The 57,671-nt window shown below is 67.4% G+C and carries 49 protein-coding genes (2 of these 49 running past the window's edge); 10 read left to right on the forward strand and 39 right to left on the reverse strand.

The features are described from left to right. On the reverse strand, positions 1 to 759 hold the 5' portion of the coding sequence (gene flhB / locus GO999_RS20890; protein ID WP_071013941.1) for a flagellar biosynthesis protein FlhB. It extends 405 nt beyond the left edge of the window; only the first 759 of its 1,164 coding nucleotides appear in the window; the start codon lies at positions 757 to 759; its stop codon lies beyond the left edge, outside the window. A 240-nt stretch (positions 760 to 999) separates the two neighbouring features. On the opposite strand from flhB, the gene GO999_RS20895 reads away from it, so the two are divergent. Then, complete coding sequence (locus GO999_RS20895; protein ID WP_211906813.1) at positions 1,000 to 1,674, forward strand: TetR/AcrR family transcriptional regulator; 675 nt, start codon at positions 1,000 to 1,002, stop codon at positions 1,672 to 1,674. A gap of 22 nt (positions 1,675 to 1,696) precedes the next feature. On the opposite strand, the gene GO999_RS20900 is transcribed toward GO999_RS20895, so the two are convergent. The 3 genes from GO999_RS20900 to GO999_RS20910 form a co-directional block, all read right to left on the reverse strand. Then, entirely contained in the window at positions 1,697 to 3,022 is a 1,326-nt protein-coding gene (locus GO999_RS20900; protein WP_165591820.1) for an MFS transporter, read from the reverse strand. A 76-nt stretch (positions 3,023 to 3,098) separates the two neighbouring features. Next, the gene (aroQ, locus tag GO999_RS20905) at positions 3,099 to 3,563 is read right to left on the reverse strand and encodes a type II 3-dehydroquinate dehydratase (RefSeq protein WP_019719943.1); all 465 of its coding nucleotides are present in this window, start codon (positions 3,561 to 3,563) and stop codon (positions 3,099 to 3,101) included. A gap of 143 nt (positions 3,564 to 3,706) precedes the next feature. Next, positions 3,707 to 4,654, reverse strand: coding sequence for a shikimate dehydrogenase (locus GO999_RS20910; RefSeq protein ID WP_211906814.1), 948 nt, complete (start codon positions 4,652 to 4,654; stop codon positions 3,707 to 3,709). 117 nt (positions 4,655 to 4,771) lie between these two features. Here GO999_RS20910 and GO999_RS20915 point away from each other — a divergent pair, with 117 nt between their 5' ends. Both GO999_RS20915 and GO999_RS20920 read left to right on the forward strand, forming a co-directional pair. Next, entirely contained in the window at positions 4,772 to 5,815 is a 1,044-nt protein-coding gene (locus GO999_RS20915) for a porin (protein WP_211906815.1), read from the forward strand. Between the two features lie 12 nt (positions 5,816 to 5,827). Then, positions 5,828 to 7,708 (forward strand): bifunctional sugar phosphate isomerase/epimerase/4-hydroxyphenylpyruvate dioxygenase family protein, encoded by a 1,881-nt coding sequence (locus tag GO999_RS20920; RefSeq protein WP_211906816.1) that lies wholly within the window; start codon positions 5,828 to 5,830, stop codon positions 7,706 to 7,708. Positions 7,709 to 7,783: 75 nt separating this feature from the next. Here the strand turns inward: GO999_RS20920 and cheZ are convergent, their stop codons facing one another. The 14 genes from cheZ to GO999_RS20990 form a co-directional block, all read right to left on the reverse strand. Next, positions 7,784 to 8,446 carry a protein phosphatase CheZ gene (gene cheZ, locus GO999_RS20925; RefSeq protein WP_011004651.1) on the reverse strand — a complete coding sequence of 221 codons (663 nt, stop codon included), beginning with the start codon at positions 8,444 to 8,446 and terminating at the stop codon, positions 7,784 to 7,786. Then, the gene (gene cheY, locus GO999_RS20930) at positions 8,446 to 8,847 is read right to left on the reverse strand and encodes a chemotaxis response regulator CheY (protein ID WP_011004652.1); all 402 of its coding nucleotides are present in this window, start codon (positions 8,845 to 8,847) and stop codon (positions 8,446 to 8,448) included. The genes cheZ and cheY overlap by 1 nt, the downstream gene beginning before the upstream one ends. Before the next feature lie 174 nt (positions 8,848 to 9,021). After that, positions 9,022 to 10,167 (reverse strand): protein-glutamate methylesterase/protein-glutamine glutaminase, encoded by a 1,146-nt coding sequence (gene cheB, locus GO999_RS20935; RefSeq protein WP_165591817.1) that lies wholly within the window; start codon positions 10,165 to 10,167, stop codon positions 9,022 to 9,024. A 20-nt stretch (positions 10,168 to 10,187) separates the two neighbouring features. Continuing rightward, complete coding sequence (gene cheD / locus GO999_RS20940; RefSeq protein WP_038938507.1) at positions 10,188 to 10,805, reverse strand: chemoreceptor glutamine deamidase CheD; 618 nt, start codon at positions 10,803 to 10,805, stop codon at positions 10,188 to 10,190. A gap of 80 nt (positions 10,806 to 10,885) precedes the next feature. After that, a complete protein-coding gene (locus GO999_RS20945; protein ID WP_011004655.1) occupies positions 10,886 to 11,764 on the reverse strand; it encodes a CheR family methyltransferase in 879 nt (292 codons plus the stop codon). A gap of 615 nt (positions 11,765 to 12,379) precedes the next feature. Continuing rightward, complete coding sequence (locus GO999_RS20950; RefSeq protein WP_211906817.1) at positions 12,380 to 14,179, reverse strand: methyl-accepting chemotaxis protein; 1,800 nt, start codon at positions 14,177 to 14,179, stop codon at positions 12,380 to 12,382. 168 nt (positions 14,180 to 14,347) lie between these two features. Next, a complete protein-coding gene (locus GO999_RS20955) occupies positions 14,348 to 14,839 on the reverse strand; it encodes a chemotaxis protein CheW (RefSeq protein ID WP_011004657.1) in 492 nt (163 codons plus the stop codon). A gap of 69 nt (positions 14,840 to 14,908) precedes the next feature. Beyond that, the gene (gene cheA, locus GO999_RS20960; protein ID WP_011004658.1) at positions 14,909 to 17,089 is read right to left on the reverse strand and encodes a chemotaxis protein CheA; all 2,181 of its coding nucleotides are present in this window, start codon (positions 17,087 to 17,089) and stop codon (positions 14,909 to 14,911) included. Between the two features lie 18 nt (positions 17,090 to 17,107). Next, complete coding sequence (locus GO999_RS20965) at positions 17,108 to 17,521, reverse strand: response regulator (RefSeq protein WP_011004659.1); 414 nt, start codon at positions 17,519 to 17,521, stop codon at positions 17,108 to 17,110. A 44-nt stretch (positions 17,522 to 17,565) separates the two neighbouring features. Next, positions 17,566 to 18,510 (reverse strand): flagellar motor protein MotB, encoded by a 945-nt coding sequence (gene motB, locus GO999_RS20970; protein WP_011004660.1) that lies wholly within the window; start codon positions 18,508 to 18,510, stop codon positions 17,566 to 17,568. A gap of 84 nt (positions 18,511 to 18,594) precedes the next feature. Then, entirely contained in the window at positions 18,595 to 19,455 is an 861-nt protein-coding gene (gene motA, locus GO999_RS20975; RefSeq protein ID WP_003263511.1) for a flagellar motor stator protein MotA, read from the reverse strand. Between the two features lie 453 nt (positions 19,456 to 19,908). Further along, positions 19,909 to 20,469, reverse strand: a complete 561-nt coding sequence (flhC, locus tag GO999_RS20980) for a flagellar transcriptional regulator FlhC (RefSeq protein WP_011004661.1) — start codon at positions 20,467 to 20,469, stop codon at positions 19,909 to 19,911. A 74-nt stretch (positions 20,470 to 20,543) separates the two neighbouring features. Further along, positions 20,544 to 20,861 carry a flagellar transcriptional regulator FlhD gene (gene flhD / locus GO999_RS20985; protein ID WP_003263508.1) on the reverse strand — a complete coding sequence of 106 codons (318 nt, stop codon included), beginning with the start codon at positions 20,859 to 20,861 and terminating at the stop codon, positions 20,544 to 20,546. Between the two features lie 752 nt (positions 20,862 to 21,613). Further along, the gene (locus GO999_RS20990) at positions 21,614 to 21,973 is read right to left on the reverse strand and encodes a hypothetical protein (protein WP_072633770.1); all 360 of its coding nucleotides are present in this window, start codon (positions 21,971 to 21,973) and stop codon (positions 21,614 to 21,616) included. A 56-nt stretch (positions 21,974 to 22,029) separates the two neighbouring features. On the opposite strand from GO999_RS20990, the gene GO999_RS20995 reads away from it, so the two are divergent. Further along, entirely contained in the window at positions 22,030 to 22,476 is a 447-nt protein-coding gene (locus GO999_RS20995) for a FlxA-like family protein (RefSeq protein ID WP_011004663.1), read from the forward strand. Positions 22,477 to 22,561: 85 nt separating this feature from the next. After that, positions 22,562 to 24,175 (forward strand): COG3904 family protein, encoded by a 1,614-nt coding sequence (locus GO999_RS21000; RefSeq protein WP_211906818.1) that lies wholly within the window; start codon positions 22,562 to 22,564, stop codon positions 24,173 to 24,175. A gap of 213 nt (positions 24,176 to 24,388) precedes the next feature. Here the strand turns inward: GO999_RS21000 and GO999_RS21005 are convergent, their stop codons facing one another. From GO999_RS21005 to GO999_RS21015, 3 genes are all read right to left on the reverse strand, one after another. Then, positions 24,389 to 25,792 (reverse strand): DHA2 family efflux MFS transporter permease subunit, encoded by a 1,404-nt coding sequence (locus GO999_RS21005; RefSeq protein ID WP_089190903.1) that lies wholly within the window; start codon positions 25,790 to 25,792, stop codon positions 24,389 to 24,391. 74 nt (positions 25,793 to 25,866) lie between these two features. Next, positions 25,867 to 26,706, reverse strand: coding sequence for an alpha/beta fold hydrolase (locus GO999_RS21010; RefSeq protein WP_011004666.1), 840 nt, complete (start codon positions 26,704 to 26,706; stop codon positions 25,867 to 25,869). Between the two features lie 17 nt (positions 26,707 to 26,723). Beyond that, the gene (locus GO999_RS21015; RefSeq protein WP_165591816.1) at positions 26,724 to 29,537 is read right to left on the reverse strand and encodes an AMP-binding protein; all 2,814 of its coding nucleotides are present in this window, start codon (positions 29,535 to 29,537) and stop codon (positions 26,724 to 26,726) included. 1,188 nt (positions 29,538 to 30,725) lie between these two features. Between GO999_RS21015 and GO999_RS21020 the strand changes: the two genes are divergently transcribed. Next, positions 30,726 to 31,877, forward strand: a complete 1,152-nt coding sequence (locus tag GO999_RS21020) for a CaiB/BaiF CoA transferase family protein (RefSeq protein WP_011004669.1) — start codon at positions 30,726 to 30,728, stop codon at positions 31,875 to 31,877. Positions 31,878 to 32,220: 343 nt separating this feature from the next. Here the strand turns inward: GO999_RS21020 and GO999_RS21025 are convergent, their stop codons facing one another. The 18 genes from GO999_RS21025 to epsC form a co-directional block, all read right to left on the reverse strand. After that, positions 32,221 to 36,480: a non-ribosomal peptide synthetase gene (locus GO999_RS21025; RefSeq protein ID WP_211906819.1), complete on the reverse strand. Its 4,260-nt coding sequence runs from the start codon at positions 36,478 to 36,480 to the stop codon at positions 32,221 to 32,223. A 9-nt stretch (positions 36,481 to 36,489) separates the two neighbouring features. Beyond that, a complete protein-coding gene (locus GO999_RS21030) occupies positions 36,490 to 37,779 on the reverse strand; it encodes an NAD(P)/FAD-dependent oxidoreductase (RefSeq protein ID WP_249215079.1) in 1,290 nt (429 codons plus the stop codon). 8 nt (positions 37,780 to 37,787) lie between these two features. Further along, complete coding sequence (gene ectB / locus GO999_RS21035) at positions 37,788 to 39,092, reverse strand: diaminobutyrate--2-oxoglutarate transaminase (protein WP_016723521.1); 1,305 nt, start codon at positions 39,090 to 39,092, stop codon at positions 37,788 to 37,790. Positions 39,093 to 39,180: 88 nt separating this feature from the next. Further along, on the reverse strand, positions 39,181 to 40,518 hold the full coding sequence (locus tag GO999_RS21040; RefSeq protein ID WP_135006116.1) for a lysine N(6)-hydroxylase/L-ornithine N(5)-oxygenase family protein: 1,338 nt from the start codon (positions 40,516 to 40,518) through the stop codon (positions 39,181 to 39,183). Positions 40,519 to 40,569: 51 nt separating this feature from the next. After that, a complete protein-coding gene (locus tag GO999_RS21045) occupies positions 40,570 to 40,983 on the reverse strand; it encodes a nuclear transport factor 2 family protein (RefSeq protein ID WP_020830454.1) in 414 nt (137 codons plus the stop codon). Beyond that, entirely contained in the window at positions 40,980 to 41,933 is a 954-nt protein-coding gene (locus GO999_RS21050) for a DMT family transporter (RefSeq protein ID WP_019719923.1), read from the reverse strand. Before GO999_RS21050 ends, GO999_RS21045 begins: the two co-directional genes overlap by 4 nt. Then, positions 41,915 to 42,316, reverse strand: coding sequence for a rhodanese-like domain-containing protein (locus tag GO999_RS21055; protein WP_019719922.1), 402 nt, complete (start codon positions 42,314 to 42,316; stop codon positions 41,915 to 41,917). Before GO999_RS21055 ends, GO999_RS21050 begins: the two co-directional genes overlap by 19 nt. Positions 42,317 to 42,345: 29 nt before the next feature. After that, entirely contained in the window at positions 42,346 to 43,260 is a 915-nt protein-coding gene (locus GO999_RS21060) for an alpha/beta hydrolase fold domain-containing protein (RefSeq protein WP_211906820.1), read from the reverse strand. Beyond that, positions 43,253 to 44,200 (reverse strand): type 1 periplasmic-binding domain-containing protein, encoded by a 948-nt coding sequence (locus GO999_RS21065; protein ID WP_211906821.1) that lies wholly within the window; start codon positions 44,198 to 44,200, stop codon positions 43,253 to 43,255. Before GO999_RS21065 ends, GO999_RS21060 begins: the two co-directional genes overlap by 8 nt. A gap of 8 nt (positions 44,201 to 44,208) precedes the next feature. Next, positions 44,209 to 45,345 (reverse strand): NAD(P)/FAD-dependent oxidoreductase, encoded by a 1,137-nt coding sequence (locus GO999_RS21070; protein ID WP_021155535.1) that lies wholly within the window; start codon positions 45,343 to 45,345, stop codon positions 44,209 to 44,211. Beyond that, entirely contained in the window at positions 45,345 to 45,746 is a 402-nt protein-coding gene (locus GO999_RS21075) for a cupin domain-containing protein (RefSeq protein WP_011004680.1), read from the reverse strand. The genes GO999_RS21070 and GO999_RS21075 overlap by 1 nt, the downstream gene beginning before the upstream one ends. Then, positions 45,715 to 45,993, reverse strand: a complete 279-nt coding sequence (locus GO999_RS21080; protein ID WP_211906822.1) for a phosphopantetheine-binding protein — start codon at positions 45,991 to 45,993, stop codon at positions 45,715 to 45,717. The genes GO999_RS21075 and GO999_RS21080 overlap by 32 nt, the downstream gene beginning before the upstream one ends. After that, entirely contained in the window at positions 45,990 to 47,645 is a 1,656-nt protein-coding gene (locus tag GO999_RS21085) for an amino acid adenylation domain-containing protein (RefSeq protein WP_211906823.1), read from the reverse strand. Before GO999_RS21085 ends, GO999_RS21080 begins: the two co-directional genes overlap by 4 nt. After that, a complete protein-coding gene (locus GO999_RS21090) occupies positions 47,642 to 48,967 on the reverse strand; it encodes an alpha/beta fold hydrolase (protein WP_071508390.1) in 1,326 nt (441 codons plus the stop codon). Before GO999_RS21090 ends, GO999_RS21085 begins: the two co-directional genes overlap by 4 nt. Further along, positions 48,964 to 49,476 carry a GNAT family N-acetyltransferase gene (locus tag GO999_RS21095; protein WP_011004684.1) on the reverse strand — a complete coding sequence of 171 codons (513 nt, stop codon included), beginning with the start codon at positions 49,474 to 49,476 and terminating at the stop codon, positions 48,964 to 48,966. Before GO999_RS21095 ends, GO999_RS21090 begins: the two co-directional genes overlap by 4 nt. A gap of 34 nt (positions 49,477 to 49,510) precedes the next feature. Then, on the reverse strand, positions 49,511 to 49,999 hold the full coding sequence (locus GO999_RS21100; RefSeq protein WP_016723530.1) for a hypothetical protein: 489 nt from the start codon (positions 49,997 to 49,999) through the stop codon (positions 49,511 to 49,513). Continuing rightward, complete coding sequence (locus tag GO999_RS21105) at positions 49,986 to 51,476, reverse strand: methionine--tRNA ligase (protein ID WP_211906824.1); 1,491 nt, start codon at positions 51,474 to 51,476, stop codon at positions 49,986 to 49,988. The genes GO999_RS21100 and GO999_RS21105 overlap by 14 nt, the downstream gene beginning before the upstream one ends. Before the next feature lie 69 nt (positions 51,477 to 51,545). After that, positions 51,546 to 52,361 (reverse strand): serine O-acetyltransferase EpsC, encoded by an 816-nt coding sequence (epsC, locus tag GO999_RS21110; RefSeq protein ID WP_023470222.1) that lies wholly within the window; start codon positions 52,359 to 52,361, stop codon positions 51,546 to 51,548. Positions 52,362 to 53,346: 985 nt separating this feature from the next. Between epsC and GO999_RS21115 the strand changes: the two genes are divergently transcribed. From GO999_RS21115 to GO999_RS21130, 4 genes are all read left to right on the forward strand, one after another. After that, positions 53,347 to 54,981, forward strand: a complete 1,635-nt coding sequence (locus tag GO999_RS21115; RefSeq protein ID WP_043876885.1) for a sensor histidine kinase — start codon at positions 53,347 to 53,349, stop codon at positions 54,979 to 54,981. Continuing rightward, positions 54,978 to 55,658 (forward strand): response regulator transcription factor, encoded by a 681-nt coding sequence (locus tag GO999_RS21120; protein WP_011004690.1) that lies wholly within the window; start codon positions 54,978 to 54,980, stop codon positions 55,656 to 55,658. The genes GO999_RS21115 and GO999_RS21120 overlap by 4 nt, the downstream gene beginning before the upstream one ends. 159 nt (positions 55,659 to 55,817) lie before the next feature. Then, a complete protein-coding gene (locus GO999_RS21125; protein ID WP_011004691.1) occupies positions 55,818 to 56,294 on the forward strand; it encodes an SgcJ/EcaC family oxidoreductase in 477 nt (158 codons plus the stop codon). Between the two features lie 540 nt (positions 56,295 to 56,834). Continuing rightward, positions 56,835 to 57,671, forward strand: partial view of a beta strand repeat-containing protein gene (locus GO999_RS21130; RefSeq protein WP_249215080.1) — the 5' portion only. 3,210 nt of this gene lie beyond the right edge of the window; only the first 837 of its 4,047 coding nucleotides appear in the window; the start codon lies at positions 56,835 to 56,837; its stop codon lies beyond the right edge, outside the window.

The following is a 57,671-nucleotide window of genomic DNA, read 5'->3' on the forward strand; positions in this document are numbered from 1 at the left end:
GCGCTGGGCCGCCTGGCGCTGCATGGCGCGGATGCGGCCCTTGAGCTGCGGGTCGCCTTCGGACTCGCGGTGCTCCTTGCGCACCTCTTCCTTGGTCATGCGGTGCTTGCGGGCGTATTGCCACAGCGCCAGCGGCACATCCACCGCCGCCACCAGCAGCATCACGCCGGCCATGCACAGGAAGGCCACGCCGGCCACGTGCATGGTGTCGCGCATGCCGGCAACCAGGTCCTGGCGCGGCAGCTCCACGAAGTCATCGCGATAGTGCAGGATCAGCCACCAGCCGACGCCGCCCACCAGCACCAGCTTGGCCAGCAGGCGCGGCAGCTCCAGCAGCCCCTGCACGGAAAACATGCGCTTGAGACCGTGCATCCCGATCAGCCGGGTGATGTCGGGTGTCAGCGGCTTGAAGGAAACCGCCCCGCGCGTCAGCGCCAGCGGCGACAGCGCCGCCAGCACCAGCATCAGGATCAGCCCGGCCAGCACCATGGCGAGCGGGCCGAACTGGGCGCCGACGTACTGCCACTGCTCCTGCGCGCGGGTGTAGTCGTAGCGGTGGAACTCCAGGCAGCGCGCCAGGAACGACGACGCCGTCCGCACGATCGACTCGCCCATCACCCACAGCCCGAGCGCGCCGGTCGCCAGCAGGACGAACGAGACCAGCTCCCGCGATTGGGGAACGTCGCCTTCCTCGCGCGCCTGCTCGAGGCGCCTCGCTGAGGCGGGTTCGGTCTTTTCGAGATCGCTGTCTTCGGACATGCCGGGGCTGCGCGGGGCTAGGGAACGGGAACACGGAACAACGCGCCGGCCCACTGGCCGACGGTCGCATTATCGAACCCCCGCCGCCCCACCGAAGCGCGGAAAAAGCCCCTCCGGAGCCGGCTTATCGGCAAAAAGCCGGCATCGGCCAGGCCACCCCGGCAGCACCCTGGCGGATGCGGCCGTTATACTCGCCGGTTAGTTCCAATGCCACGCGGCTCCCGTACGATCCGACCCACCATGGCCCAACCCGCCGACACCGCGGCCCCCGCCCGCCCCAAGCGCAAGAACGATCCCGAACGCACCCGCGCCGACATCCTCGCCGTCGCCACCGAGGAGTTCGCCGAGCAGGGCTTCAGCGGCGCGCGCGTCGACATGATCGCCGAGCGCACGCGCACCACCAAGCGCATGATCTATTACTACTTCGGCAGCAAGGAAGGGCTGTACCTGGCCGTGCTGGAGAAGAAATACGAAGAGATCCGCGCGTTCGAGAGCTCGCTGCAGCTCTCCGACATGGACCCCGAGGCGGCCATGCGCGCGCTGATCGGCGCCACCTTCGACTACGAGGAAAGCCACCCGGAGTTCGTCCGGCTGGTGGCGGTGGAGAACATCCACAACGCGCGGCACCTGGCGCAATCGAAGACCATCGCCAACCTGAACGTGACCATCGTCGAGACCATCCAGTCGCTGCTGGAGCGCGGGCGCGCGGCGGGCCGGTTTCGCGCCGACGTGCAGGCGCTGGACCTGCACCTGCTGATCACGTCGTTCTGCTTCTTCCGGGTGTCCAACCGCGCCACGCTGGAGACGGCCTTCGGCCAGAAGCTGGGCACGCCCAAGACCCGGGCGCGCCACAAGCAGATGCTGTGCGATGCCGTCATCCGCTACCTGGAGGACGGCGGCCCCGCCACCGCCTGAGCGGCGGAGCGGTCCCGGGCACTCAGGCGTCCTGCTCCACCCGGCGCGGCGCCATGAAATGCAGCCACGTCAGCGCGATGAAGTACAGGCTGGGGATCATGATGAACAGCACTTCGTAGCGGTTGTGCGTGACGGTCAGCACATAGCCGACCAGCTGCGTCATGAACATCCCGCCGACGGCGCCCACCATGCCGCCGAAGCCGAACACCGAGCTGACCACCTGCTTGGGCGTGTAGTCCATCACCAGGCTCCAGATGTTGGCCGTCCAGGCCTGGTGCGCGCCCACCGCCAGCGCGATGGCGATCACCGCTTCCCACAGGCTGTCGGCCGACACCGCGAGCACCACCGGCACGATGCACAGCGCGCAGATCAGCATCGACAGCAGCCGGGCGCGCACCGCCGCCATGCCCCGCCCGATCATCCACGACGACAGCGCCCCGCCCGCGATGCTGCCGATGTCCGCCGTGAAGTAGATCACCAGCAGCGGCAGCCCGATCTGCGTGACGCTGATGCCCAGCTTGTACTGCTGGTTCAGGAACGGCGGCAGCCAGTACAGGTAGAACCAGAACACCGGCGCGGTGATCGCAAAGGCCAGCGCGAACGCCCAGGTGCCGCGCATGCGCAGGATGCGCGCATACGGCACCCGCTGCGCCGGCGGCTCGGCGGTTTCGCGGATGTAGGCCAGCTCCGCGGCGCCCACGCCCGGATGCGCATCCGGGTTGAAGTAGTTGCGCAGCCAGAACACCGCCCAGACGATGCCCAGCGCCGCCACCACGAAGAACACCGCGCGCCAGCCCCACACCTGCAGGATCAGCGGCAGCATCAGCGGCGTGAGCATGGCGCCGACGTTGGTGCCCGCGTTGAAGATGCCGGTGGCCATGGCGCGCTCGCCGGCCGGGAACCACAGCCGCGTGGCCTTCACGCACGCCGGGTAGTTGGCCGCCTCGGTCAGGCCCAGGAAGAAGCGGCAGACCATGAAGCCGACCGCCGACGATACCAGCCCGTGCGCGCCGGCCGCCACGCTCCACAGCAGCACCGCCAGCAGGAAGGCGCGCCGCACGCCCACCTTGTCGATGAAGCGGCCCTGCGCGGCAAACCCGATCGCATAGCCGACCTGGAACCAGAAGTTGATGTTGGCGTAGTCCTCCGCCGTCCAGTGCATGGCCTGGGAGAGGATGGGCTGCAGCACACCGAGCGCCGCCCGATCGATGTAGTTGAGCGTGGTGGCAAAGAACACCAGCGCCAGCATGCTCCAGCGCACGCGGCCGACGGCAAGCGCCGCGCGGATCTTGTCGCCGATGGACGTGCCGCATGCCGCCAGCGGCAGCGTTTCCTTGTTGATGGACATGGTTGTCTCCGTCCGTGCGGGGTGGGCCCCGTCGTTCTGTCGTTGAAGGGAAGCGTGGCGCGCCGGGCGCCGGGAATCAAGCCGCCTGACGCGGCGGCGCGACCAGCACCAGCGCGCGCAGCGCCAGCGCATAGCCCGCCACACCGAGCCCCGCCATCACCGCGCGGGCCGCCGGCGCGATCCACGAGTGGTGGCGAAAAGGCTCGCGCGCATGCACGTTCGAGATGTGGTACTCGATCACCGGCACGCTGGCGCCCTTGATGGCGTCGTGCAGCGCCAGCGAGGTGTGCGTCAGCGCCCCGGCGTTGAGCACGATGCCGAGCAGCTCGCCGCGCGCGCAGGCTTGGCCGGCTTCGTGGATCCAGTCGATCAGTTGGCCTTCGTGGTTGGACTGCCGGCAGGCGACGGCATGGCCGAGGCGCTCGCCCTCCTCGCGGCAGAGGCGCTCGACGTCGGCCAGCGTTTCGTGGCCGTAGATGGCGGGTTCACGGGTGCCGAGCAGGTTCAGGTTGGGGCCGTTCAATACCAGAATGGATGTCACTTCAGTCTCCTGTCGGGCCGGTGTCCGGCCTCTTGGCTTTTTTGGGTTCGGGTGCGGGGCCCGCGGCAAGCGGGCCTCACCCACGCCGAGGCCGGTTGGCCACGGCATTCGCGCGCAGCCGTCGGCGACGGCCGCGAACAAACTCAGCGTCCGAGCGCAACGGCAGCGAGACCGATGCCCGGTCGCGCGACGCCGTGAGGGTCTGTGGCGCCGGCATGCGCCGTTGCCTCGGCATCCTGCAGCGCGGCAAAGTGGGCCAGCATCCGGTGCGCATTCGGCGCGATGCCGGTGAACAGCTCGAACGCGCCCACCGCCTGGAACACGGCCATGCCGCCGCCGTCGAGCGTGCGGCAGCCGAGCGCGCGCGCGCGCCGCAGCAGTTCGGTCTCCAGCGGAAAGTAGACGATCTCGGCCACCCAGTGCCGCGACTGCAGCAGATCGGGCGGCAGCGGCAGGCCGGGGTGGCCGGCCATGCCGGTGGGCGTTGCGTGGACCATGCCGTCGGCCGCCGCCATCGCCGCGGCCAGGTCGGTGCCGGCCTGCACGCGGCCCGGGCCGAAGCGCCCGCACAGCGACGCGGCCAGTTGCCGCGCGCGCTCCGGCTCCACATCGAACAGCGTCAGCGACTGCGCGCCCAGCGTCAGCATCGCGTGCGCCACCGCCGCGCCGGCGCCGCCCGCGCCGAGCTGCACCACCTGCCCCATCGGCGCACCGGGCAGGCCGCGCTTGAAGCTCTCGGCAAAGCCCCACCAGTCGGTGTTGTGGCCGATGCGGCGGCCGTTGTCGAAGACCACGGTGTTGACGGCGCCCAGCGCGCGGGCATCGTCCGACAGGTCATCGAGATAGTGCAGCACACGCTGCTTGCACGGGTGCGTGATGTTGAGCCCGGCGAAGCCGAAGCGCTCGGCGGCCGTGAGCAGTTCCGGCAGCGCATCGGGCGTCAGGCCCAGCGCCTCCAGGTCGATGCGCTTGTACACGTAGCGCAGCCCCTGCGCGTCGCCTTCCTGCTGGTGCATGGCCGGCGACAGCGAGCGCTGGATGCCCGCGCCGATCAGCCCGGCCAGCAGCGAGGGGCGGAGGTCGTCATGCATGTCTGGTCTCCTGCGGATTGCTTGCTTGACTCATTTTGTACGAACTAGTACGTTTACGTTACCACAAGACGCCGGCCTGTCAATCGACAAATGCGGGCGCAATACAAGGAGGAGACGATGAAGCACTGGATGTGCGCCGCGGGCGCCCTGGCATTGGCGGGCACGGCCCACGCGCAGAGCAGCGTGACGCTGTACGGCCTGATCGACACCAGCGTGCGCTACACCACGCACGAAAACGCCAACGGCTCGGGCAAGCTGCAGATGGCCGAGGGCCTGCTGACCGGCAGCCGCTGGGGCCTGCGCGCCGATGAAGACCTGGGCGGCGGCCGCAAGGCCTTCGCGCAGCTGGAGTCCGGGTTCAGCCCCGACACCGGCACCAGCCTGCAGGGCGGACGGCTGTTCGGCCGCACCGCGCTGGTCGGCCTCAAGGGCGACTGGGGCACCCTCACGCTGGGCCGCCAGTACACCGTGGCACACGACGTGATGAGCAGCTACGAGGCCATGGCGCTGGCCAACGTCTCCATCGTCGGCTACCAGGGCGGCAACTACACCGGCCTGCGCCAGGACAACCTGCTCAAGTACACCTACACGCTGGGCCCGTGGCAGACCGAGCTCGCCTATACCTTCGGCGAAGTGCCGGGCTCCACGCGCGCCGGGTCGACGGCGGCCGCCGCGCTCATCTATGCGCAGGGGCCGCTGATGCTGGCCGGCGTGTTCCAGCAGTCGCGCGACGTCACCACCGGCTTCTTCGGCCTGTCGATCCCGGCCAGCCGGCAGAACGTGTGGTCGGCGGGCGGCACGTACCTGCTCGGCAAGTCGACGCTGTACTTCGGCTTCACCAGCAGCGCGCTCGACATGGCGGACTACCGCAACCGCGCCGTCTACATCGGCGCCAGGGTGCCGCTCACGCCGGCGCTGGCCTTCATCACCACGCTCACCGCCGACCGCGTCCGGCACCAGGGCGACAGCGGCAACCGCTTCACCGGCGCGGCCGCGCTCGACTACAGCCTCTCCAAACGCACCGACGTCTACGCCAGCGTCGACTACACCTCGGTGCGCGGTGCCTGGGCGACGCTCGCCTCAGTGCCCGGCTTCGCCACGCCCTTGTTCGGCTACAGCAGCCGGCTGGGTGTGATGGCGGGGCTGCGGCACAAATTCTGACGGAGCCTGTGCATGCCTTCCCCTGCCTTTCCCTTCCGCAAATCGATCGCCACCGTGTCGCTGTCGGGCACGCTGCCCGAGAAACTGGAAGCCGCCGCGGCCGCCGGCTTCGACGGCGTCGAACTGTTCGAGCATGATCTGCTGACCTTCGACGGCACCCCCGCAGACGTCCGCCGCATCGTGCGCGACCTGGGGCTGGAGATCACCCTCTTCCAGCCCTTCCGGGATTTCGAAGGCATGCCCGACGCGCTGCGCGAGCGCGCCCTGGCCCGCGCCGAGCGCAAGTTCGACCTGATGCAGGAACTGGGCACCGGCCTCGTGCTGGTGTGCAGCAACACGCAGGAACACGCGCTGCCCGACCCCGCGCGCGCCGCCGCCGACCTCGCCGAGATGGCCGAGCGCGCGGCGCGGCGCGGGCTGCGGGTCGGCTTCGAGGCGCTGGCGTGGGGCCGCCACGTCAACCGCTGGCGGCAGGCGTGGGAGATCGTCCGCCGGGCGGACCACCCGGCGCTGGGGCTGATCCTCGACAGCTTCCACACGCTATCGGTGGGCGACACGCTCGACGGGCTGGAAGACGTGAGCGCCGACAAGCTCGCCTTCGTGCAGCTGGCCGACGCGCCGCGCCTGTCGATGGATGCGCTGTCGTGGAGCCGCCACTACCGCAACTTCCCCGGCCAGGGTGAACTGCCGGTCGTCGCCTTCACGCGCAAGGTCATCGACTGCGGCTATCGCGGGCCGCTGTCGCTGGAGGTCTTCAACGACGAATTCCGCGCCGCGCCGGCCCGCCAGACCGCGATGGACGGCCTGCGCTCGCTGATCTGGCTGGAGGCCGAATGCGGCGCCGACACCCTGCCGGCGCCGCCGCGCTTCGGCGGCGTGGAGTTCCTCGAGTTTGCGGTGGACTACCGCACCGGGCTGGCGCTGGCCGCGCAGGTCAAGGCGCTCGGCTTCCGCCACGCCGGCCGGCACCGCTCCAAGGCGGTAGACCTGTACCGGCAGGGCAGCGTCAACCTGATCCTCAACAGCGAGCAGGACAGCGCCGCCGCCGAGCATTTCGCGCTGCACGGCCCGTCGGTGTGCGCGATCGGACTGCGCGTGGACGATGCCCGGCGCGCCCTGGCCCGCGCCCGCGCGCTGCTGTGCCGCGAGTGGCAGGAGCGCATCGGCGCCAACGAGCGGCGCATCCCCGCGCTGCGCACGCCCGACGGCATGCTGATGTACCTGGTGGACGGCGACGGCCCGCGCACCATCTACGACGACGATTTCCTCCTCAAGCCGCCGCCCGCAGCCGGCGAGTCCGGCAACGAGCCGCCCTACCGCCTCGACCACATCGCCCAGGCGCTGCCCGCGCACCGCATGGACACCTTCGTGCTGTTCTACCGCGCCGTGCTGGGCCTGCAACCGCTGGCCCTGCAGGAGATTCCCGATCCCTACGGCCTGGTGCGCAGCCGCGCCATGGTCAGCGCCGACGGCGCGCTGCGCCTGCCGCTCTCGGTGAGCGAAAGCGGGCGGACGTCGACGGGGCGGCTGGTGTCGGCCTATGCCGGCGCGGGCATCCAGCACATCGCGCTGGGCACGCCGCGCATCCTGGAAACGCTGGCCGATGTGGTGCAGGGCGGCGCGCGGCTGCTGCACATTCCCGAGAACTACTACGACGACCTCGAAGCGCGCCACCCGCTGTCCGCCGAACAGGTCGAGGCGCTGCGCGACGCGGCGGTGCTGTACGACCGCGACCCCCACGGCGAATTCCTGCACGCCTACACCGTGCCCTTCCACGACCGCTTCTTCTTCGAGCTGGTGCAGCGCGACGGCTACGCCGGCTTCGGCGCGGCCAACGCGGCGGTACGCATGGCCGCCCAGGCAGCGATGACGCCGTACCGGCAGGAGGCGTGAGCCTGGGCCCGGAAACGACAACGCCCGCCGGGTAGGCGGGCGTCGGGCGGCACGGCAAGCCGGGCAGCAGCCGGATCAGAAGCCGAGGCTCGCCAGCAGATCGTCGACCTGCTCCTGGTTGGCGACCACATCCGGATGATCAGGATTGATCTGCGGGCCATTGAGCAGGGACGACCCCACCTCCACGCGCAGATGCTCGGGCGCGTTGTCGAGCAGGATGCCCACCAGTTGGCTCTCGATCAGTTGGACGACATCCAGCACCTTCTTGATCACCTGGCCGGTCAGGTCCTGGAAATCCTGGGCCATCAGGATCTCCATCAGTTGATGGTTGGTGTCGCGCGTTTTTTGCGGGACGCTGCGCAGGAAGCCATTGGTGATCTCGACCAGGCTGCGGATCTCATCATCGCCCAGCTGGCGGTCCATCCAGGATTGCCAGCGCGTGACGAGCTCCTCGGCCTCGCCTTCGAGCTGGTCCTGCACCGGGCGCGCCGCGTCGATGGCGTTGAGCACGCGGGTGGCCGCCTGCTCGGTCATGTTGGCGATGTAGTTCAGGCGGTCGCGCGCGTCGGGAATGGCCGAGGCCGCCTTCTCCACGCCCTTGTCCAGGCCCAGCTCGCGCATGCTCTCGTGCAGCATGCGGGTCAGGTGCCCGATCCGCTGCAGCATGTCGGGCATCCCTTCCGGTGCAGCAGCCGTCTTGTCGGCGCCTGCGCGGGCGCCGTCGCTCATCTCGCTCATTACGCCCCCTTTTCGATCTTCTCGAAGATCTTGCCCAGCTTTTCGTCCAGCGTGGCCGCGGTGAACGGCTTCACCACGTAGCCGTTGGCGCCGGCCTGGGCGGCCGCGATGATGTTCTCCTTCTTGGCCTCGGCCGTCACCATCAGCACCGGCAGCTTGTTGATGCCGGGGTTGGGATCGGCACGGATGCCCTGCAGCATCTGCAGGCCATCCATGTTGGGCATGTTCCAGTCCGAAATCACAAAATCGAACCGGCCTTCCTTGACCTTGGCCAGGCCGGCGGCACCGTCCTCGGCCTCGTCGACGTTGGCGAAACCGAGCTCTTTGAGCAGGTTACGCACGATCCGGCGCATCGTCGGGAAATCATCGACGACGAGGAATCGGTACTGGCTCTTGTCCATGGACACAATCTCCGCAAACTAACTGAAATGGGGGGTTTTCGGCATACCTGGCAGTCTTATCGGCCCACAGCCCCGATTCTTGAGCGCGGCCCGCCTGGCGTGTGCCACCGGGTGCGCGCGGGGCCATCCGGGCGCCCGACCGCTGCGCCCGCGACCACGCTGTCGGCAACGCGCTTACACGCGGGTCACCCGGCCATGCGCCGACAGCCTGGCCAGCACGTGCGGCCCGATCTGGTGCAGCGGCAGGATTTCATGCACGCCGCCATGGGCCACGGCTTCCTTGGGCATGCCGTAGACCACGCAGGAGGCCTCGTCCTGGGCCACGTTGTAGGCGCCGGCGTTGCGCATCTCCAGCATGCCGGCGGCGCCGTCCTTGCCCATGCCGGTCAGGATCACGCCCAGCGCGTTGGCGCCGGCATTGCGCGCCGCCGAGCGGAACAGCACATCCACCGCCGGGCGGTGGCGGTTGACCGGCGGGTTCTGGTCCAGCTCGGTCACATAGTTGGCGCCGCTGCGGCCCAGCGACAGGTGCATGTCGCCCGGGGCGATGTAGGCGTGGCCCGGCAGCACGCGCTCGCCGTGCACGGCCTCCTTGACGCGGATGCGGCACAGGCCGTCCAGCCGCTTGGCGAACGACGTGGTGAAGCCGGCCGGCATGTGCTGCACGATCAGGATGCCGGGACAGTCGGGCGGCATCTCCAGCAGGAAATCCTTGATGGCCTCGGTGCCGCCGGTGGACGCGCCGACGATGATCAGCTTCTCCGTCGACGAGAAATGGGTACGGGCCGGCGCCGGCACCGCCGCCGCGTCGTGCTCGGGACGCGCATGAGCAGCGTGGGCGGTATGGACGACATGCGCCGGCGACGCCGCGGCCGGGGCCGGGGCCGGCGACGCCGTGCGCGGACGCAGCCGGGCCCGGGCCGCCGCGCGGATCTTGTCGGCGATCTGGTCGGCGTATTCGTTCATGCCGTCGCGCATGCCCAGCTTGGGCTTGGCGACGAAATCGACCGCGCCCAGCTCCAGCGCGCGCAGCGTGGCCTCGGAGCCGCGCTCGGTCAGCGACGAGATCATCACCACCGGCGTCGGGCGCAGGCGCATGAGCTTTTCCAGGAAGTCGAGGCCGTCCATCTTCGGCATTTCGACATCGAGGGTCAGCACGTCAGGGTTGGTCTGCTTGATCAGGTCGCGCGCGATGATCGGGTCCGGCGCGACGCCGACCACCTCCATGTCCGGCTGGGCGTTGATGATCTCCTTCAGAATGCTGCGGATCAGTGCGGAATCGTCGATGCACAGCACCTGGATCTTGCGTTTTTCGTTCATATCGGGGGCAAGTACAGGGATTACGTAAACAGTTGCAGGCGCGAAGCCGGCTTGTCCGCGATGGACCTGGACAGCTTGCTCGCGTATTGCGCTTCGCTGTCCAGCTCGGCCGCCGACCCTTGCGAGCGCAGCTTGCGCACCATGATCTGGCCGGTGGACGGCACGAAATAGACCTTGCGCGGATGCACGTCGAAGAGATCCTTGGCCGCCACCGGCAGCCCTTCGCTGCGCAGGAATTCGAGCACGAACTTGCCGTTGCGCTCGCCCACGTCCAGCGTGCTCATGCCGGCCAGCACGGCCGCGCCGCCGAACACCTTGATCTCCAGGTGCTCGCGCCGGGCGCCGGCCCGGTACAGCTGGTTGAGCAGCACTTCCATGGCGTGCGTGCCGTAGCGCATCGACGGCGACAGGATCGACTCCGACTCGTTGCGCGAGGGCAGCATGAAATGGTTCATGCCGCCGATGCCGAGGAGCTTGTCGCGCACGCAGGCCGAGACGCACGAGCCGAGCACTGTCACCAGCATCAGGTCTTCGGTGGTGACGTAGTACTCGCCGGGCAGCACCTTCATGGCGCGGCGGCTGAAGGTGGTGTCGTAATAGGCGTGGGTGCTGGCGGCCGACTGCGCCAGCGTCGCCATGGCGCCGGCGGTCATGCCGCTGTCGCTGCGCACGGTATCGGGCATGGCCGCGCGCGGCACCGCCTTCTTGCCGAACTCGATCATCGTGCCCCCAGCTTCGCGCGGATCTCCGGCGCGATTTCGTAGACCGTCTTGCCGCGCAGCGACCACGCCTTGGTCACCTGCAGGAAGCTCTCCGAATGGCCGGCGAACAGCAGGCCGTCCGGCTTCATCACGTCGACGAAGTGCTCCAGGATCTTGGCCTGGGTCGGCTTGTCGAAATAGATCATCACGTTGCGGCAGAAGATCACGTCGAACTTCTGCGTGAGCGGCCAGTCGCGGTCGAGCAGGTTGATCTGGCGGAAGTCGATCATCGCCTGCAGCTCGGGCCGCACGCGGGCATAGCCTTCCTGCTTGCCGGTGCCGCGCAGGAAATACTTCTTGAGCCGGTCGGCGGACAGCGCCGACACGCGCTCCATCGGGTAGATGCCGGCGCGGGCGCGCGCCAGGGCATTGGTATCCACATCGGAGGCGACCACGCTCACCTGCCCCGGCGACATCGAGCCGAAGGTCTCCGCCAGCGTGATCGCAATCGAATAAGGCTCCTCCCCCGTCGAGGAGGCCGAGCACCAGACAGAGAACGGCGTGCGCTTGGCCTTGGCGTGCTCGGCCAGGATCGGGAAATGATGCTGCTCGCGGAAGAACGCGGTCAGGTTGGTGGTGAGCGCATTGGTGAAGGCCTCCCACTCGTCTGGCAGGTGACCGTTCTCCAGCGCGTCCAGGTAATCGCGGAACGAAGCGATGTTGACGATGCGCAGCCGCCGCGCCAGGCGGCTGTAGACCATCTCGCTCTTGCGGTCGGACAGCGAAATGCCGACGCGGCGATAGATCAGGCTGCGGATGCGGGCGAAATCTTCCGCCGTGAACGAAAACTCGCGCGACGCGAGCGTCGGCGAAACTGGCGCCAATGTCTGTGCCATGGTGAACTACCCCGTAATTGCGCGAGTCCCGGCGCCCGCAGGTATCCGACCGGCGGGCCACCTTGCTACCGGGGCCGCGCCGTCTCCGGGCGCGCCCCTCAGAAAGTGCTTCAAGCCTCTTCATCGGCAGAAGGCAGCGCCAGCTTGAGAGCTGGCGCTGCTCCCATCGCCGAAACTGCGGCCAACACCCCTGGTGGGCCGCAGAATGTGATTCCATATCCCCTTTCTTTTCCGCAACCGCGTTCGGAACAGGCGCCACTGCACCGGACGCGCCACCGGCCTTGGCCAGGCGACGCGGCGATAGCGCGCGCCACCGCGCGAACCGGGCCGACCACCTTCTCCGGCCGCACGACGCCGCGCACGGCCAGGGCAACCGACGCCACGGCCACCGCCTCTTCTCTCTTTTTTCATGCCCCGGTGCTTGCGCCAACGCGCACCGGGAGCGGCCCCTGTATGGACCGCCTCAGCGCCGCGCCGCCGGGGAGGGGGATCGCCCCGGTTCCCGGCGGCGCGGCCGGCTCAGGCAAAAAAAAACCTGCCCCGAAGGGCAGGCTGCACACCACAAACACACACGAGAGAGCTTTCGCGAGCAGCGGAGATCCCGTGCATACATGGTTAAAAGGTTTCCCAGTCGCTTTCGTCGCCTCCTGCCGCGACGAGCTTGGGCGCTTGCTTCTTCGGCGCCGGTACAACGGCCTTGGCCGCTGCCTGACGCGTACGCTGTTGTTCGTTTGAACTCGCTGTGGCCGGCGGCCGCGCCACGGCGGCCTTCGGTGCCGGCCGCCGCGCGAGTGCGGTAGCCCGCGCCGGCGCCTTCACCGGGGCGGCGGCGGGCCGCGCGGGGCGCGCCACGGTCTGCGCCGGCGCATCCGCGCGGGTGCGGAAAGCCGCCACCGTACCGCGCAGGCCATCGGCCTGCTCCTGCAGCGACATGGCCGCCGCAGCCGCCTGCTCCACCAGTGCCGCGTTCTGCTGCGTGGCCTCGTCCATCTGGGTCACGGCCTGGTTGACCTGGGCGATACCCTCGCTCTGTGCGTCCGACGCGGCGGAGATCTCGCCCATGATGCCGGTCACGCGCTTCACGGCCACGACCACTTCATCGATGACGGTGCCGGCCTCGGCCACCAGCGTGGTGCCGCTCTCGACCCGGCCGACCGAGTCCGAGATCAGCATCTTGATCTCCTTGGCCGCGCCCGCCGAGCGCTGCGCCAGGCTGCGCACCTCGCCCGCCACCACCGCAAACCCCCGGCCCTGCTCGCCGGCCCGGGCCGCTTCCACCGCCGCGTTCAGCGCCAGGATGTTGGTCTGGAATGCAATCCCTTCGATCACGCCGATGATGTCGGCGATCTTCCTGCTGCTGTCGTGGATGCCGGCCATGGTCTCAACCACGCGACCGACCACTTCGCCGCCCTTGACCGCGATGTCCGAGGCATTGACCGCCAGCGTGCTCGCCTGCCGCGCGCTGTCGGCGTTCTGCTTCACCATGCCGGTCAGCTGCTCCATGCTCGACGCCGTTTCCTCGAGCGACGAGGCCTGCTGTTCGGTGCGCTGCGACAGGTCGGCATTGCCCGCCGCAATCTGCTGCGTGGCGCTGGCGATCGCATCCGATCCGGTCCGCACCTGGCCGACCATGCCCTGCAGGCTCTCCTGCATCCGCTGCAGGGCCAGCAGCATGCGACCGGTCTCATCGGCGCGATCGACGTGGATCGCGTGCGTCAGGTCGCCCCGGGTGATGTGTTCGGCCTGCTCGATGGCGCGGTTCAGCGGCACCGTGATCGAGCGCCGCAGCGACCAGGTCAGCAGCCCGCCCCCCACGATGCCGACCAGCAGCAGCGCGGCGGTCAGGGCGCTCAGGCCATCGTGCTCGCGCTGGCCGGCTTCGTAGCTGGCGCGGGCAATCTCCATCTGCATGCGCGACAGCGCTGTCACCTTGTCGCCCAGCGGCCGATACAGGGCCGGCATCGCCTCCATCACCGTCTGGCTGGTGCGCCCGGCATCGCCGGCCTGGATGGCCTGCATCAGCGCCTGGGCGCCGTCGCGCAGGAACACCGTGCGCAGCGCGTCGGCCTCGTCGGCCAGCTTGCGTTCGTCGGGCGTGGACGGCAGGGCGCGGTAGCGCTTCCAGGATGCGTCGGACTTGGCGAGAAACATCCGGGCGCGCTCGAGGGTCTTGCCCAGGCTCGGCGCCTTGATATCCATGGCGGCCCGGTCGAGCACGAGGCGAAAGCTCAGCATGCTCGCATCGGACTCGGCCAGCGCCACGGCGCCCGCCAATTGCATTTCATAGGTCGCCTGCACACGCGTGTTGGCGTGGCGCATGCCGAGCAGACCGGTCGTCCCGATGACAACGGCGAGCACGGCAACACCCGCCATCATCAGCGCCAGTCGGAGCCGGATGGTCATTCCGCGGAACATGATTCCCTCCCCCTGCGAGCGAATGCACCGTATATCGTCCCGGCACCTCGCTCGGCGCCGGCCTGGTGTCTGGCCGCTCTCCGGATCGCGGGCATGCCGCTGTCCGGAACTATGCAGGCCGGCGCGATATTGCGGACGCCCCGGCCGTTCGTTGTGTCGATCGGTGCGTCAGGCCGCTTCGGCTTCGTCGCACAGCGCCATGTCGGCCGACATCAGCAGCTTCTCGATGTCCACCAGGATCAGCATGCGCTCATCGATCGAACCCAGGCCACGGATGTATTCCGTGTCCAGCGCGCCCGAGAACTCCGGCGCCGGCTTGATCTGCTGGCTCTGCAGCGTCAGCACGTCCGACACGCCGTCCACCACGATGCCGACCACGCGATCGGTCAGGTTCAGGATGATGACGACGGTGTACTGGTTGTACTCGACGCGCTCCAGCTCGAACTTGATGCGCAGGTCGACGATCGGCACGATGATCCCGCGCAGGTTGATCACGCCCTTGATGAACTCGGGCGCGTTGGCGATGCGCGTCACGGTCTCGTAGCCGCGGATCTCCTGGACCTTCAGGATGTCGATGCCGTATTCCTCGCGACCCAGGGTGAAGGCCAGGTATTCTTCCCCGCCGGTCTCTTCACCGATCGCGTGTTTCTTGACTTCCATTGCGGCTCCCTCGGCTCGTTGCCGTCACTAGATTGAGTAGGTGATGTTCCGTTCAGGCGAGGCGTCCGCTCACGCGGCGGCCATCGCCTCGGTCGAGAACCGGCCGTCCGCTGGCGCGCTTGTCATCTCCGGCTTCTCGGCACTAACGGCGCGCACGGCGCTTTCTGAATGGCCCGCGCGGGTCTCGCGCATCAGCGCCGACACGTCGATGATCAGCGCCACGCTGCCGTCGCCCAGGATGGTCGCGCCCGAGATGCCCGACACCTTGCGGTAATTGGTTTCCAGGTTCTTGACCACCACCTGCTGCTGGCCGACCAGCTCGTCGATCTGCAAGGCGATCTTCTTGCCTTCGGAATCCAGGATCACCACGATGCCCTCGGACGGATCGGCAATCGACGGCGTGATGCGGAAGCGCTCGTACAGCGGCACCAGCGTCAGGTATTCGTTGCGCACCTTGAGCAGGCGCCCGCCGCCGGGCACCGCCTTGATGTCTTCCGGACGCGGCTGCAGCGATTCGGCCACGCACGACAGCGGCAGGATGAACACCTCGTCGCCGGTCTTGACCGACATGCCGTCCAGGATCGCCAGCGTCAGCGGCAGCACGATGCGGATCGTGGTGCCACGGCCAGCGTGCGACTGGATCTCGACATAGCCGCCCATCGACTGGATGTTCTGCTTGACCACGTCCATGCCGACACCGCGGCCCGACACGTCGGTCACCTGGTCGGCGGTGGAGAAGCCCGGCGCAAAGATCAGCTGGTTGATCTCGTCGTCGGTCATGTTGTCCGACACCGGCAGGCCGCGCTCGCGCGCCTTCTTGAGAATCTTGTCGCGGTTCAGGCCCTGGCCGTCGTCGCTCACCTCGATCACGATGTTGCCGCCCTGGTGCGCGGCGGACAGCAGCAGCTGGCCGGTGGCGTCCTTGCCATTGGCCACGCGGGCCTCCGGCTTCTCGATGCCGTGATCCAGGCTGTTGCGCACCAGGTGCGTAAGCGGATCGATGATGCGCTCGATCAGGCCCTTGTCCAGCTCGGTCGATTTACCGAAGGTCGACAGCTCGACCTGCTTGCCCAGCTTGTGCGCAAGGTCGCGCACCAGGCGCGGGAAGCGGTTGAACACATAGTCCATCGGCATCATGCGGATGGACATGGCGGCTTCCTGCAGGTCGCGCGCATTGCGCGTGAGCTGCGACAGCCCCGAAAACAGCCGCTCGTTGAGCACCGGGTCGAATGCCGACGCGGTCTGCGCCAGCATCGCCTGCGTGATGACGAGCTCGCCCACCAGGTTGATGAGCTGATCGACCTTCTCCACGCCCACGCGAATCGACGTCTCGGCCGCGACCGCCGGCTTCTCGGCGGCGGCCGGACGCGACGGCGCCGGCGCGGCGGACGCGGGTGGACGCGCGGCTTCGTTGGCCGCCGGCGCATGGGCGGTGGTCTGCGCGGCGGCCGGCGCCGGCGCGGCCACGGCGGCTTCGGCCACGGCCGCCGGAGCGGCCGGCGCAACGGCCGCCGACGCCGGGTCCGCCACATGCGGCGCGATGACGATCTGGTCGGCGTCGATGATGAAGCAGCTCACGGCGATGATGTCGTCGGGCGTGCAGGTGCTCTGCAGCACGATGTCGCTGTTGCGGCCGCTGCGCGCGTGGCGCAGCACCGTGCCGAGATGCTTGAGCTCGGTGACGATCAGCTCGCAATCCTCGTCGGATACGTTGACCAGCTTGACGTCCAGCCCGCCATCGATCGCGCCGATCGGCGGCTCGGTGGCGGCCGGTGCCGGCGCTTGCGGCTCGGCGGCAGCGGCGGCCGGTGCGGCAGCGGGTGCCGCGGCGGCCGGCGCCGCAGCCGTTGCCGGCGCGCCGTCCTCGGCGGTCAGGCTGTTGAGCTTCGCCACCATGTATTCGAGCGTGGCGGTATCGATCGGGTGCTCGTGCCGGTAGGCTTCAAGTTGGCTTTTCAACACGTCTTTCGTTTCCAGGAAGGCGTCCACCATGTTCTCGCGCAGCTGCAGCGTGCCCGTGCGTGCGCGATCCAGAATCGATTCGAGCACATGCGTCAATTCCGTCATGTGCGTGAATCCGAACGTTGCCGCGCCGCCCTTGATGGAGTGCGCGCAACGGAAGATGGCGTTCAGGTCGTCAGAGGATGGGTTGGCGACGTCGAGATCGAGCAGCAGCCGCTCCATGTCGACGAGCAGCTCTTCCGCTTCTTCAAAGAAGGCGCCGAAAAACTGGCTGAGATCGAGATTCATGTCGGTTGTCCCGGTCGGTTAATGCGTGGACGCGGACCCGTGGGTCTGCGCGTGCCATTCGAGCAATTGCATCACGGAGTCCGTCAGACCGTCCGGATCGAAAGGCTTGGGCAAGAAGCCCGTCGCGCCGGCGGCGCGCGCCTGGTCGCGAATGGTGCTGTCGGCCTCGGTGGTCAGCATCAGGATCGGCGTGTCGGCATAGGCCGGCAGCGTGCGCAGCGCGCGGATCAGCGTCAGGCCGTCCATCGCCGGCATCACCTGATCGGTGATCACGAGGTGGTGGCTGCCGTCGGCCTGCCGCTGCACGGCTTCCAGCGCGGCGGCGCCATCGGTGGCCTCCGTCACGGCAAAGCCGCACGCGCGCAGGCAGGTGGCGATCATGCGGCGGATCGACGTGGAATCGTCCACGACCAGGATGTGTTTTTCGCTCATGGGCTGCTCTCTCCCTCGGCTCTGGCGGCTCTCTACGTCTCGTGTCACGGCTTCGCGCCCACCGCTTCGGCCACGCCGGTGGCACGCGCGGCGGCGTCGGTCAGGGTGTCCTTGCCATCGTTGTGCAGCTCGGCGGTCGGCTCGATGCCGCCGGCGCGCACCGCGTTGGCCGTGCGGTTGTTGAGCACGACGATGCTGATGCGGCGGTTGATCGGGTTGAACGCATCGGTCTTGTCCAGCGGCACCGACGCTTCCAGGCCCACCACGCGGGCCACCTTCTCCGGCTTCATGCCGCCGGCGATCAGTTCGCGGCGCGAGGCATTGGCGCGGTCGGCCGACAGTTCCCAGTTGCTGTAGCCGTTCTGCGTGGCGTACTGCGTGGCGTCGGTGTGGCCCGACAGGCTGATCGGGTTGGGCACGTCATTCAGCGCCACGCCCAGCTCGCGCAGGATGGTGCGCATGTAGGGCTGCACCTCGGCACTGGCGTTGGCGAACATCGGGCGGTTCTGCTGGTCGACGATCTGGATGCGCAAACCCTCGCTGGTCATGTCGATCAGCAGCTGGTGCTTGAACTGGTTCATCACCGGGTTCGACTCGATCATTTCCATGATGTGCTGCTTGAGCTTGTTGAGCGCCGCGTCATCGCTTTCGTCGCGGATATTGCGCTGGCGCTGCACCGTCTGCGACGGGCTCGGGTTCGGCTGCGGCATGTTCTGCTTGATGGCTGGACTGCCCTGCAGAATGCTCGACTGATCGCCCGAACCCGCACCGCCGAACAGCGCCACCTTCAGCGGCGTGCGGAAATACGTCTCGACCGACGAGAGCTCGGCCTTGGTCACCGAACTCAGCAGCCACATCAGCAGGAAGAACGCCATCATGGCGGTCACGAAATCGGCGTAGGCGATCTTCCACGCGCCACCGTGGTGGCCGTGCCCGCCCTTCTTGTTGCGCCGGATCACAATGAAGGTCGGCGTGCTGGACTTGCTCATGGTCCGTCCCGTCGGTCTGGTACTGCGTCAGAAACGGCGCGGCTCGTAGGCTGCGCGCTCTTGGTTGGTCTGCGTTGCCGTGCGCTACGCGGTCTTGGCGCCGCGCACGTGGTCTTCGAGTTCGGCAAACGAGGGGCGCTCGGTCGAGAACAGCACCTTGCGGCCGAACTCCACGGCAATCGCCGGGGCGTAGCCGTTCATGCTGGCCAGCAGCGTCACCTTGATGCACTGGAACAGCTTGGTCGACTCCTCGGCGCGCTGCTCCAGCAGCGAACCCAGCGGGCCGATGAAGCCATACGCCAGCAGAATGCCGAGGAAGGTCCCGACCAGCGCCGAGGCGATCAGCTTGCCCAGCTCGGCCGGCGGCAGGCCGACCGAACCCATGGTGTGCACCACGCCCATCACCGCGGCGACGATGCCGAAGGCCGGCATGGCGTCGCCCACCTTGGTGATGATCCGCGCGGGCTGCTCGGCCTCGTGGTGGTGCGTGTCGATTTCCTGGTCCATCAGCGCTTCGATCTGGAACGGATTCAGGTTGCCGCCCACCATCAGGCGCAGGTAATCGCAGATGAAATCGAGCGCGTGGTGGTCGGCCTGGATGGCGGGATAGTTGGAAAACAGGGCGCTCTCATGCGGGGACTCGATGTCGGCTTCGATCGACATCATCCCTTCGCGGCGGATCTTGGACAGCATCACGTACAGCAATGCCATCACTTCCATGTAGAGCGCCTTGGTGTACTTGGAGCCCTTGAACAGGCCCGGCAGCGACTTGACCGTCGCGTTGATCGCCTTCTTGTCGTTGCCGACCACGAAGGCACCCACGCCGGCGCCGAAGATGATCAGCAGCTCGGTCGGCTGGAACAGGGGACCAAGGTGTCCTCCGGCCAGCATGTAGCCGCCGAACACCGAGGCGAGAATCACGATGTAACCGATGGCGACTAGCACGGGGCAAACTCCTGAATGGGCGATCCTGCATCAATACAGGGGGAATTAACGGCACACACCCGGTTTACTGAAGGCTTCGGGCACCGTTTTTGGTCCGGCGCAGCACATGGGAAGCGCCTCGCCTGCTTTCAAGAACGGCAATAAACCGGGCGGCTTGAGCACCACCCGCCTCCCGGCGCCTCCGAGGCAAGGCGGATCGAAAGAAAAAAGGGACGGAAATCACTTTCCGTCCCTTCGGCATGTGCGGCGGCAAAAAAAAAAACGCCGGTCGGCCACGATACGTGCGGCGAACCGGCTATCCCCCTTCCCCTTTTGTGCTGTCTGAGCCCCTGTGCTTTCTGCTGTCCTTTTTCAGGATCTGGATCGTGTTGCTGCTTGCGGACTGCGGGGCTTCCCGTCCTGGCCCCCGCGCCCGCTATTCCCGTCGTCCCCGGCGGTCCTGCTCAAAGCCGTTCAGGCGTCGATCGTCTTGTCCGCGACCGCATCGACCTGGCCAGCTACGCGCTTTTTCTTGCCTGCGCGTGACGGCGGCTGGCATACGCCGCACACGAAATCGTGGTGCAGGTCGTCCGCATGGGCCACGAAATGGCCGGTACAGCGCTTGCACTTCACGGTGTGCAACATCTTCCCCTCGAAGAACTTCAGCATCATCCACGCGCGAGTGATCGACAGCACCTCTTCCTGCTCGTGGACGTGGATATGCTCCAGATACAGCTTGTAGGCCGAGATCAGGCGCCGCACACCGGTGCTGCGGCTGTTCTCGCCCAGGAAACGGTAGATGTTCAGGAAGATCGACGAATGGATGTTCGGCGACCAGGTGAGGAACCAGTCCGCGGAGAACGGCAGCATGCCCTTGGGCGGCGACTCACCACGAATTTCCTTGTACAGCTTGACCAGGCGCTCACGGCTGAGCGTGGTTTCCTGTTCCAGCAACTGCAGACGCGCACCGAGCGAAATCAATTCCGCTGCGAGGTGGATCTGCCCGACTTCGTTCATGACGCTGGTATGACGCATGGCACTGCTCCCGCTTGCTTCCTGCTACCCATCCGAATCCCTGAACCGGGCGGAAAGACCCGCCCGCAATCGGCTCAGTTGATCTGCTCAACCGCCTGACGCGCGAGCAGAATCGACATTTGCGATTGCTGCAGGCCCTTGTCACGGTGCGGCTGGGTCACCAGACCCAGGATGGCGTGATCGTCGAAGCGGAAACGGCACAGCAGCATGTTGGTGCTGGCCAGCTTCACGATCTGCGCGGGCGACATCGTCAGCAGGATGTCAGCCAGTTCTTCCGAGATGCCGAGACGAAAAAGGGCGGCATCGCGATCCTTGGCCAGCATCTGCTGGGCAAGCATCAGATAAGTGAGATTCAGTTCACTGATCTCGGAAACAATGTCTTGCGTGTCCATGTTTGTCCCGTCGTGTGCAGTAAAAGTACATCCCGCATCCGATTCCTAGCGGTGACGTCCGGCAGCGGCTGCACCGCTTTCCCTCGCCGGGCTTCGCCGAGCCCCACAAATCGGATGTTCCTGACAGTCGACACCGTTGCCGGCCCCTTCCGTCTACTTCTACTCACGTCGCAAAAGACATGGCGAAGTTGTTTTCTGTTGAACACATTGTGGATTTCGAAACGGGGTAAGTAAAGAAGGGCGCCCCCCTACCGTGGAGGGGTGGAAGGTCAACTATTCTTGTAGGCAATCATCCTACAAAAACATTAAGAAACGCGAAGAAATCAGCGTTGGGCGGTGTAAACGAACGGGATAGACCGTGCGCTAAAGCGGGCGTTTGACACGGTTTTCCCCCAAGGTTTCGACAAAGAAAGCAATTTAATTGCCTAAATTTTCGACAAGTCGCTTGGGAAAGCGTCGCACAATCGCGACTCTGAGCATGGGATGCCGGGGAATCAATCCGTAGGACACTTCCTACCCTGTCCTACAAGTTTTGTAGGACAACTCCGACGGTAGAACACACAATTTGTAGGAGTCACTCCGACAGGCCGGCGGCCACTTTGTAGGACTGCACCTACCATGTCGTCCACTATAAAGAGACGCGTATCTCTTATAGATACAGAATTCAGTCGCGCAGCAAGGCGTATCGCTGAGAGAGGCGAATCATAAGTCACCAAATTGGACTTGTTGCGTGTCGACGTGCAATACACATCTCATTTTTTCTCATCAATCGCCTGACGAGCATCGAGCATGAAGCCAATTGCAGCATCGCCGGGGCGGCGACCGGTGTACTCGATGGGAAACCGGCGGAACATCGCAGGCGCGCAGCGCGGTGCGCGCGGCCGATTCGGCGGCGGCGCGCGTCCATCCGGCCGGCACCAGCGCGACGTTGTGGCAGACCGCTCGCGGCACGACGCGATGCGCGCGAGCTGCGCCGCGGGCGATGGCACCGCCACCGTCCATCGACGTCGATCGGAATCGGCCGGCCCTTGCTCGACGGCCGCAATCCACGCATGGCATCGAAAGAACATCGCGCGATTCGACAGCACCCGGCGAGAGATTTTTCGCGGCACATCTCAAGTTCTCCGCCCCACCGCCGATAACAGGCGTACCGAACAGCGAGATAGCCATGCAACTGACTTCCTCCTCCGCATCGACGACCGCAACCACCGGCGCCACAGGTGGAAGCGGCTCGGCAACCGAAATCGAACGGCTGCAGCGCCAACTCAAGAACCTGCAGAAATCGCTCGCTGACCTGTCCACCCAGGGATTGCCGGCGACGCAGCTCAAGGAACAGCAGCAGCTGCTGAGCCAGCAGATCCAGATCGTGCAGGCCCAGATTGCCCGCCTGCAGTCCCAGAAGGGGCTCGAGCAGGCCGAGAAGCGGATCGAGAACAAGCAGTCGAGCGCCTCCGGCGGCAACTCGGCAACCACCAAGGCGCAGGTCACCGACAAGGTGACCGGCTCGTCCGGCACGGCCGACGTGCGGCACCAGGCACGACAGCAGTCGAGCCATCCGGCCAGCACGACCACGATCGAGCCCGCCGACCCGCCGCAGGTCTCGATCCTGGCCTGATCCCTCCGACGAGGGGAAGCGATCTGCGCGGCCAGACAGCGACAATGGCCGCGCCGCACACTGGTACGCGGCTCCAAGCTTCAACATGACTTCCGCCGCGACCCACGTCTGCCCGCCCGCTTGTCCCGCCGATCCACAGCCGGCGGCGCGCCCCTCACGCAATGTCTTCGCGCGGCACTGGCGCGGCGACTACAGCCTCGCCCGCTCCTACTGGCTGCATACCGCCCTGATGCAGTTCGGCACGGTGACGCTCAGCGCGGGCATCACCCATGCGCTGGCGCACAATGCGCCGGCGCGCGCCGCGTCATCGGCGCTGCTGCTGATCTATGCGCTCGGGCTGGTCTTGTGGATGTGGGCCATCGTCGGCACCTGGCGTGCGGCGGAGCGCGAACAGGCGGAGAAGCGGAGCGCCGGACTGTCGGGCGTGTGGTGCAAGGTGGCCAAGCTGATGATCCTGCTGGGCGCGATCGGCACCGGATCGCGCGTCGTCAATGACCTGCCGCGCCTGGGCGCGCATGTGCGCACCGCGCTGGGCGAGCAGGCGGCTTCGCCATTTGCCGTCACGCCGCAGCGCGACGGGCGCGCCGTGCTCTTCACCGGCGGCATCAACGACGGCGCCGCCGACGCCCTGGAGCAGGCCTTGCGCAAGACGCCCGGCGCCACCACCGTGGTGCTGCGCTCCGAGGGCGGCTGGCTGCGCGAGGGGACGCTGGTCGCCGCGGTGATCCGACGCCATCGCCTGCACACCTATGTGGAACGCACCTGCGCATCGGCGTGCACCATCGCCTTCCTGGCCGGCGACGACCGCGCGGCCGCGCCCGGGGCGCGCATCGGCTTTCATCGGCCGCGCGCGATCGGCGCCGACCAGGACCAGGCACCCGGCGCCACCGACAGCGCGCTCTGGAGCGCCTATGCCGCGGCCGGCCTGCCGGATGCCTTCGTGCGCCATGTCCAGGCAACGCCATTCGACGCGATATGGTTTCCGACCGACCGGGAATTGCTGGACAACGGCGTCGTCACGCGCGCCTCGTCCGGCGGCGAATACGCGACCATGGCCACGCTGCTCACCACGCGCGAAGCCCTCTCCGCCGAACTGCGCGCCGCGCCGCTCTACGCAACGCTCGAACGTAAATACCCCGCCCACTTCAAGAGCCTGCTCGACAACATCTGGCCCGCCCTGCAGCGCAATGCCAGCGATGCCGAGATCATCGCCCAGCTGCGCGCGCAATCATCCAGGCTCTACCGCGTCCTGCTCCCGACCGCGCCCGATGCGCTGCTGCTCGCCAACGCCCGCCTGACGATCGATCAGGCGCAGACCCTGCAGCGCATCAGTCCGGAGGCTTGCGTGGGCTACCTGGACGGCACCGCCGGCCCCGGCACGATCGCCGCCCGTCTGCCGGGCACTCTGCTGACGCGCGAGCAGGCCCTGTTCTCCGACCTCGTGCAGGCAGCCGATCCCGAGCACGCCCCCATGGTGACCCGCGCCCAGGCCATGCCGGCGCTGCAGCTGGCGATCGCCGCGCTGCCCGCGCAGGAGCAGCGCGTGCTGACCTTCCCGACACTGCGTCACACCGCGCCGGCCGCCGAGCGCTGCCGCGCCTTGATCGACTTTGCCCAGGCCATCCTGTCGCTGCCCGACGCCGATCGCGTGCTCGCCCTGCGCGGCATCTACGCCCCGACGTCCGCGCCGGATGCGTGAGCCCCCATGTCGGGGAATGGCCCCAGGCTTGTGGCCATGCGGCGCGCGATAACCGGGACCGATTTTCGGCGCTCATGGCGAGGGCAAGCGGCTTATATGAGTGGATGGCACCCTACGACACCAACGCGGAATCGCAGGCGCTCAACATTCCGCCGCACCCGCCTCCGGCCAATGCACGTCGGAATGTATCCGCCTGGTCATCGCGTTGCCCTCTCACAGATTGGCCGACTGCGCTGCGGTCGCGGCGCGATGCGTTGGTTGCCACGTTGCCGAGAGGACAGCCGCCATTGACAGGACGGCACAAACGCCCATCACATGCGCGAATCCCTCGCTGAAATCTTTCTCCGAACCCAGATTTCCCCAGATCGAAAATGCGACGACCGCAATGGCAATGCCGGTTGCGCCGCCGAGAATCCGGAACATGTTGAAAACCCCGGACGCCTTGCCGATGTCTTGTACCGTGACGGCCCCCAGCACCGCTTTCTGTGCCGCAGGTCCAGCCATCGATATACCGGCCCCGGAAATCACCAGCGGAGCAACCAGGTTCAGGTACGACGTCCCTGGCGATGCAGCCCACGCAATCCAGGCAAATCCGATGGCCTGCAGGAGCAGGCCGGTGACCATCACCGAGCGCTCACCGATCCGATCCACCATGCTGCCGGCGAGCGGCGCAATGAAGAACAAGGTGACCGTCCATGGAAGCAGGCGCAGGCCGGCGGCAAACGGGTCATGCCCCTGGGCCGACTGGAAAAATTGCGGGAGGAAGAACACGACCCCGTACATCCCGGCATAGAAGAGAAAACAAGCGGCAATGCCCGACGAGAATACTCGCGAAGCAAACAGTCGCATAGGGATCATGGGATGTTTGGCGCGCCGCTCCCACAAGACGAAACAGATCATAAAAGCGGCACCGACAACCAGCGCCAATGGCGCCTCGCTGTCAGACCACCCCTTGCTGCTGCCCCGCATGAGCCCCCAGACAAGACCGATGGACGCTCCCATGACGAGCAGCGCGCCCGGAATATCAAGCGCGGCAGCCGGCCCCTTGCTGTCTGGGATGCGCCGTACGGCTAGCACGATCAGCGGCAGTCCAATGGGCACATTCAGCCAGAAAATCCACTGCCAGGGCAGGTTGCCGGCAATGACACCACCCAGAACCGGTCCCAGGATCAGCGCCAGTCCCGTGATGCCGCCGAATAAACCCAGTGCTTTCCCGCGGCGTTCGGGTGGAAACGCGGCACTCAGCAACGCCATTGACAAGGGGGTGACGAGGGCACCCCCAGCCCCCTGAACCACTCTCGCGGCGATCAGCCATTCCGCGCTTCTCGCGAGGGCACACGCGATGGAGGCCGCCACAAACACGCAGAGCCCGGTGACGAATACCCTCCGCCGACCGAAGCGATCGCCCAATGCTGCTCCTGTCATCAACAGGGCCGCCAGACTCAGGTTGTAGGCGTTCATGGTCCATTGCAACGCGCTGAGCGAAGCACCGAGGTCCGCGCGAATGGCACTCGTCGCAGTCGCGACGACCATTGCATCCAGCATTGCCATCAACGTCGCGATCGAAGTCAATATCAATACCCATTTCTGGGTGCGATCAAATTCAGATGCTTTCATGATCCAATTGGTTTTCCAAGAAAGTCGGTAGCGGCGGGTGGTCTCCACGGCATCCCGACAGGGTGTTCCCAGTTTTAGGCGACCGCCAACGCAGAAAGATGGTCGAGTAACGCCTGATTGAAGCGCGTGGGCGTCAGCACTGGCGACGCATGCATCGCGTCGGGAATGACCGCCAAGCGCGACGCCGGAATGCAGCCATGCGCCACGTCCGTTGCGATGCGATACAACGGCCGGGTCAACCCGCCCCGTGCCATCACGACGGGGACTTTGATATGCGCCAGATCGGCCCGGTTGATGGATAAAGGCTCTGCTGCGCCGAACATCAGGGGGACGGTGCGCGCGTTATCGAGGAAGATCGAACGCGCCGTATCGGATAACGCCTCGAAAAGGCCCGTGCTTCCGTTTGCGTGATCGAATACCGCGCCGACCGCCCCGGCGGAGTCTCCCCGGCTTTTCAGGGCCAGGGCTGCGCCAACCATGTCGTGACGGTCTTCGGTCACGATCCTGACCTCCTCGGGATCCTCGACAAATGTGGTGACGCCCGGCTCGTAAGCAAACAGGGAGCCCACGCAGTCCGGATGCCGCACGGCAAGGGCAAGCGCGAGTGCCGCGCCATACGACCATCCGACGATATGCGCTGGAGCCACGCCAAGTTTGCGTATCAGGGCGGCGAGGTCATCCACATGTGTGGACGGCGAAAACCGCTCGCCACGGTCCCGCCACTGCCGCGTTCCGAAGTAACGCTGCGACGGTGCGATGACCTTGTGGTGCCTGGAAAAGAGGCGTATCTGATCATCCCAGACACGGTGATCGGAGATGTAGCCATGCACGAACACGAGAGGCGGCCCCTCTCCCTGCTCCACGTACTCAATATCCACGCCATTCACGTGCGCCAGGTTGACGGCCGCCGTCATCGGCCCCTCCGTCCGGCTCACGCGGCATCTCCCAACACCCGATCCAGTTCAGCGCGCAGCACCGCCTGGAAGCTCGCCACATGTCGCGGGTCCAGCATCGTGTGGTGTTCGCCGGCCACTTCGATGTACCGGTTCGGCGAGCGCGTAAGCTGATCCCAGCGCTTCAGTTCATGCTCGAGATACGCCTGCTTCGAACCCCAGAGCGGATCGGCATAGAACACAGTGATGGAGTCAACGCTACCGGACGGGGTGTATGCCTGCCCAATGTCGGACAAGGACAGCGCCAGTGCTGCCCAGGCCTTGAACCGTGGAAGATCCAGATCCAGTTCTTTCAAACGTTCTTTGGGGGCGATCTCGAACAGGTAGTCGCACGGGTCCTTGTGCGGCTGCATGGCGCGTAACCGTTCCGGCAGCGCATCAATCTGCGATCGATCGATCAATGACAAGAAGAACGCGAGCATAAGCGCGCTTTCGACGGCATCCACCTTGCCGCGCGGATGCTTGATGACGGGCGGGGCATCGATGCTGCCGAGGAACGCGACCTGCTCCCCTTGAGCTTCCAGCATCTGGGCAACGGGCAGTGCAACCGGCCCGCCGTAAGAGTACCCAACGATCGCATAGGGACCCTGGGGCTGACGCTTTCGGATAGCCGTGACGTAAGTCCGGACCAGTTCATCGAACGATTGAAAATGGGTCTCGCCCGGGTTGAACCCACGTGCACGCAGCGCATAAAACGGACGGTCATTCACGAAATAGTTCGCAAGATTCACGAACACCAGAACCTCCCCCACGCCCGGGTGGATACAGAACAGCGGCGTCTTGCTGCCGCTGGTCTGTAGCGGGACAACAGGGTCGTATTCGGCGTGCGCGCGTCGTGCCGGATCGATACGTGCGGCGAGCGCGCGCGGGCTCGGATTCTGCAGGATCACTGCAAGCGAAACGCCAGCCTGCGCGCCAAACTGGCGATGGAGCCGTTGCTGCAGTTTGATGATGTCCAGTGACGTTCCGCCAAGATCGAAAAAGCTTGTGGTCGCACCGATCGTCGCGCCGGCGATTCCGAACAGGTCCGCATAGAGATCGATGATCGCGCTCTCGATCGCATCTGCTGCCGGCGTATAACCGCCCATCTGACGTTCGGTCATCTTCTCGATGTACGCGATCGTCTCGGAAAATTCGCCATTTTCAAGGCGTTTGCGCAGTGTCGCCCGCTGGATCTTGCCCAGACTGGTCTTGGGAAAGTCTGTCTTGGGCAACGGCAATATCAGGGCTGGCCGGAATCCCCACAGGAGAATCGTCGTGTTGCGTATGGCGACATTCAGTTGATGCAGGCGGGCTTCGTCGTTCAGCGGTATCGTCGTCGCGAATATCACGACCAACAGTTCAGTATCGACCCCTTTGGGGCGGGTTGGAAATGCGGCAACGAACGAACGCTCAATACCGTCGAGCTGCTCAAGCGCGACTTCCAGTTCGTGGCTGAAGTAGTTTGCTCCGCTGACCACAATGCTGTCCTTGCTGCGCCCGACCAAACGGAGTTGTCCCCCGCGAATCTGGCCGAGATCACCACTGCGAAACCAGCCATCTTCCGTAAAGGCTTGACGGGTTGCCTCCTCGTTTTTGTGGTAATGGCCAAAGACCATCGGCCCGCGAAGCTGCAATTCTCCTGTTTCGCCATCCGGAAGCGGTGCGCCACTCTCGTCGACGACGCGTATCTGCAAGCCTGCGACCGGATATCCGAGGCTCGCGAACTCCCGACGCTGGTCGCCGTCGGGAAAGTTGCGCGAATAGATTGATCCGGCACAAGTCTCGCTCATCCCAAACGCAGGCCAGAGTGCCGAGGCCACGAGTCCATAGGGCGCAAGCAGCTCGATAAACCGGTGCCCCGTCTCCACCACCACGGCTTCGCCGCCCGAAATAATGTGCCGCAGACGGGACAGGTTGAAACTGTGCTTTGCCTGGGCTTGAGCATCTTTGGCTTGCAGCGCAGCGTTGATTTGGCCGAACAGGAAGTTCGGCGCGAAGGTCATTGAAACGCGATGGTCCGAGATGAGCCGCAGAAACAGGAGCGGGTCAGACAGGATCGGGGCAGAATCGACATGAATCTGCGCGGCGCCAACCGACAGCGGTAGCAAGTGCGCTTCCAGCAGGGCCGCGACATGGTCGAATGAAATCCAATTCAACGTGACGTCATCGGAGCCGAGCCGCTGATATCCGTTCTTGCCTGCCATTGATGCGAGCAGGTTCCCGTGCGTCAGAACAACCGCTTTGGAGTTTCCGGTCGAACCCGACGTCAGTACGAAAACAGCGGGATCATTCACACGAGCAGGGTGGACGGGGACCAGCGGTGAGACCGAGTGCGCATGACGAAGCGCGTCCAGTGTCACGACCTCCATGGTGTCCGGCAGACCCGCCTTGAGCGTATGCGTTGTGATGAAAAGCGGGCTGTCCAGCAACGCGTCGATGTGCTCCAGTGTCTTTTGCCAGCGCATCGGATCATGCCGAATCGGCGCGACAGGACAGGGAATCACGCCACCAAGCACGCACGCCCAGAATGCCGGCACAAAATCCCGCGCTCGCTCAAGCAGCAGTACAACCTTATCCCCAGGCCTGCGTCCGAGGACTCGGAGTTCGGCAAGGATGCACTTGGCCTCCTGAAGCAGCTTGAAGTAGCTCAGGCAATCCACTTCGCCGGCGCCATGATCATCAACAAAGCGCAGGCCGGACTCGGGATATCGATACGCTGCCTGCAACAGCAGGTCGCTGGTGGTCAGCGACGGGAAGTGGTCTGCTTCCTGTACATGGAATGTCGAACTTTCAACAGCTACGGTCGTCACGGATCGTTCCTAGAAATATTGTTGAACGGAGGACTTTTGTAAAAGCTATACCCCTGCGACTTGAAATGGAAATTCAAATCATGGAACCAGCATCACTGCGAAGCTAATTCGATGGCAAGGCGGCTTGTTTTTTTGGCGGGCGATTACTTCCAAATCGACACAAGAATCCAGAACGGAAACGTTGATTCCGAAATACTTCGTTGGCGGACGCGCCCTGGTTCCCATGCTCGCCTGATTTGCAAGTGATTCACGACCAATTCACGCAATGATGCGGAATTGCATGGCCGACATAATGAATAGGCGCAATGCGACCCGCCTGCAAATCGATACAGCACCGTTATTCTCAATTTTTCTCACATAAGCCGCCGCAACAAACTGCTGATCTGGCGCACCTTGTCTCCAGTACCGCCTGGTTTCCAAGCCGGGGCTTCGGCCACTTGATCAAAGAGTGAGGAGCATGTTGGCCGATGCTGGATGAGCCTGCCCTCAAGAGGTGCAGGCTGCTGACCAAGATTCGCCGCCAACGGCGAACACGATAGCGATCAAGCCGACGCCGACGCTTTTCGCGAGCGCACGGTTCAACGCAACGGCTCGGCCAAACCATGCCTAACGCATAGCCAAACAACTTCGGCCGGCCAAAAAGCGATTTCAAAATGAGGCGCAGTAGTTCTGGCCAGGCGTGCGGCCGCAGACCGTACTGGATGACGGCGAGGCCGCACAACGACGCCAGAATCATTTTGATAGCGCTTTTAAGTGCTGCATGGGTCGATCCGCGTTGGATTCCGCGGTACACGCTGGAGAAACGGTACGCCGCCAACTATGCTCGGCTGCCTATTGCAACCCACCCGAGAAACGGAATATGTTGTGCGTTTGGATCGTATGCAGTGACGGGTTCGCTGTCAGCATGCGTGGCAAGCCAATGCCGCCGGACGCGTTTGCCTCAGCCTGTCGCACACCAGCGGATGGGCGCTGATCGCGATTTCGAGCTCAGGTGCCGAGCGGGCAGATCAAACCGGTCCGCTCACTGGATGAAGATGCTGTCACCGGAAAACGCAAGAGTGCAATATCGACACCGACGGCACACACTGCATGACACAACGCGCGGAACAATCACCGGCCGCGATATCGCCAAGCCGCCCGGGACGTTTCCGTGGTTTCATCTCCAACCGCTTTTTCAGCCTGACGAACATGCATCACGACAATGAATCCCTGCCGCTTGCCGGCATCCGCGTGCTCGAATTCACCCATCTGGTCATGGGGCCCACGTGCGGCATGATCCTGGCTGACCTCGGCGCCGAGGTCATCAAGATCGAGCCGCCCGGCGGCGACAAGACGCGCAGCCTGCCCGGACCGGGCATCGGCCTGTTCCGGGCCTTCAACCGCAACAAGAAAAGCGTGGTGCTCGACATCACCACCGATGAGGGCCGCGCCGCCGCCCGCGAGCTGGCCGGCCAGTGCGACGTGGTGCTGGAGAACTTCCGCCCCGGGCTGATGGAGCAGTTCGGGCTGGACTATGCCGCGCTGTCGGCGGACTACCCGCACCTGATCTACGTGTCGCACAAGGGCTTCCTGCCGGGGCCTTACGAGAACCGCCTGGCGCTGGACGAAGTCGTGCAGATGATGGGCGGGCTGTCTTACATGACCGGTCCGGCCGGGCGCCCTCTGCGTGCCGGCACGTCGGTCAACGACATCATGGGCGGCATGTTCGGCGCGATCGGGGTGCTGGCGGCGCTGCGCGAGCGCGATCGTACCGGCCGCGGGCAGGAAATCCAGAGCGCGCTGTTCGAGAACTGCGTGTTCCTGGCCTCGCAGCACATGCAGCAGTACGCCATGACCGGCGAGCCGCCGCCGCCCATGCCGGCGCGCGCCCTGGCCTGGAGCGTGTATGACGTCTTCACGCTGGCCGGCGGCGAGCAGCTGTTCATCGGGGCGGTGAGCGACAAGCAGTTCGCCACGCTGTGCAACGTGCTCGGCCATCCGGAGCTGCTCGACAACCCGCAGTACGCCAGCAATGCGCTGCGCGTGGCCGCGCGGCCGCAGCTGCTGCAGGCCTTGGGCGACATTCTCGCGCGCCACGACGCGGCAACGCTGGCGCCCCGGCTGGAAGCGGCCGGCATTCCCTACGCGCCGATCGTGCGCCCGGACCAGTTGCTCGACGATCCGCACCTGAAGGCCAGCGGCGGGCTGGCGCCGATGCAGATGGACGACGGCTCCACCGGGCCGGCCGTGCTGCTGCCGCTGTTGATGGGCGGCCGGCGGCCGGGCGTGCGCGGCCCGCTGCCCAAGCCGGGCGAGCATACCGAGGAGGTGCTTGCCACCCTCCGCGCGCGCACCGCCTGAGGCGGCCACGACAGAAAGCGGAGCGGCCCCCCCCGCCCCGCCCCGCCCCACACCCGGCCCCGGGCACCGGGCACCGGGCCTTGCCGCCCCCGGCTCAGCCCGCCGTCAACGCACCAGGCCGCGCGCGCATCGGCCCGAGCGGAAGCCCGCGGCACGCACGATCACCGGCCGCGCGCGGCAATCGAAACGGCGGCGGGCCCCGCCAAGGGTCCGCCTGCAAGAGGATGGGGATCGGAGCCGCCCGGCCGCATCGAGGCCAGCCGGATCGCGCAGCCAAGCAGCACGACATGCCCCCGGGCGCTTGCGTGAACACCTGCCGGCGATGGCGCGGCAACGGGGCGGATCACGCCCGCCCGTGAGCCATGACGTGTCCGGCAAGCGCAGGGGCCGCCTTGAGCATCGAAAAGTGATCGGCGTCCAGACGCGCGACGGCAACCGTATCCGCCCACGCGCGCAGCGAGTCGACGATCGCATCGTGCGCATGCGCGCCGATCAGCCCGTGCTCCGCATAGACCATCTGCACCCGCGTCGCGCGCAGCCGCCGCGCGGGGCGGTAGCGCCGGCTGGCGAGCATCTGGTCATCGACGAGCGCGAGCGCGTCGTGCACGTCCAGGTCGCCGTAGATCTGCAGGCGCGCGAGCGATGCGACGGCATCCTCGCCGGGCTCGGCCGGCACGTCCCCGTTCTGCATCGCGCCGAGCAACCATCCGGCAAGCTCGCGCGGCGTCTGGCCCACGCGCCACCGGCTCATGTCGACCAGATCGTTGCCGGGCAGCGCATCGAGCATCGTCAGCGCGACCGTGCCGCCCGCTTCTTCGAGCGCGAGCGCGACGTCGAACGCCACGCGCGCGCCGAACGAGTGCCCGATCAACTGGTAGGGCCCGCGCGGCGTGCGGCGCCGGATCGCGTCAACCACGTGCTGCACGTAGGCCGACAGGCGCGCGTCGATCGGCAGCGTACGATCGGCGTGCCACCCCGGCGAATCGAAGGCCACCAGCTCGATGCCGTGCCGGCGCAATTCCGTGCCGAGCGGCGCGAATGCCGCGGCCAGCCCGCCGACGCCGGGGATCGCGAAGACGGCGGGCCGGGCGCGATCGCGCGGCGCGGCATCGCGGGCGGCGAGAAATGCCGTCAGCGCGCGCAGCGTCGGGTGGTCGTACAGCGCCGCGACCGGAACCTCCCGCCCCCACGCCTTGCCCAGCTCCGCGGCCACCCGGATCGAACGGAGCGAATCGCCGCCGACATCGAAGAAATCCGAATCCGGCCGCAGCGCCTGCGGCCCCAGCACGCGCGTCCAGACCTGCGCGACCCGGCTTTCGTCGGGCGACATCGCCGTCTGCGCCTCGGGCTGCGGCGCCTGGGCCTCGGCCAGCGCGAGCAGCTTGCGCCGGTCGACCTTGCCGCTCACATTGGCGGGCAGCGCATCGACAAAGCACCAGCGCCCCGGCACCGCGTAAGCGGGCAGGCGGGTGCCGAGCCACGCGCGCAGGCCTGCCGCGTCGCGCTCGCCGCCCGCGACGACGAACGCCGCCAGCGTCTTGCTCTGTGCGTCGTCGCCGAGCACCAGCACGGCGGCCGCACTGACGGCGGGATGCTCGTGCAGAGACCGCTCGATCTCCTCCAGCTCGATCCGATAGCCGCGGATCTTCACCTGCGCATCGCCGCGGCCGAGGTAGTCGATCACGCCGTCGTGCCGCATCCGGACGATGTCGCCCGTGCGATACCAGCGCCCGCCGTCATCGACGAACCGGGCGCGCGTCGCCTCGGGCGCGCGGTGGTAGCCGTCCGCCAGCCCCTCGCCGCCGGTCCAGAGCTCGCCCGGTTCACCGATGCCGCAGCGGAATCCGCCGGTGCCGACGATCTTCACGCTGGTTCCCGAAATCGGCGTGCCGATCGGCAGCGCACGCTCCGCATCGACCGGGCGCTCGATGGTGTGGCAGCAGGTGAACGTCGTGTTTTCCGTGGGGCCGTAGCCGTTGATGACGGTCAGCTGCGGCTCGCGCGCCTGCAGGCGCGCGACCGCCGACGGCGGCACCACGTCGCCGCCGGTCAGCAGCCAGCGCAGATGGGGCAGGCGCGTTTCGATCGCCGCGAACTCGCTGAGCAGGCCGGCCGTGAGCCACATCGTGTTGACCCCCTGCGCGGCAACGACCTCGACCAGCTCACGCGGATCCACGACGGACGACGCGTAGCAGACCAGCGTGCCGCCGTTGAGCAGCGCGCCCCAGATCTCGAACGTCGACGCATCGAAGCCGGGCGACGAGGCATGCAGCATGACCGTCTCGTTCGACAGCGGCACGAACCGGGCGCTGTCGGCGTCCGGACACGCCAGGCGCACGACACCGCGCTGCGGGATGCGCACCCCCTTGGGGTTGCCGGTGGAGCCCGACGTGTACATCAGATAGGCGGGCGCGTCGCCGCGCTGGCGGCGCGGCAGCCGTTGGGCCGGTTCGGCGGGCGCCTCCGACGGCGCCCGCCAGTCGTAGGCAACGATGGGGAGGTTCCCGGGCGGCGCCGCGCAGGCATCGCCGGCCGTCTTGACGAAGAGGCAGGCGCCGCTGTCTTCAAGCACGAACGCGACCCGCTGCGGCGGATACGAGCGGTCGATCGGCACATAGGCCCCGCCCGCCTTGAGAATCGCCAGTTCCACGATGATCGTGGCCGGATCGCGGCTCGCAAAGAACGCCACGGGCTCGCCGTCGAGCGTCTCGACACCGCGCGCCGCGAGCAGGCGCATCGCCAGCGCCTCGGACGCCCGCGCCAGGGCCGAGTAGGTCATGACCCCATCACGATGGACGATGGCCGCCGCCGCCGGCCGGCGCCCGGCTACGTCGTCGAAGCGGGACACGATGCTCGCGCCGCCCGTGACCTCGCGCGCGCGGGCTAGGCGGGCAAGCAGCGCGCCCTCGGGCGAGTCGGCATCGACCGGATCGAGCCGGTGCAGCGGCGCATCGGGGGTCGCGGCCCGCAGCAGCCCGAGGTAATGCGCCGCGAGCGCTTCGATCGTCGCCGGCAGAAACAGGCTGCTGTCGTACTCCCAGTCGATCCGCGCGGTTTCGCCCGTGAAGGCAACGTTGATGGTCAGGTCGAACTTCGCGCGCCGATTGGCGACGGGCAGCGGCCTCGCGTGTAGGCCGGACAGCAGCTCGCCGGGTTCGGGCGAATTCTGGAACGCGAACGCGATCTGGAAGATCGGGTTGTGCGCACTGCTGCGCGACGGCGACAGCGCGTCGACGACAAACGCGAACGGCGTCTGGTGATGCGCGAAGGTGCGCTGGACGTTTTCCGCCACCGCGCGGACGAAGGTGTCGAACGATTGTGCGAAATCGACCTGGGTCCGCAGCACGACGTTGTTCGCGAAGAACCCGACGACGTCAAGGCAATCGCTGTCGGTGCGGTTCGCGGTGGGCACGCCGACCACGACATCCTGCCGGCCGGTATGGCGCGCGAGCGCGATGCCCAGCACCGCGTAGAAGACGCAGAACAGCGTGGTCTCGGCACCGCGGGCAAGCGTTTTCAGGGCGTCCAGCAGCGCCGGGGGCACGGTCCGGCTCAGCGTCGCCGCGACGGCGGTGCCCGCCACCGCACGGCGCGGCCGATCGACCGGCAAGGCGTTGAGCGCCTCGATACCGTCGAGATAGTCGGCGAAGTACGCAACGCCGGCGGCATGGCTGCCCTGCGCGGCACGGCGTTGCGAGCGCTGCGCGAACCGCCGGTAGGGCACCGGCGGCGCGCGCCGATCCGTCGCGGCCAGCGTATCCACATCGCGCATCGCGTGTGCGCCGCTGCCAAGCGCGAGCCGATAGGCGGCCGACAGCTCGGCAAAGAAGGGCTTCATCGAAAAGCCGTCGAACGCGATGTGATGAACGCAGATCGCCAGCACGCGCCGTTGCGGCGCGATGCGCAGCAGCAGCACGGCCAGGGGCATGTCGCGCCCGAGGTCGAATTCGGTGCCGGCAAACGCCTCGACGCGCGCGGCCACGGCGGTGGCCGAGTCTTCGACGGCCTCGACCCGCCACGGCAGCGGCAACGCCGGGTGGAGGGTCTGGAACGGCTCGCCCTCGCCCTGCCCGTACGTCGTGCGGAGAATCTCGTTGCGCCGGGCGGTGAGTTCGAATGCAAGCTTGAGCGCCGCCTCGTCCAGTTCGCCGTCCAGCGCGTACGCCAGCGGGATGTTGTATTGCGCGCTGCTGCCGGCCAGGCGGCTGATCGACCACAGCTGCGCCTGCTGAAACGAAAGCGGCCAGGCCTGCGCCGTGGCGTCCCCCTCATCGTCGTCCGGGTCCGCTTCCGCCGCCTGCGCCCCGCTTGCCGGGTCATCGGCGTGGGGCGCCTCGACGGCGGCCTGCGCCACCGCTTCGCAGAAGTCACGAAACACCGGGTGCTCGAACAGCACCGCCGGGAGCAGCTGCAGGCCGGTCTGCTCGGCGAGCTGCGCGAGGATCAGGACGGCGCTCAACGACTGACCGCCGAGGTCGAAGAAGTTGTCGGTGTCCGCGATCGCGTCCGGCGCCGCGTCCGGCATCAGGACGGTCGCCCACATTTCGCGCAGCGCCGTCTGCGAGACCGGCGCCGCGCGCTCACCCTTGAATCGATCGTTCATGTCGGAATATCAGCTCAATTCGGAGGCCCGTTCCGGCGGATGCGCATGGGCCGTTGCCGCCCGCTGCGACCGGACGTGGGCGGAGAAATAGGCGCGCTGGAACGCCTGCGGCGTGATCAGGCGTCCGGTCAGCGCCAGGTAGTCGCGCTGCAGCGCCGGGTCGGCGATGACCGCGCGGTAGAGCGCGGCCTGCGCGGCCGGCTGCTTCGCGATCAGCGAGTCGGCGACGATGCCCCGCGCGTGCGCGGCAAAGTGCGTATCGAAACGCGATGCGTACGCATCGAGGGCCGGACCGATCGCGCTGTTGCCCTGTGCTTGCAGCGCGGGGCCGAGATGTTCGTCGAGCAGCGCCGCGGCCTCCATCGCAAACCCGCACCCCACGCCGCTCATCGGGTCTAGCGACAGCGCGGCATCGCCGATGAACGGCACCGCGCCGCAGACCGGCTGCCGGAACTGCGACGGATAGTCGGCGTAGCCGAGCACCGGCGTCAGCAGGCGGGCGCCGGCCAGATCCAGCCCGGGGGCGAGCCTGGCGAAGAAGTCGAGCAGGGGCGCTCCCGCATCGGCGCTGTGGCGCCATTGCGCGGCGCGATCCTTTTCCACGTAGGCGGAGAGCAGCGTGCGCCCACCCGTCAGCGGGTAGACGAAGCCCATCTCCCGCTCGGCGAGGATGAACAGCGAGCGATTGCCCCCGGGCGCGGCAATGCCCTCGAATTGCGCGAAGACGGCCGCGCGCTGGTTGTCGTGCTGCACGGCGGCGTTGTTCAGCCACTGCGCCATCTGCGAGCGCCGGCCATCGGCCGCGATCACCACGCGCGCGCGCAGCACGCGGGGGTGCCGCGCGCCATCGGTATCGGCATCGGCCTCCACCCGCCACAGTCCGTCCGCCTGCAAGCGGCAGGCCGTGACAGTTGCCTCGTCCAGCAGATCGACCCCTTCGCTGCGGGCGCGGGCACGCAGCGCCGGATCGAGCACGCGCCGTTCGAGGTTGTACGCATACGCGGTGGCGACATCGTCGGTGTAGCCGCCGGGGGTGTCGATGACGCCCTCCGAGGTGACGAAGCTCGCCTTCGTGCGCGTGCTGGCCTCGGGCTCCAGCACGTGATCGAGCCCGACCCGCCGCAGGATCGGGACGGCCGACGGCTGGATGAAGTGCGTGCACAGCGCCTTGTAGTAATCGAGCGGCCGCTTCTCCAGCAGGGCCACGGAACAGCCGCGCTGCCGAAGCAGCAGGGCCGCCGTGCCACCCGCGACCCCACCGCCGACGATGACGGCGTCGTACACCGTTTCGGATTGCATCGTTGCGCTCATGCCAGGGCCACCGGTTGGTTCGCGCTGCCCTTCGCGGCGGCGGCCGCGCCGGACTCCCGTTGCCGCGCCAGCTCGCCGAAGGCCTGCCGGATGATCTGCAGCCCCTGCTGGAACACATCCGCGTCGATGGTCAGTGCCGGCATGATCTTCAGCACCTGGTCCTCCGCTCCACAACGCTCGATCAGCAGACCTTGCGCAAAGCAGGCTTCCGCGACCGTGCGCGCGTGCCCGGGATCATGAAACTCGATGCCCTGGAACAGGCCGCGCCCGCGGATCGCCTTGATCAGTGCGCCGTGCTCCGCCACGAGCGCCGTCGCGCAGCCCGCGAACTGCTGCTCGCGCTCGCCGATCGCCCGTTGCAGCGCATCGTCGCGCCAGAACTGCTCGATGGCGGCGGTCGCGGAAACGAACGCGAGGCTGTTGCCGCGGAACGTGCCGTTGTCTTCCGCCGGCGCCCAGATGTCGTGCCGGGGCGCCAGCAGCAGGACGGACAGCGGCAGCCCGTAGCCGCTCAGCGATTTGGACAGGCACACGAGGTCGGGCTCGATCTCGGCGAATTCAAAGCTGAAGAACGTGCCGGTGCGCCCGCAGCCGGCCTGGATGTCATCGACGATCAGCAGGATGCCGAACGCGCGGGTCAGCTCACGCAGACTGCGCAGCCACTGCCGCGACGCCACGTTGACGCCGCCCTCGCCCTGAATGGTTTCGACCACGACCGCGGCCGGCAGATCGACCCCCGAGCTCGCATCCTCGAGCAGGCGGCGGAAATACGCCATGCCGTCCAGCCCCGGCATATAGCCGTCGTACGGCAGGCGCACGACATGCGGGTCCTGCGTGGCCTGGCGGTGGTAGCGCGCCCCCGTCAGCCCGAGCGACACGCCCGACATGCCGTGAAAGCCGTTCGTGAAGGCCGCCACGGTTTGCCGCCCCGTCACCTTGCGCGCCAGCTTGACCGCCGACTCGACGACGCTGGTTCCGGTCGGGCCGGTGAACTGCATTTTGTAGCCCAGGCCGCGCGGCGCCAGGATGTGCCGCGTGAACGCCTCGATGAACGCGCGCTTGGCCTCGGTGTGCAGATCGAGCGCCCCCTGGATGCCGTCGTCCGCCAGATAGGCGAGCAGCGCCGCTTTCAGGCCCGCCGGGTTGTGGCCGTAGTTGAGCGCCCCCGCGCAACTGAGGAAATCGAGATAGCGCTTGCCTGCGTTACCGTAGATATAGCTGCCCTTGGCCTTGTCGAAAGTCGCGTTGAACCGGCGGCAATACGATCGAGCTTCCGACTCGAATTCGGAAAAGACGTCCATCTGGATCTCCCGGGTTGTGCTGTGATGTGGCCCCCGGCGCGCGGCCCGGCCGATCGGGTCGGCCGGGCCGCGCGCCGGGGCAGGCGTATCAGGCCGGCGTCAGTGCGGCGGGGGCTGCCGGCTCGGCATGTCGGGCGGCGGGCCCGGCCGCTTCCAGGTGAGCGCTCAGCGAGCGCTGGATCTCGGCCGCGCGCAGCGCGAGCAGGCTGAACGATCCGGCGTCGCCGTAGCCGTGCGACGACTCGCACAGACCGTTCAGGTACAGCGGCGCGAGCGCCGAGCCGGGCCGCGGCAGCAGCGCGTAGTCGCGCTCGATGTGCAGGCAGCCGTCGTCGTCCATCGCCAGGTCGTCGGCCAGGCCGGCGAGCAGCGGCGGCACGCGCTCTTCGTTCTCGCCCAGCCCGAGATTGCGGAAGCCCGTCGCGAGCACCACCGCGTCGACCTTGCCGAGCGTCGTCCGCTCGCCGGTATTGACCTCGCGCAGGTCGATCGACACATGGGTGCCGTCGTCCCGGGCGGCCACGACCTCGCTCAGGCTGAGCATGTCGATCCGGTTCTCGTTGCGCAGGCGGTCTTCGTAGAGCGTCAGGTACAGTTCGCGGATCACATCGCCATCGACCGCCGAATAGTTCGTGTAATGCAGGTGGCGGTTCAGCTGCCGCTTCGCGTCCTTCGAGATCCCGTAGTAGTAGTCGACGAACTCGGGGAAGTAGACGTGCTCGCTGAACTGGCTCGTATCCTTGAGCCGGTAGCCGTAGCCGCGCATGATGTTGCCGATCCGCGCCTGCGGATATTTCGCGCGCAGATGCACCACGATCTCCGCCGCGCTCTGGCTGCCGCCGAGTACGGCGATGTGCCGGATCTCGCGCGTCTGCTCGAGCTGCTCCAACCGCGACGCCAGTTCGGTCAGATGGAAGGCGCGCGCGTTCGGCAGCGACTGGAACGCCTGCGGAATGAGCGGCGTGCGCCCGGGCGCCACCACGACGCTGCGCGCCGTATAGCGCTGGCCATCCGCCGTTTCGATGCGGTAGCCGCTGTCGCCGGGCAGCCGGCTGAGCTGCGTCACCGGCGTGTCGTAGCGCACGCGATCGGCGAAGAACCCCGCCGCCCACGACACGTACTGCGCATACTCGACGCGCAGCGGAAACTCGATCCCCAGGTTGAGATGCTCGAAGAGCCGACCGTTCTCGAACAGGAAGTTCATGAAGGTGTAGCGGCTGCGCGGGTTGCGCGGCGTCACCAGGTCCCGGCACGGGTGGTTCTGGATATCGGAGCGCGGCAGCAGCATTTCCGGCTGCCATTGCGGCGACGGCCGCCGCTCGAGGAACAGGCACGATCCGGCGAAACCCGCCTCCTCGAGCGCAATGGCAAGCGCCAGGTTGGCCGGACCGAATCCGATCCCGACTACGTCATAGGATTTGCTCATATCGACTGAAAGCGCTTGGCTTGAAACGGTAATTGATCAGGGAAACCCGTCCTACCTGGCGGCGGGCACGGGGCTGGTGTTGCCGACGTAATCCCACCGGCTGATCAGGTCGTCGCGGAACTGCAGAAACTCGAACAGGCGTGTCCGGTACCGGCTGCCGTCGGCCCCCTCGGAGGCGAGGCGATACTGCGCCTCGCCCTCGATGCCGACCCAGGCCCCCTGCTCCATGCGGATGCGCTTGCTCAGCCGGTAGTCGACGAGGTCTGCGTAGCGCGGCGCGATGAACGCCCGCAACGCCTCGCGGCCGCGCAGCAGCGGACGGTCCGCATAGGTGACCACGACGTCTTCGCTGAAGAGCGCGACGATCGCGTCGATGTCGAGCGTGTTGAACACCTCGACGATGTGGTCGACGCGGCGCTGCGTCAGCGCGTCGATCGGATGGTTTTCGATAGCGACCTCGGTCATCGCGTTGCCACTCCTGTCTTCGAACCGGCCGTCACGCGCGCGAGCTCGTCCTTGCGCCGAGCCAGCAGCACCGAGACGTACATCATTGCCGCGCATTGCAGGCCCAGCAGCAGCCCGGCGCGCAGGTTGAACTCGAACCCCTCGCGCAGCTCCAGCGCCATGGCAAGCACGGGCACGAACGGCACGAGCACCGACGTCCGGACCCCGCCCAGCCGGATGATCGACTGCTGCAGCATGTAAGAGGGAATCATCACCGCCGTGGCGGACAGCAGAACGGCCTTCTGCAGGAAATCGGCCGACCCGAACTTGTGCCACTCCGGCGCCGACAGCGCCGCCGTGGCGAGCAGCAGGAGCGGCAGGCGGATGCAGATCAGGTCGTTCGCGGTCAGCGCGTGCTTGCGCTGCGCGCGGCTCGACGCGACGATGTACACCCCGCCGCACGCCCCCGCGCCCAGCGCGAGCAGCACGCCTACCATCTGGCCGTCCGCCGCGATCTCGTGCATCGACGGGTTCTGGTAGGCAACCAACAGCGCCGCAACCGCGATCGTCAGCACACCCACGCGCCCAGCCGGCCCCGCATCGCCCCACTGTCGCCCGACGATCATGGAAACCAGCGGAATGATCGACATGTAGATCAGCGACTCGACGGACGCGCTCACGAACTTCAGGCACCAGAACATCCCAAGCCACGACAGCAGCGTCGAAAGATTGATCGCGAACACGTTGCCGGGCGAGGCCCTCACGACGCTGAGCAGCACGCCGAGCCGCCGCCTGTTCAGCGCCAGAAACACGCCCCAGCAGACGAGGAACGTCGAGAACGTGATCAGATTCGCCGACGCATCGTGAAACTTCACGTTCACGAACACCGCCGAGTAGGCGGTGGCCAGGACATAGAGCGCGATGAACAGGTAGTCGACCATGGAAGCCTCGCTCAGCCCTCGCAGCCGCATTCCACCATCGTGCCCTCGCGGTGCTGCGCGCCGAGCGTCGCGTAGCCGTCGCGCTTCCACCAGTCGAGCCCGCCCAGCATTTCCTTCACGCGGAAGCCGAGCGACAGCATCTTGAGCGCCGTCTTGGTCGACGCATTGCAGCCGATGCCGTCGCAGTAGGTGACATAGAGCGGGGCCTTGTCCAGCTTGGCCAGCGCGTTCTCGCAGATGGTCCGGTGCGGGATGTTGATGGCGCCCGGAATGTGCTCGCGCTCAAAGGCCTCGGCGCTGCGGCCGTCAACCACGACGAGGTTCTCGCCGTTCTTCAGCGCGATGTACAGATCCCACGAATCGATTTCCCAATCGAGCTTTTCCTTGTAGAAGGCGAGTTGCTGTGCGGACATGACGAATCTCCTTTGGACGAAAAGTTGGACTACGAAAACAATGCATTGCCGATGCGGTCCGCCGCCTGCCGCGCGCAGGGCAGCTTGCCGGCGTACAGGCAGAAGTCGTGCCCCATGCCCTCGTGATCGACCAGGTCGATCGACGCGCCGCGCGCCCGCATGCGCGACGTCCACGCCAGCGCCTCGTCGCGCAGCACGTCGCAGCCCGCGACATGGAGCCGGCATGGCGGCAGGGCGTCGCCCGACAGCGCGAACGGGTCGAAGCCGGCTGAGGTGGCGGCGGGCACGAACAGCGATGCGAACCAGCGCATGTCGTCGGCATCGAGAAAGAAGCCGGTGCCGAAGGCATCGTACGAAGGCCAGTCGGCATGCAGCGACAGCACCGGATAGATGAGCGTCGCGTGCCGGAAGCGGCCGGCAAGCGCGTGCGCCGCCAGGTACAGCGCGAGCAGGCCGCCGACGCTGTCGCCGGCGATCGACGGCGCCGCTCCGCCCTCGCCTTCGCTGTCGATCAGGTGCAGCGCACGCGCCACCGCATCGCGCACGTGGCCGAAGATCGCATCGACAGCGTGCTCGGGCGCCTTCGGATACTCGAAGACGAACACCCGCGCCCGGTGCGCGCGCGCCCACTCGGCCAGCAGCGGCACGAACGTCCGCGCCGAGTAGTGGACAAAGCCGCCGCCGTGCAGATAGAACAGCGTGCGCGCGGGTGCGCCGGCTTCGCGCGCGTCGATGGTCCACCACCCGCGCGCATCGTCGGGCGGCCGGAGCACCGGGCCGTTGCCGGCCGCATCGGGCGCGGGGTCGGCAACGCGGTACTGGTCGATCCACTTCGTGACCAGCGCCCGGCTCTGCTCGGGGCGTTGCCTGTCTTTGCCGCGCGTGAAGATGCGGCGCACCGCCGCCACCTGCGCGAGCGAACGGGAGAGTCGCGCGTCATGCATCGGCCAGCCCCTCCGTCGGTACCGAACAGCCCGCCGGCAGATGGCGGAACGCCGAGAACGCCCGCGGCCGCGATTCCCGATCCGGGCCGAAGCGCACCTCGCCGAGCACAGTCGGCCAGGCGCGGGACGCCAGGTCAGCCGGCGCGTCGGCCGCCAGCCGCGCGGCCTGCACGGCGATCTGGATCGCCGCGACCGTCTCCCAGAAGTAGACACCCGGCTCGCCGCCGAAGCGCCGCTGCCATTCGCTGCGCAGCAGCCCGGCGACCTCGCCTTCGGGCCGCGGCATGAAGCCGATCACGTGAACTTCGCGCCCGCCGATGGCCGGCTCGCGCAGCAGCGCCGGCGTATACGCATCGTCGGTCAGGACGAGCGGCATGCGGTCCGCCGGATCGAGGCCGGTTGCGTACGCCACCGAGTTCGCGTACGTCCCGGCGTAAAGCCGTGCCGGCCGCCCGCCGACCGCCGACGCGCAACGCCCCCCGAGGCGCGCAACCGTGTCGACCACGCTGCGGCCGTGCAGCGACCCGTCGTGCTCGAGCACGGCGGGCTGCAGGTCCTCGCGAGCGCAATAGTCGAGCAGCCACGCGCAGTACGCATCGTCCGGATCGCACACGCGCCAGGTCGTCCCGTGGCGCGTCAGGTCCGACGCGGTCGCCGCCGGCAGGAGCAGCGGAATGCCCGCGCGCGCATAGCACGGCGCGGCGGCATCCGCGGCGGCCGACGCAAAATGCCCGACGACCGCGCGCGGCCGCCGCGCGACGATCTCCAGTGCCACCCGGGCGGCCACATCCGCGCGCATGGCATCGTCGAACCGTTCGAGCGTGACGGCCGGCGCCCGGTCACCACCGCACACGTACTGTTCGCACAGTTCTACGGCGCGCAGAAAGGTGGCGGTATGAATCGACCGGTTCGGCTCGAGGCACGCCACGCATGCAATCATGGCCGCGCTCAATTGAGGTGCCTCACCCGGTGGACGATGTCGCCGGCGAAATCCGACATCAGCGCCGGAATGTATTTCGCCCCCCGGCCCGAGAATCCGAACGCAACAGCCACGCGCGAGCGGTCATCGGTGAACCCGACGATCGGCAGCAGGTCCGGCGTGTAGGCGTCGTAGCCGCCGCGCATGTCGATCAGGCGCGCGCGCTCGGTGCCGAGCAGCCGATCAGCGAGCGTGGCCGTCCGTTCGTACTGGTCTTGCGCCAGCGCCGGCAAGGCATCGACCTCCTGAACATCGGATTGCCTCGCCCCGCCGACGAACGCGAGCGCGTCGCTCTCAGGCCGCAGGTATCCGCCCGAAGGCTCGTCGATCAGGCAATACTCCGGCACGCCGGCATCCGGATCGTGCACGCAGCCGAGCGGGATCGATCGCACGAACGCGGCGGCGACGCGGTCGGCATGCTGCCCGGCGTCTACCGGCGCCTGCGCGCCCACCAGCCGCCGCGTCAGCGCGCCCGCCGCGACGACGACGGTGCGCGCATGCACGGCCCCGGCCCCGGTATGCACGACCGCGGCATCCGGCGTGGCTTCGATCCGCTGCACCGGGCTGCCCTCGATCACCGTCGCGGCGCGCCGCCGGGCGCTTTCGGCAAAGAGCTGCGCCGCGAGCCGCGGATTGATGCACCCGCCCAGCGGCTCGTGCAGCACCACGGCCCCCTCATGGACGTGCGACGGCAAGCGGCCGGCGACCTGGCGGACTTCCGCGCGGCCGAGGATGCGGATCGGGTAGCTCGCCTGGTCATGAGACCGCAGGCGCGCCTCGATCTGCGGCAGGCTGGCGGGCGGCGCGACGTACAGCACCCCGCACGGCCGGAACGGGTTGATCTCGCCCAGGTCCCAGCCCCGCCAGAATGCCGTGCCCCGCTGCCCAAGCGCCATCAGCGCTTCGCTCGGATCGTAGACGCGCACGATGCCCCGCGAATGCGCCGTCGCGCCGCCCGCGCCCGCCGACGCCGCCTCGACCAGCGCCACGCGCAGCCCGCGCTGCGCGCAGAAGTGCGCGGCCGCGGCACCGGCCAGGCCCGCGCCGACGATGGCGACATCGAACGCAGGCTGCGCCGGTCCGAACACGTGCGAAGGCATCGCCATCACGCGTACTCGCCGATGGCCCGCTGCTTCGCTTCCACGTCCAGGTACGCTTCGGCGCCCGCCGAATTCCACCAGACCGTGAAGAAGACGAACGGTGCGTCCCCGTCGTTGTCGACGTAATGGTTGAGGCCTCGCGGAATGAAGATCTGGTCGCCCTGCGCCATCTCGATGCGCGCCTCGCCGACGATCACCGACGCCCGGCCGGCAATGCAGACGAAGAGCTCGTCCTCGTCCGCGGGCTGGTTGACGTGCGCGAGCGACGAGGTGCCCGGCGCGACCACGCAATACGCCGACCCGAACGGACTGTTCATCCCGTCCCACGGCAATGTCCGCATGCCCGCCAGACCGTACTCGTGCACGAGCGTCTGCTCAGTTGCCTTCCTGATGAATGACACGACCATCCTCCATGAACAAGGTTGCGACTCGCTGCAGATCCGGGATCGTGCGCGGGGGCTCCAGCGCATCGACGTAAGCCGACAGGTCGGCGTTGAAATGCTCCGCCAGCGCGACCAGCAGATTGACCGTCGACAGCGAGTCGATGCCCAGCGCGCTGAGCTCCGGCTGCGCCGACAGGGTCGCCTCGGTCACCGGCGGCGTGACGACGGCGTTGATGAACGGGACCAGTTCGGCCACGGTGAACGTGCTCATGCGACCTCCGACGCGCTGGAGGCCGGCTCGAAGATCTGCTTCGCGGACAGCGCGAAGTACCGCCCGTCGCTACGCTTGAGCGCGTCTTTCAGGCGCTCGATGATCGACTTCTCGTCGGTCTTGCCGGTCGAGGTCATCTGGGGCTGCGGCGACCACGCCAGCACGCCCGGCCGCATGTACTCGGGCAACTGCTCGGCCAGGTGCTGCTCGATCTGCGCGAGGATGCCGACATCCGCCGCCATCGCGACCGCGCCGATCTGGTCGCGGCCGTTGCGCGTGACCACCGCGACGGCGGCGCGCGACACGCCCGGCAATGCCAGGATCAATTGGCGGATTTCCCCCAGGTGGATGCGGCGTCCCGAGATCTTGGCCTCGTCGTCGGCGCGGCCGTGGAAGACGATTTCGCCGCAGGCGTCGTAGCTGCAGATGTCGCCGGTGCGGTAGTAGCGCACGCCGTCGCGCTCGACGATCACCTTCGCGGTTTCCTCCGGCTGGTCGAAATACCGGTTCATCACCTGCGGGCCGCCGATCCACAGTTCGCCCGGCACGCCCTGCGCCGAGACGCGCTCGCCGCTGTCGTGGTCCACCACCATGGCCTCGACGCCGTCGAGCGGCCGGCCGATCGGATAGGCGTTCGCGCGTGCCGTGTCGACCGCCTCGATCTCATAGTTCATGCAGACGATGGTGGTCTCGGTCGGGCCGTAGGCGTTGAACAGCCGCACGCCCGGCAGGCTGTCCTTCCAGGCGTTGATGATGGCCGGGTCGCAGACCTCCGCGCCCGTCATCACCGCGCGCAGCGCGGGGAAACGATTGCGGTTCAGATCGCCGGGCGCGCCGGTGATCAACGTCAGCAGCGTCGATACGGCAATCAGGTGCGTCACCTTCTCGCGGCTGAGCGCCTCGCGCATGATCGCCCCGGCGGGCACGCCGCGAAACTGGAACACGTACGCCCCCACCGAGAGCGGCAGCAGCGTGTCTTCGATCGACACATCGAAGTGGAACGGCGCCAGGCTGAAGACGCGCGACGCGGCATCGAAGCGCAGCACCCGGTTGTGGTTCCTGAAGTAGGCGCGCAGGCTGCCGACGGCGATCTCCACGCCCTTGGGCGTACCGGTCGACCCCGACGTGAAGATGATGTACGCCGGCGCGTGCGCGTCCGCCGGCAGCCCGTGCGGCAGGGGCTCGACGGGCGACCGATCGGTCAGCATCCCGAGCAGGTCAGGCTGGCTGAGCCGGGGGATGCGCGCATCGGCGCAGTACGCCCCGACGTCCACGGTCCCGTCGAGCGAGATGACCGCCCGGGGCTGGATCCGGTCGAGCAGCGCCCGGGCCCGCGCGATCGGCATCGAGCCGTCGAGCGGCACGTAGACCGCGTTCAGCTTCCACGCCGCGACCGCCGTGACCGGCATGACCGCGAGCTTCGCGCCGAAGACCACGACGCGCGCGCCGCGCTCGACGCCGGCCGCCGCGAGCCGATGCGCCAGGCGCGTCGCCCCATGCTCGAGTTCGCGAAACGTGAATGCCGATTTGCCATCGGCGACGGCCGGTTCGTCCGGATGCAGCGCGCAGCCGATGGCGAACAGGTCACCGAGGCCGCCTTCGAGCGGCAGCCGGTGATCGTCTTGCAGAGAAGGAATGGAGCGTGCGTTCATGGTCGGGATCCATGCATGGGTTGGACGCGCAGCGGCGGATGGCCGTGTCCGGCACCGTTGAAAATGCGATCGATGATCCAGCGGAAATACGGGTACTGCAGGTCGTGGACGTAGTGCCCGGCCCCCGTCACCACGTGCAGCCCCAGCGCGCGCGTGCAGCGCCGCAGATACGCTTCGGTATGGGCATTGCTGACCACGGCATCGGAATCGCCGCAGATCAGGTGCACGTCGGCATCGGCGGGCAGCATGGCCGGCGCGCGGCTGAGCGCTTCGTCCGCCGAAGTGCGGGCGGCGTAGTTGCACAGGTTGTCGGCGCCGGTCATCGGCGCGAGCAGGCCGGCGACGCGATCGCGCGCCGGCAGCCCGAAGAACAGCCGTGCGCGCCGATCGCTCCCGGCCTCGTCCGCGGGCAGGCCCGCCCAGTCCGGAGCGGCGGTCAGCTGCGCGAGCATGCCGGCCACGTAGCCCGCGGCTTTCGGGTTGCGGCGCACCACGGAAAACACCTGTTCGAGCTTGTTTTCGTACTCGCTGGGCGCGCCCGGCGCATCGTCCGCCCCCCGGAAGGTCGGAGACAGGAAGATCAGCTTGCCGATGCGGTCCTTCGCCAGCGCGGCGAGCTCGATCGCGATCCGGCCGCCGTTGCACCAGGCGATCACGTCGAACGCGCCGATGCCGGCCGCGCGCAGCAGCGCGTCGATGTGCTGCGCGTGCTCGCGCGCGGATTGGACACTGCGCATGCCGCCGAGAAACAGATCGCTGCACAGCATCTCGGGGACGACGATCCGATAGTCGTGGCCATCGAGCAGGAACGACGACCAGATCGACAGCGGAATGCCCAGCGCGCTGATCAGCAGCACCGTGCGCTGCCCGCGGTTGCGCACCAGACACCGCCCGGCCGCCGTCTGCACTTCCGCGTAGTCGGCGCGCATGGCCTGCGCGAACGCCTCGGCATCGAGCCGTGGCCCCGGCTCGAGCGCCATGCGGCCCCGCTGCACGAGGATCGCCTCGGCGCACGTGCTGGCGAGCTGTTCCGCGACGGCATCGCATGCCGCCTTGCGGCCTTCGTCGGCACCCGCGGCGCTGGCCGCGCGCAGCGCCTGCGCGCAGTAGTCGGCGGCGGCGCGCACGGAGTCGGCGCGCTCCGGGTCGCTCAGCGCCCGCCGCTCCGGATCGCAGCGCAGGATCGACGCTTCGATCGCGTCCGCCGACACGGTCACGTCGTGCCAGGACAGGAACGCCGGATCCCGCCGCCGCAGCTCGTCGACGGACCGGTCGATCAGACTGGCCAGGGCCTCGCCGTGGGGGTTCTGTACCGTGCTCATACGTTCAGGAAGTAACGCAGTTTGGGCTTGTTGACGGCGCCGATCCCGTCGTAGAACCGGATGCCCAGTTCGTTCGACGGCGGCGTCTGCCACTGGATGAGGTCGCAGTCGCGCTGCCGGGCGAAGTCGCGCAGGCTGGCGATCAGCGCACGGCCGGCGCCCTTGCCGCGCGCCTCGGGGCGCAGGTACAGGCAATCCATGTGGACGAAGGAGCGGGCCGTCCACGTCGCAAAATCGATGGTGGCCGTCATGAAGCCGCACGCGGCGCCGCTCTGCAGCACGAACCACCCGTGCAGCGACGGCGCGGCGCCGAACAGGGCGTCCGCCAGCCGGTCCGCCTGCCCGGTCTCCTCGTAGATGGCGCCCTCGTAGACCGCGTGCTCGCGGCACAGGTCGATCAGCTCGGGAATATCCGCCCGCGCGAGCCGGCGGATCTCGAACCGCGCCGATTCGCGGTGTTCCGCGCCGGCTGCGTCCGGGCGGGACGCGCGTTCAACATTGGCTGTCATGGCTGTCTCGGAATGGGTTCGCTCGCGCGGGCAATCAGACGGCGCCCGCAAACGCGGCACCCAGGTAGCGTTCCAGCGCCTCGGCGCCCGGCGCGCCGGAGGCGTCGCGCATCGCGGTGCGCACCCACTGATCGCGCTCGAACTTGATGACTTCGAGTTCCCACACGCACGCGATGATGTCGGGCATCGACAGCGGCGCGAGCTCGATCGCCGCGGGGCTGTCCTTCCACGCGAACGTGAACACCCGGTGGCGCAGCATGTTCAAGCCGCACCAACGGCTCGCGAGCAGGTAGTTGCCGTCGCGGGCATAGTGCGCGATGACGAAGCCGGCCCCGTGCCCGAACTGCTCGGACCCTGAACGGAACAGATCGCCCGCGTCGCGCAGGTGGCTCGCGAATGCCGAGGGCTCCGGACGCACGTCGTCGTCGCGGCCCGGCGCGAAAATTTCATAGGCCTTCAGCGCGACGTCGTTGACCGTGAACTGCCCGCGCGTGCGGACTTCCCGCGACTCATACGCCTGCAATTTCCACCTCCGGCGTCGGCGCGGCACGGTTCGGCCCGTGCGCGGCCATCAGGGCATCGATTTCCGCCGCGGTCGAAGGCGCGACGCTCGCCACCATTTCGCTGAAGATCCGCCAGCCCAGGTGCCGCTGCCCCGGCTCGCATTCGGTCATCGTCAACTGCGCCATGTCGAGGGCCGCCTTTGCCAGCCCGGCAATCGAGAAGGCGCCGAGGCTCGCGGCACGCGCCCATTGCCCGCGGATGCCGGCGATGCGCTGTTCCAGCTGGGCAGGCAACGCGGCGGCGCTCGGCGCGGCGCCGGCCGAGAGATCGCGCGTGTAGGCCGCGACGATGCCGTCGAAGGTCGCCTTCCGCCAGGCCTCGAACGCGGCGCGGTCGAAGTCTCGCGTTTCGTTTTCCGGCGCGCACAGCGCCGTATAGAGGCGGATCGCGTCGACCGGATGCTGGGCCGTGATTTCGCGAATCCACACCGCGTGGCCCCGGCTCGTCGAGAAATCCTGACCGTCGAGCTTGAGGAACTGATTGGTCAGATAGACGCCCGGACGGGGCCCGTCGGGCCGCGCGAGCAGCTGCGCGGTGTAGCCCACCGCGTGGCTGTACGAGCAGTCGTAGCCGAGGAAATGGACGAGCTGGGTATCGGGCGTCCACCAGTCATCGAACGCGCCCCGCTCGGGATGCGCGGCGAGGTAGTCCGCGAGCGCGGCCTGGTAGCCCGCCAGCCCCATGAACCACGTGTTGACGGGCTGATCCGGATAGCCGTCGAGCTCAAGGCCGGCGTCGCCCGGCCGCGTCACCGGCCACGCGTCGGACGTGTTGCGCAGGACATCCGCCAGGTAGGTCTCCAGCGCGGCCCGCTTCGGCAGTGCCTTCAGTGCCTCGGCAATCGCCGCGTACTGCGCGCCGATCTTCCACACATAGCGCGTCACCGGCACGCGGTGCATGTCGCCGCCGCACAGAATGCAGTGCATCCCCTGCATGTGCGCGACATCGGGCACACGGGCGCACGCTTCGCACTGGCTCGCGTCCGACGAGGCGCCGCACCAGTTGCAGTGGCCCCGCCCGAGGCCCTCGTAGCCGTAGACCGCGCACGCATCGCAGCGGAATACCGGTGTGGCCTTCAGCTCCCGGAGGCCGAGCCGGCCGATGTCGTCGAACCGCTCACCGGCGAACCGGGCGAACGTGTCGCTGTCCGCCGCCTGGAGGAAGCAGTCGATGTCGATCTCCGCCGCCTGCATCGCCAGCTCGATCTGCCGGGCGTTGTAGCGCGCGAGGCCGAAGGTCTCCTTGCGCAGCTGCCGTGCCTTGCGCGGCATGTAGCTCTGGTAGTCGTCCGAGTAGCTCAGGAGAATCGTGTCCTCGCCGGCCTGCCGCAGCAGCCTGCGGCAGATATCGGCCGCGAGAAACGGGCCGGAGAGGTGCCCCAGGTGCAGATCGCCATTCGGTGTCGGTGGGGTGATCGTTACGATATAGCGCGTCACAAGCAGCCTCGCAGGAAAAAATGGATCTCGCGCGCGCAGACCGTCTGCGCGCGATCGCCTTGCAGAAAATCAACCGAGGAAAACAGGACTGGGACTGCCGGCGACGCCCGCCGCCGCAAGCACGGGCTGGAACTCGGCATCGGGCTTGCGCTCCCTGGCCTTGCCCTTTGCCGGCACACCGACCGCGACCGAGTTGTCCGGCACGTCCGCCAGGACCACCGCGCCGGCGCCGATGATGGAATCCTTCCCGATCCGGATGTTGCCGATGATGGATGCGTGCGCGCCGATGAACGTGCCGGCGCCGATCTTGGGATGACGATCGCAGCGATGCTGCCCGTTCCCGCCGAGCGTGACGCCATGAAGCAGCGTGGCTTCGTCGCCGATTTCGGCGGTTTCGCCGATGACGATTCCGCTGGCGTGGTCGAACATCACGGCCGCGCCGATCTTCGCGGCCGGATGGATATCGACGCCCAGCAAACAGGAACATGCGTGCGACAGCGACAGCGCCGTGCCCTGACGCCCGGCGCACCAGTAATGGTGCGCGACCCGATACGCCTCGAGCGCATGAAAGCCCTTGGAGAAGAGGAATACGGTGCTCAGGCAATCCGTGGCGGGATCGCGCTCCATGGTCGCCCGCATGTCCGACACCGCGAGGCGGCTCAGTTCGGCGTGATCCCGATAGGCCTGCTCGATCACCGGCAACAGTTGCGCCGCGCTTGCCCGCGCACTCGCCAATTGATCGGCAAGCAGAATGGACAAGGCGCCCTCAAACCGAGGCTGATTCAGAAACCGATCCACCACGCTCTTTAAAAGCGTGCCCTCGGAGGCCATTCGCTCAAGCGCTCCGCGCAGCTCGAACCACTCTGGTAATTGATCTTGGCTCACGTTTTCCTATTTCCAAATAACCAACAACAAATGGCTTTGTTGCGTGATTCAGGCTTTAGGACAAAACGGTGCCCCGCCAAAGCGATGGCTTGGCGCTTGCGGGGCGGCTGTTTTGTTGTGGCAACCCGTTTGTTATCAACAGGTTACAAACCTCTTGAAACTGGAGAAACCAGAAAAACTATAGAAACCGAATAAGTCGCGCGCGTGAAATCCGTTATGGCCGCCGCCTTGCTATCAGCGACCGAGCACGCCCAAAAAACGATGCAAATGGTAAATACTGCAAAAGTACTTCCCAGGCAATCACAAAAAATACGGATGCCGGCGATCTCGTTTATGACTGCGATCAAGCGAAGGGCATCTTACACTCCCATTTCGGACCATACAAGGTAATCATTCAAGATATTCAATATAAAAAATATTTACGTCTGGAGTAAGTCTCCCTGGTTAATAGATTACGAATTATTAACATTGCCCAATACAATTGCCTGGGCAGAATTGAATCCGCGCCCGATGGCCTCTCGGAGCAGAACGGCTGGCGGGCCGAGACGGATCGCCTCATCGCCCTGACCGTTGAAGTACCGGCGCAAACGCCCGGGCACGATGGCCCCCCGGGCGGATTGAGCATTATTGAGCATCGGGCGACGCCCGGTTCCGCGCCTCGGGACGCCGCGCGCTTGCCGTGGCAGCAGACGGCCACGGGCGGGGCCGATCCGGCGCCGAGGCGCACCGGGCGGTCAGCCAGCGTCGGGCGACGCCTCTGCGACCACCCGATCGCCGCCGACGGGCCGGCCTGCCACGCGGTTTTCCGGCCGGAAAACCGCCCGCCCCGATCCGGCAGCGGCGGCACGCTCCCGAAGCCCCCTCGCTATAATCGACGCGCGCTGCGGGGCACCATCCAACCGGTGGGTTCCTGCCTCGGCGCAACCCTGTCTCCGATTCGATCCGACGCTGTTCCGCAGACGTCATGCACCCCTCCCGGATTCTCATGTTCCGTGTCAGGCTTTCGCTCGCATTTGCCCTGATGGTGGCGCTCGTCTGCGTCCAGGCCGGCTTCGTCTATTGGGGCGCCAATCGCGTCAACGACTACGCGACGCACAGCCGGCTCGCCAGCGACATCCTCTCCGAGTTGCTCGAGCTCTCGGCCAACAAGCAGCGCCTGCGGGTGTGGGCCTCCCAGCGCCTGATGAACGCCGACGCCTCGCCGGAGGTGCGCGACCGCCTGCTGGCCAGCATGCAGGCCAGCGCCGCCACGCTGCGCTACCTGGCCCGGCGCGACATCGACCTGTGGGGCGAGATTTCCGCGCGCGACGGTGTTCCCATCCCGCCCGAAGTCAACCAGCTCACCACCACGACCGACCTCCTCGGCGACAACATCGCCGCGGTCCAGGCGCGGCTGGTGGCGCTGGTGCCGCTGCAGCGCGATGCCGATTTCGCCGGCGTCTGGCATGAACTGAACGAAGTGTTCGACATGGCGCGCGGCCGCGACCTGCGCGAACTGATCAACGGCGCCATCGAACGCCAGCGGCGGGCGGTGCCGATCGCCCGCGCGGCCACCGAGGGCGGTCTGGACCGCGTGCGCACGCAGGCGCTCAGCATGGTGGTCCTGGTGCTGCTGGCCGCCTTGACGCTGGCCCTGCACCTGAACCGCCGCCTGCAGCGGCCGCTCGACCGCCTGCTCGAAGGCGCCCGGGCGCTGCGCGCCGGCGCGCTCGACCACCGGGTGCCGATCGGGTCGGGCGATGAATTCGACCGCGTGGCCGAGGGCTTCAACGCCATGGCCGCCGAACTCCAGCAGCACCGCAACGATGCCGACGCCGCCCGCCGGCGCCTGGAAGACGCGGTCCAGGCGCGCACCGGCGAGCTGCGCACCGCGCACGACGCGCTGCAGCGCATCGACCAGCGCCGTCGCCAGCTGTTCGCCGACCTGGGCCATGAACTGCGCACGCCGACCACCGCCATCCGCGGCGAAGCCGAGATCGCGCTGCGCGGCGGCGACAAGCCCGCGCACGAATACCGCATGGCGCTGGAGCGCATCGTCGGCGGCGCCAAGCAGCTGACCGGGCGAATCAACGATCTGCTGCTGATCGCCAAGGCCGAGGCCGACCAGCTCGCCATGCGGCCGCAACTGATCGACCTGCCCTCCGTGCTGCACGACGCCGCGGACCTCGCCGATGCGCTGGGCGCCGAACACGACGTGAAGATCCAGCTCGACCTGCCGCAGGATGCCGACGCGCTGACCCTGCCGGCCGACCCCGACCGCCTGCGCCAGGCCATCGTGATCGTGCTGGACAACGCCGTCCGCTATTCGCCGCGCGGCGGCACGGTGCAGCTGTGCTGCCGCATCCAGCCCGACACGGTGCGCATCGAAGTCCAGGACCACGGCATCGGCATCGATGCCGACGAGCTGCCGATGGTCTTCGAGCGCTTCGTCCGCGGCCGGCGCGCGCGCGCGCATCGCGCCGACGGCACCGGGATCGGCCTGTCGATCGCGCAGGCCATCGTGCAGGCCCATCGCGGCCACATCACCTTGCAGAGCGCGCCCCAGCAAGGCACCCGCGTCTGCATCGAACTGCCGCGCCGCCTCGCCGCCGGCGCGAACGACGCCCCCACACTGCCATGAACATTCTCGTCATTGAAGACGACGCCCGCGTCTCGGATTTCCTCTCGCGCGGCCTGCGGGCCGAAGGCTATCGCGTGCTGCTCGCGCGCACCGGGCCCGAAGGCCTGCAGCTGGCCCGCACCGGCGAGCCCGCGCTGCTGCTGCTCGACCTGATGCTGCCCGGCATGAGCGGCCTGGAGCTGTGCCAGACCCTGCGCGCGGAACGCAACCACGTGCCGATCCTGATGCTCACCTCGCTGACCGATATCGACGATCGGGTCACCGGCCTGCGGCTGGGCGCGGACGACTACATGACCAAGCCCTTCGCGTTCGAAGAGCTGCTCGCGCGCATCGAGGCGCTGCTGCGCCGCGGGCGCGAGCAGCGGCCGAAGGTCAACGTATTGCAGGTGGCGGACCTGGTGCTCGACCGCGAGCGCATGCAGGTCACCCGCGCCGGCAAGCCCATCGCGCTCACCGCCAAGGAGCTGGCCTTCCTGGAGCTGCTGATGAGCGCGCCCGGCCGCATCTACAGCCGCGAGCGCATCCTGTCGAACGTCTGGGGCGCCAACGAGGATCCGCTGACCAACATCGTCGACGTCTACGTGCGCCGCCTGCGCAGCAAGATCGACGAGGGCCAGCCGGTGCCCCTGCTCAAGACCGTGCGCGGACTCGGCTATCGGCTCGACAGCGAGCCCTGAGCCGCGCCGCGCCGAAGCGCAGCGGCCGCGTGCCGTTCATCTAATTTTCATCTAAGCCTGCGTTCGCCGTTCATGTTGGTCTCCAACAATAGACCTGTGCCGCTTCTGCGGTACGGCACCGACAAGGTGCCCTGACAAACAGAACGAGAGGAAACTTCGATGAAACACGCTGGTGTCGTATCCCTGATGGCTGCCGCCGCAACGGTTCTCCTGGTGTCGAGCCCGGCCAGCGCGCAAACGGCCCCGGCCGCATCGTGCACACCGACCACCGATCAGCAGATTGCTGCCCTGTTCGATCGCTGGAACGATACGCTGCGCACGGGCGACCCGGACAAGGTCACCGCCAACTACGCGACGGACGGCGTGCTGCTGCCGACCGTCTCGAATACGCCGCGCACGAGCCCCGGCGCCATCCGGGACTATTTCGTCAAGTTCCTGAAGGGCAAGCCGCAAGGCACGATCGATAGCCGCGTCATCAAGATCGGCTGCAACATCGCGCAGGACATCGGTACCTACACGTTCAAGTTCGCCGATGGCAAGGCCGTGCACGCGCGCTATACGTATGTGTACGAGTGGCAGAACGGCCAGTGGCTGATCGCCCACCATCACTCGTCGGCCATGCCGGAGCGTGATTGACGGCTGCGCCGTCCGTCCCGGCGCCAACACCGGCCGGGACGCCGGCAACTGCACGTGCAGGTACGCGGACGGCAAGGCTGTCCGCGTACGGAACGCAGGCCTGATGCGCGGCGGAATGGCGGGCAGAGGATCGTCCGTCACCGCTTGCGGGCCATGACATCCTTGCGGCCCGACAGTGTGGATGCAACCGCCTGATCTGCCGCGGTGGAGATTCATCCGTAGAAACCCTCGGTTGGCGAGCCTCATGCATGACATGCAAGGCCAGGCCATCCGGCCACGCCGTGCCGAGAGAGCCCCCCGGTTGCACATGCCGGGCCGGTCCGGCGATCCGGCCCGAAGCGTCCATTCGCAAATGGCACCCGCCCCCGGTTTGCGGAACCGCGTTCGCGGTGCGCTAAAGCTCTTTTCCGCGTTGCCGAAGAGAGTTGGGATATCCTCGCCTCCCACTCCGTATGGTGCTTGGTAGGGCACATGAGACATTTCCCCACACTCCATAGCGTTGCCCCCATTCCGAGTGGCGCCGCCATCACCCGAGCGGCCGTGACCGGACGTGCCAGGCACCCGCGCGCGCCGGTGCGCAATGCGTTGGGGGGCACCGTCCTGCTTGGCACCTTCGCCGCCGCCATGCCCGCGTTCGCTGCGCCGGCCGGCGGCACGGTGACCTCCGGTTCCGGCAGCATCGGACAAAACGGCACCACCACCACCGTCACCCAGACGTCTTCCCGGCTGGCCATCGATTGGTCCGCCTTCGGCATCCAGGCCGGTGAAACGGTCAACTTCATCCAGCCCGGTGCGGGGGCGATCGCACTGAATCGCGTCACCGGCCATGAAGCCACCAGCATCTTCGGCAGCCTCAACGCCAACGGTACGGTCTTCATCCTCAATCCGAACGGCGTGCTGTTCGGCGGCGGCGCGCAGGTCAATGTCGGCGGCCTCGTCGCCAGCACGCTGGGACTGAGCAACGCGGATTTCGAGGCGGGCCGCTATGCCCTGTCGGGCGGCAGCACCGCCGGCGTCACCAACCAGGGCACGATCACCGTCCCCAGCGGCGGCAAGGTCGCGCTGATCGCCAACAGCGTCGACAACGCCGGCAACATCAGCGCCCCGAGGGGCAGCGTACTGCTGGCGGGAGCCGGCAACGTCACGCTCACGCTCGCCGATGGCAGCCCACTCGGCTACACCATCAGCGCGGGGGCGGCCCGCACCCTCGTCAACAACGGCGGCATGATCGTCGCGGATGGCGGCCGCGTGGTGCTCACGGCCCGCGGACTCGACAGCCTGAGCGAATCCGTCGTCAACACGACCGGCGTAGTGCTGGCGAGAACGGTGGGGAACAACCAGGGCACGATCGAGCTGATCGGCGATCCGGTGGCGGGC

Origin of the sequence: Ralstonia nicotianae, from assembly GCF_018243235.1 — a bacterium.
Classification (GTDB): Bacteria; Pseudomonadota; Gammaproteobacteria; order Burkholderiales; family Burkholderiaceae; genus Ralstonia; species Ralstonia nicotianae.

Bases quoted from the DNA above. Each gene is read 5' to 3' on its own strand.
- GO999_RS20895 (WP_211906813.1), top strand. From the start codon at position 1,000: ATGGCCCAACCCGCCGACACCGCGGCCCCCGCCCGCCCCAAGCGCAAG.
- GO999_RS20900 (WP_165591820.1), bottom strand. From the start codon at position 3,022: ATGTCCATCAACAAGGAAACGCTGCCGCTGGCGGCATGCGGCACGTCC.
- GO999_RS20910 (WP_211906814.1), bottom strand. From the start codon at position 4,654: ATGCATGACGACCTCCGCCCCTCGCTGCTGGCCGGGCTGATCGGCGCG.
- GO999_RS20915 (WP_211906815.1), top strand. From the start codon at position 4,772: ATGAAGCACTGGATGTGCGCCGCGGGCGCCCTGGCATTGGCGGGCACG.
- GO999_RS20920 (WP_211906816.1), top strand. From the start codon at position 5,828: ATGCCTTCCCCTGCCTTTCCCTTCCGCAAATCGATCGCCACCGTGTCG.
- cheZ (WP_011004651.1), bottom strand. From the start codon at position 8,446: ATGAGCGAGATGAGCGACGGCGCCCGCGCAGGCGCCGACAAGACGGCT.
- cheY (WP_011004652.1), bottom strand. From the start codon at position 8,847: ATGGACAAGAGCCAGTACCGATTCCTCGTCGTCGATGATTTCCCGACG.
- cheB (WP_165591817.1), bottom strand. From the start codon at position 10,167: ATGAACGAAAAACGCAAGATCCAGGTGCTGTGCATCGACGATTCCGCA.
- cheD (WP_038938507.1), bottom strand. From the start codon at position 10,805: ATGGCGACGCTGGCGCAGTCGGCCGCCAGCACCCACGCCTATTACGAC.
- GO999_RS20945 (WP_011004655.1), bottom strand. From the start codon at position 11,764: ATGGCACAGACATTGGCGCCAGTTTCGCCGACGCTCGCGTCGCGCGAG.
- GO999_RS20950 (WP_211906817.1), bottom strand. From the start codon at position 14,179: ATGTTCCGCGGAATGACCATCCGGCTCCGACTGGCGCTGATGATGGCG.
- GO999_RS20955 (WP_011004657.1), bottom strand. From the start codon at position 14,839: ATGGAAGTCAAGAAACACGCGATCGGTGAAGAGACCGGCGGGGAAGAA.
- cheA (WP_011004658.1), bottom strand. From the start codon at position 17,089: ATGAATCTCGATCTCAGCCAGTTTTTCGGCGCCTTCTTTGAAGAAGCG.
- GO999_RS20965 (WP_011004659.1), bottom strand. From the start codon at position 17,521: ATGAGCGAAAAACACATCCTGGTCGTGGACGATTCCACGTCGATCCGC.
- motB (WP_011004660.1), bottom strand. From the start codon at position 18,510: ATGAGCAAGTCCAGCACGCCGACCTTCATTGTGATCCGGCGCAACAAG.
- flhC (WP_011004661.1), bottom strand. From the start codon at position 20,469: ATGCGTCATACCAGCGTCATGAACGAAGTCGGGCAGATCCACCTCGCA.
- flhD (WP_003263508.1), bottom strand. From the start codon at position 20,861: ATGGACACGCAAGACATTGTTTCCGAGATCAGTGAACTGAATCTCACT.
- GO999_RS20995 (WP_011004663.1), top strand. From the start codon at position 22,030: ATGCAACTGACTTCCTCCTCCGCATCGACGACCGCAACCACCGGCGCC.
- GO999_RS21000 (WP_211906818.1), top strand. From the start codon at position 22,562: ATGACTTCCGCCGCGACCCACGTCTGCCCGCCCGCTTGTCCCGCCGAT.
- GO999_RS21005 (WP_089190903.1), bottom strand. From the start codon at position 25,792: ATGAAAGCATCTGAATTTGATCGCACCCAGAAATGGGTATTGATATTG.
- GO999_RS21010 (WP_011004666.1), bottom strand. From the start codon at position 26,706: ATGACGGCGGCCGTCAACCTGGCGCACGTGAATGGCGTGGATATTGAG.
- GO999_RS21020 (WP_011004669.1), top strand. From the start codon at position 30,726: ATGCATCACGACAATGAATCCCTGCCGCTTGCCGGCATCCGCGTGCTC.
- GO999_RS21025 (WP_211906819.1), bottom strand. From the start codon at position 36,480: ATGAACGATCGATTCAAGGGTGAGCGCGCGGCGCCGGTCTCGCAGACG.
- GO999_RS21030 (WP_249215079.1), bottom strand. From the start codon at position 37,779: ATGCAATCCGAAACGGTGTACGACGCCGTCATCGTCGGCGGTGGGGTC.
- ectB (WP_016723521.1), bottom strand. From the start codon at position 39,092: ATGGACGTCTTTTCCGAATTCGAGTCGGAAGCTCGATCGTATTGCCGC.
- GO999_RS21040 (WP_135006116.1), bottom strand. From the start codon at position 40,518: ATGAGCAAATCCTATGACGTAGTCGGGATCGGATTCGGTCCGGCCAAC.
- GO999_RS21045 (WP_020830454.1), bottom strand. From the start codon at position 40,983: ATGACCGAGGTCGCTATCGAAAACCATCCGATCGACGCGCTGACGCAG.
- GO999_RS21050 (WP_019719923.1), bottom strand. From the start codon at position 41,933: ATGCGGCTGCGAGGGCTGAGCGAGGCTTCCATGGTCGACTACCTGTTC.
- GO999_RS21055 (WP_019719922.1), bottom strand. From the start codon at position 42,316: ATGTCCGCACAGCAACTCGCCTTCTACAAGGAAAAGCTCGATTGGGAA.
- GO999_RS21060 (WP_211906820.1), bottom strand. From the start codon at position 43,260: ATGCATGACGCGCGACTCTCCCGTTCGCTCGCGCAGGTGGCGGCGGTG.
- GO999_RS21065 (WP_211906821.1), bottom strand. From the start codon at position 44,200: ATGATTGCATGCGTGGCGTGCCTCGAGCCGAACCGGTCGATTCATACC.
- GO999_RS21070 (WP_021155535.1), bottom strand. From the start codon at position 45,345: ATGGCGATGCCTTCGCACGTGTTCGGACCGGCGCAGCCTGCGTTCGAT.
- GO999_RS21075 (WP_011004680.1), bottom strand. From the start codon at position 45,746: ATGGTCGTGTCATTCATCAGGAAGGCAACTGAGCAGACGCTCGTGCAC.
- GO999_RS21080 (WP_211906822.1), bottom strand. From the start codon at position 45,993: ATGAGCACGTTCACCGTGGCCGAACTGGTCCCGTTCATCAACGCCGTC.
- GO999_RS21085 (WP_211906823.1), bottom strand. From the start codon at position 47,645: ATGAACGCACGCTCCATTCCTTCTCTGCAAGACGATCACCGGCTGCCG.
- GO999_RS21090 (WP_071508390.1), bottom strand. From the start codon at position 48,967: ATGAGCACGGTACAGAACCCCCACGGCGAGGCCCTGGCCAGTCTGATC.
- GO999_RS21095 (WP_011004684.1), bottom strand. From the start codon at position 49,476: ATGACAGCCAATGTTGAACGCGCGTCCCGCCCGGACGCAGCCGGCGCG.
- GO999_RS21115 (WP_043876885.1), top strand. From the start codon at position 53,347: ATGTTCCGTGTCAGGCTTTCGCTCGCATTTGCCCTGATGGTGGCGCTC.
- GO999_RS21120 (WP_011004690.1), top strand. From the start codon at position 54,978: ATGAACATTCTCGTCATTGAAGACGACGCCCGCGTCTCGGATTTCCTC.
- GO999_RS21125 (WP_011004691.1), top strand. From the start codon at position 55,818: ATGAAACACGCTGGTGTCGTATCCCTGATGGCTGCCGCCGCAACGGTT.